The sequence below is a fragment of the Parvibacter caecicola genome, assembly GCF_003725335.1.
In the GTDB taxonomy this organism is placed as follows: Bacteria; Actinomycetota; Coriobacteriia; order Coriobacteriales; family Eggerthellaceae; genus Parvibacter; species Parvibacter caecicola.
This window is the reverse complement of the sequence record NZ_QIBY01000006.1, coordinates 1-57,671: the sequence shown is the minus strand read 5'-3', so window position 1 is coordinate 57,671 and position 57,671 is coordinate 1. Positions and strand designations below refer to the sequence as shown.

The window sequence follows — 57,671 nt, the reverse complement described above, 5'->3', positions numbered from 1 at the left end:
CTACCTGATGGTGGTGATGATGCGCCAATTCTTCATCGGCGTGAACAATCTGCGCGACCAAGCCCGCGCCGCCCTAACCGGCGAAGAACGGGAATTGCTGTTCGGGTAACTTGTTCCGCTGTTCTGGCGAACAGCGGAACCGCTCGCCCGCCGAGGCTTTCTGTGGCGTCCCATCTTGCCGTTCATCGGCGCTGCGGCGCGTACCAAAGTACGCTTGGGCACCGCTTCGCGGCAATCTGGCACACCACAAAAACCCTCGGCTACTTCGCTGGGGCAGTGGGCTGGATCGCGACCAATGGGGCTGACAGCCCTGCCCCAAGCAACTGATGGGCAACCTTTGCGGATTATTCGTGCGCGTTGGGTATCATGTTGGTAAAGGTGCGGGTCGGGCATCTTTTTCGGACACCTCGTTGGCGTTGACGGCGCCTTTAAGGACAGCATGTTCACAACGGTTGTGGCATATATCGCCTTCGGGTGCGTAATGGTGGCCATCGCCGTAAGCGATGTGCGCACGCTGCAGATAGCCAATCGCTCGGTGCTTCTGCTGGTGGGGCTGTGGGCGCTGTGGCGCATCGCCCTGGGGGCGGAGGCTGCAGTGGGCGGCTTCGATTTCCTACTTGCGGTAGTGGAAGCGGCCCCGCTCACCAATGTGTCACTGGCTGAGGGCGTGCTAGGGGCCATTATCTTGGGCGGCGGACTGCTGGTGTTCACCACCATCTGGGAGGCCTTCACCAAAAAGGCGGCCATGGGCGGCGGCGACATCAAGCTGCTGGCGGCCATGGGGCTGTTCCTAGGGATAGCTGGCGGCTTGGCCGCGCTGGCGGTGGCCTGCGTCGTGTTCGCCATAGTGGGCATGGCGAAGCAAAAAGTGCCCCTCACCGGCAAGCCCTACGAGGTGATTCTCAGCCACAGCGCCGCATTCGCCCCCGCTCTGGCCACCGGCGCCTGGATATCCATGGCCTTCCTTCTTGCCGCAAACCTCTAGAATGAGACAAAGGGACAGCCCTAATGTCTCATCCCATTACGCATACTTCTTTGATGACCTGCGTTTCTGTATTTTTAGGCGATTTTGCAAATTTAGGCGTGCTTGAGAGTTCTCTTTCGGCAAACGTCCCCCTGACACGCCCTGGGCTAGCAGCTGGCGGCGGCTAGGTCGATGGCTGTGAGGTTCATGGCCACGAACTGCGGTTTCACGCAGGCTTCCACGGCGGCTTTCAGCTCATCCAGGCTGATGGGAATGCGGTTTTGCGCCACCGCTACCGCCAGTAGCATCATATTCAGCGCCTTACGATTGCCGGCCGCCTGCACCAGTGCCTGGTCGTCCACCGGCACGAACAACACGCCGCTGCCCTCCAGGCTGCGCCCCAGCTGTTCTACTACCGCGCTGCCGCTGTAAGGGGTTCCGGCCAACGCTGCCGTTACCGGCTGGATGGCGCTTGTGGCGCTCACCAGCACCCCTTCCGGCGCCAAAAACGGCAGGGCCCGAGCGGCTTCGCCCGGCTCGAAGGCAATCACCACATCGGCGGTGCCCTTGGTTACCAGTGGCGCCAGCACCTCTTCGCCGCACGAGCCCATGCGCACATGGGAGGTGACGCTGCCGCCCCGCTGCGCCATGCCGATGGTTTCAGCGGTGCGTACCTGCCAGCCCTTCGCCTGGGCCGCCTTCGCCAGAACCTTTGCGGCCAGCACGGTGCCTTGGCCGCCCACGCCTGCAAGCAGTAGGTTAATCATCGATGTCCTCCTCGGCTTCGGCGGGGGTTTCGCCCTCGAAGATAACAGGTGGGAAGGAGCCAGTGGGGCCGTCCGACGGAATAGCCGTCGGGGCAATGGGCACGCCAAGCGCCGCATGCAAGGCCGCCCCCAAAGGCTCGGCCACCTTCCCTTGAATGGAGTCGAAGGGGCATACCTGCACGCACAGGCCGCAGCCATCGCACAGTCCTGTGTCCACAAATGCCTGCCCCCGATGCTGCGAGCGCAGGCCCTCGGCCGCCGGGTTGAACCCAATGGCGGGGCATCCGATGTCGCGGATGCATTTTTTGCAACCGGTGCAGGCATCGCCGTTGATGGCCACCGGCGCCTCCGGCCGCTTCAGCTGAATGCAGGGGGCACGGAAGATGATGGCGGAGGGCCCGCTGAACCCGATGGCCTGCCGCGCCGCCTCAGTGGATTCTTCCAGATTGTGCGGGTTGGCGAATGTGATGCATTCCACCCCCAGCGCCCGCAGCACCTCTTCGATGACCAGGGGTTTCCGCCGCTGCCCCATAAGGGTGACGCCGGTGCCTGGATGCGGCTGGCTGCCGGTCATGGCGGTGGTGGCGTTGTCCAGCACGGCGATGGTGATGTCGTGGCCGTTGTAGGCGGCGTTGGCAATGCCGGTCATGCCGCTGGCGAAAAACGTGGAATCGCCCACGAACGCCACCGCCTTGATGCCCGGCTGCGCCACCGCGAAACCCTGCGCCATGGTGATGCCGGCCCCCATGCACAGGCAGGTGTCCACCGCGTCCAGCGGCTTTGCGTTGCCCAGGGTGTAGCAGCCAATGTCGCCGCAGAACACCGCCGGCGTTTTGCCCAGCGCCTTTTTTATGGCGAAGAAACTGCCGCGGTGGGGGCACCCGGCGCACAGCACCGGCGGTCGCACCGGCAGCGGCCCCTCGTAGGGGGCGCTGGCGCTGGCGGCCAAGTTGCGCTCCGTCAGCGCGCTGAGGCCGGATGGGGCAGGGGCGTTGCCGGCGCCGTCCTTGGCGGCGCATGATGCGCCCTGGTCCTCGGTCCCGCCTGCCATGGCCGAGGCTTCAGTTGCGGTCGCCCGTCCGCCTTCACTCGGCGCGGTATCTGCGGCGGCGGTGCGGTCGAAGAAGCGGGCGATGCGCTGGGCCAGCACTTCGGTGGAGTTCTCGCCACGGTCGGGGGCTTCGCCAGTCAGCTTGCCAGAAACCCGCAGCGGCAGGTGCCGTTGCCCCGCCAGCTTCAGCAGCTCTTCCTCAAGCACGCTGTCCAGCTCTTCTAGCACCAACACGTCGGTGAGGCCCTCGGCAAAACGCGCTCCGGTTTCCGCAGGGAAGGGGTAGGGGGTGCCCACCGCCAGGAAGCGGTAGGGGGGCAGCGCCGCGCCCGCTTCGGCCGCCCATTGCTGCAGCAGTGCCAGCGCTTCGCGAGCGTACTGGGCGGAAACTCCGCCAGCCACAATGCCCACCCGGGCGGCAGCCCCTTCGTTACTGTCCGCGGCGGCCAGCACGTCGCTTTCGCCTGAGGTCGCCACTTTCCCCCTGGGCATGGCGGTCCCGCCATGCCCGTGCCCGCTCTGCGCAGCGGCTTCGACCCATGTGGCGTTTGCATCGCTGCCCGCCGCGAGCTGCTGGCTTCCCGGCTCCTCGACCACATGGTTGAACTGCGCAAATTCTGGCGTGAAAGCATAGTCCCAGGCAATCCGCGCAAGCCGGCGGTTCACTTCGCCATGGCCTTCGAAGGCGCGCTTGGGGAAGATGATCCACTTCGGGTCCTTCTGGAAACCCTGTTCAGGGATGGGGCGCGCGTCGGTGAATTCCGGCAGCTCGAAAAAGGTGGAGGCGTGGCAGATGCGGGTGGTGGGGCGCACGATGACTGGCGTGCCGTAGCGCTCCGACAGCTCGAAGGCTTGCCGCATCATGGCGTAGCCCTCTTCGGGGGTGGAGGGATCGAGCACCGGCACTTTGGCGAAGGCGGCGAAGCGACGGGTGTCCTGCTCGGTTTGGGAGGAAATGGGGCCGGGGTCGTCGGCCACGAACAGCACGAGGCCGCCGCCGGTACCCACGTAGTTCAGGCTCATGAGAGCATCACTGGCCACATTCAAGCCCACCTGTTTGCAGGTGAACAGCGCTCGGGCCCCGCAGTACGAGGCCGCGGCAGCTACTTCCAGGGCCGCCTTCTCGTTGGTGGACCATTCCACGTGTACGCCGCGCGCCGTTCCTTCGGCGTGCAGCCGCGCCACGGTTTCCACCAGCTCCGAGGAGGGGGTGCCCGGATAGCCGGCCACTACGTTCACGCCCGCCTCAAGCGCGGCCCACGCAAACGCCTCGTTTCCCATCAGCAGTTTTATTGTCATAGCTGTCCTTCACGTTGGCTTTTGCCAGTTCTTTCACCAGGCAAAAGCCTGCCCGTTTCTTGGCGCCTCCGTGCTTCCGCATTGGCGGGTTTTCCTCCGCTTCGCTGGGTGCGCTCCTGTGTGTCCGCATGGCGGTCCCTTGCCCTTATCGTAGGGCAGAGATTCTATCTCTGCCTAAGCGCCAGCTCCACTTTGCCTTCGCCTTGCAACAAGCGACGGCGCCGGTCTGCCAGGCTGGCCGCATTGCCGTCTTTAGCCCGTTTGACTCCTTACGCCTCGGCCATGGCCTGCTTGAAGTCGATGATTTTCTGCAGCACTTCGGGGTCGGAGGTGCCGATGATCTGGGCAGCTTCGATGGCTGCATTCTTCGCGCCGTTGATGGCCACGCAGGCCACTGGCACGCCGGAGGGCATTTGCACCATGGACAGCAGCGAGTCCATGCCGCCCAGGTCGCTGGTTTTCATGGGCACGCCGATTACCGGCAGCGGGGTGTAAGCAGCCACCACGCCGCCCAGATGCGCCGCTTTGCCGGCGGCGGCCACAATCACCTTCATGCCGCGCTCGTGGGCGGTTTCGGCCCAGATGTGTACCTCGGCTGGCTTGCGGTGGGCGCTGGCCACTTTCACCTCATAGGGGATGCCGAACTCGTCCAGCTGCTTCATGCACGGCTCCATGGCCGGCATATCGGAAGTCGATCCCATAATGATTCCCACCAGGGGTTTTGCCTCGTCCATTCCCGATCCTTTCTTTCGGTGCACCGAGCTCAATGCCTCGGTGGCTTTCTTCTTGGTGGCCGGCGCCGAGTTTTGTTGCCGCCTTCTTTCTGCTGCTCCGGTGCGAAGGCGGCAACGTCGGGCTTGCTTCGGCCCCGCGCCAAGCTCGCGCCCAGCTCATGCCAGTCCCGCATGCAGCTTCGCATCGTAGCCATTTCCCGGGCAGCCGACGCGTCTGACTCCGCTGCTCAAAACGGACGGCTGCCTTCGGCGAGTAATAGGCCTATCTTAGCATTCAGGGCCGTTCTGCAGACCGCCGTCGGCCCGTCGGGAAGGTAATTGACCAAAATATCCCCTTGCCAAGAGGCGGCGGCTTCCCTAGAATATATCCCTGCGTTAAACGCATCCGGTCGGGTAGCTCAGTTGGTAGAGCAGCGGACTGAAAATCCGCGTGCCGAGGGTTCAAGTCCCCCTCCGACCACCACTAACTCAAAGGGTCCCAGCAACGGGGCCCTTTTCATGTCCAGAGAATCCCGCAGGGACTTGAACCCTGCGAAGGCGGAACAGTCCGGTGGACTGTTCCGGTACGAGCACCGCGGCAGCGGAGCGCAGCACAGCGGGTTCGCCGCAGGCGAAGGCGCCAAGTCCCCCTCCGACCACCACTAACTCAAAGGGCCTCAGCAATGAGGCCCTTTTCATGTCCAGGGAACCCCGCGGGGGCTTGAACCCTGCGAAGGCGGAACAGCCCAATGGACTGTTTCGGTGCGAGCACCGCGGCAGTGAGGCGGTGTAGTGGCAGAATGCGGGCGCAGGTGAATCATCGGACGGGCCCACGGGTGGGTGACGAAGGCGGTAGCCGCGCCGTTGGATGGGATAAAATCTGGGGCAGTGTGGTCTCGTGGAAGGAAGTGCGAAATGGCGAGGACGGTTTCGGTTTTGCTGGCGGACGGGTGCGAGCCGCTGGAAGTGGTGGCGCCGGTGGACATCCTGCGTCGCGGCGGCGTGAACGTGATGCTGGTATCGCTGAAAGACAGCCTGCAGGTAGCGGCTGCCCACAACATAACCCTGGTGGCAGATGCGCCCATCGCAATGGTGGACCTGTCCGCGTCCGACCTGCTGATGATCCCCGGCGGTTCGGTGGGGGTGGAGAACATTGGCCTAAGCAAGGCCGCCACAACCGAGATTGCCCGCCGCATGGAAGCGGACGAGCCCATCGCCGCCATCTGTGCCGGCCCCACGGTGCTGGGGGACATGGGCTTGCTGACCGGTCGCAAAGCGGTGTGCTACCCCACCTGCGAAGAGGGTTGGCCCGAAGGAGTGTACCAGCCGGGCAAGCCCGTGGAAGTGGACAACAACCTCATCACCGCCACCGGCCCGGGTACCGCCATTCCCTTCGGCCTTGCCATCCTGAAGTTCCTGGAAGGTGAAAAGACGACCAATCAAGTGGCCGAAGCCATGCTGGTGAAGTAGCCCCCTGGCTTTATCCGCGTGGCGGGGATATGCATGCGGTCGAATTCGTAGGGCAGCGTTCTATCTCTGCCTAACTTACGGTCTGCATGCGGTTGCGGCTTTAGGCCAAGATAGAATCTCGGCCCTACGAAAACCTTTGCACGGGAGTATCGTGTGTCGCTTACTTTCCGCAGCAGTCTTTGTAGAGTTTGCCGCTGCCGCAGGGGCAGGGGTCGTTGCGACCCACTTTCAGGGGCACGCCGCGGTCGTCGAAGAACATCTTTTTGCCGGTTTGCAGCTCCATGCTTTCGATGGCCGACCAGCCGTTCAGCTCCCAAAGTGGCAGCGAGTTGCGCAAAACGGCGAGGCGTCCCAGCAACCGTTCCGGGTCGGTGTCGCAGCCCATCAGGCCAAACTCTTCAGCGATGGCCAGCATTTCCGCCACATCCACGTTGTTTTCCACCACGGCCAAAATCAGCTCTTCCAGTACGTTGTCGGCAAAGAAGGCATCGTTTTGGCCATCGGGCACGCGCTCGTTCAGATAGCTGGCCAGCTTTTCCGCCGCCTCGCCGGTGAACGCCGCCTCTTCCACACGGCCGTCTTTGGCAAACTCGTACAGGTGCTTGCGGGGAACGTTGGCGTGGCATTCCAGCAGGTAGCGGCGCTCGTCCCGCGCCTGAGTGGTGTCGGGTTGGGGCAGCAGCGGCGGGCTGACCAAATAATCGCTGCTCCCGTGCTGCCAAAGCAGCCCATCCAGAGCGCCATCTTCGGCCGCCCTGCGCACCAGCCCGTCGAACTCCTGCGCCGAAAGCGCGTCCAGCCCCAAAAGCTCCAGCTCGTGGTAGGCGTCCTCCACCGTGGTGAGGCCATAGGTGAACAGGCACTCCTCCGTCACCCGCAAGGCGTCTTCCTGAGCCTGCGACTGAGCGGCCAGCGCCGGCAAATCCAGCTTCAGCAGCAAATCGCGCATTTCCTCGGGCATCACGCCCACCAGCTGCCCCTCTTGCAAAAAGGGGAGCACGAACGGGAAGCAGCCCACCGTCGAGTTGTCCAGCGTGGCGGGGGTGACCGTGCGCACCAGCGGCCCTTCGGCAGCTTGCTGCTGCAGTTGCTGCAGCACTACGGCGGGGAAGGCCGCCGCGGTGCCCAGCAGCGCATCGAGGGTTTGGGGCATCGCGGCCAGGGCGACGTCCATCAGCCGCTCGGTTGCCTGCCCTTTGTTCAGGCTGGTAAGCCCTCGTACGCCCAGGTATTGGCCAAACTCCTCCAGTGTTGCCTTGGTGCAGTTGGCCAGGCACACGTCCAGTTGCGGGGTGGGGGCGGCCTTCTTGATCAGGCGCCCCTTCAGCATGGCCAAAAGCTGGTCCAGCAGCACCGAGCGCGCTTCCTCGTCGGCCAGCCGGTCGCGCTCCTCGCGGGAAAGCCCGGCGAAGCGGCCCCGATGGAACCCTTCCGGCGAAATGTCCTCGCCGGCGTGCAACCGCGATTCCCGGTCGAGGTCGTCCATCAGGCGGTTCATCTCCGCCTCGTGGCGGCGGCCGTTTATCTCGCGGGAAAACGGCACGAACTGTTGTGGCGTTTCCAGAATGCCCAGGCCCCGCGCCCGCGCCACGTCCCGCTGCAACGGGAAGGCGGCGTAGCGCACATCCAGGTCCATGGCCATGCTGGTGTAGTCTTCCACCAGCATATTCTCGAAGGGCAGCACCGTGATGTTCACCAGGCAGGGGCCGCTCTCGTGCAGCTCGGCCTGGGCCAGCGCCACCAGCCGCCCCTCGACAAGGTACAGCTCCCGCCCCTCCTCGGTGCCCACGAACACGCCGGTGGCATGTAGCGCGTCTTTCCACGAAAGCGCCAGCTGCAAATCGTCGGGGGAGAGGCCGAAGGGGTTCTTCTCCACAAACCCGTCGATGATATCCGCGTTTTCCCACAGCGTTTCAAGCACATCGTGGATCACTTCCACGCGGGCCGGGTCATACGACTCCATGAGATTGAGGAACTGCTCGTGCTCTACCAGGCCAAACAAGTCGTTGGCGTAGCAGGCCAGGCAGCCCAGCACGTCTTGCAGGCGAAACAATTGGGAGTCGGTGAGCAAAGGGCCTCCTTGGGGCAACGGGTGCGGCAGCGCCTAGTAGCGGCTGTCAAAGATGCGCTTCGTCTTCTTCTCGGAGCGAGGCAGCTCGCCCATGGGCACGCCCTTCGCTTCAGGGGTGCAGCCCAGCTTCGCCTTGAAAATCAGCGCCAGCTCCTGCTCGCAGCGGGCCTTCTCTTCGCCTTCCAGCGGCGTTTCAAACAGCACCGTGAGAATGTCGTGGCCGGAAATGGTCTCGATCATCACCTGGTATTCCGAGCTAGCGCCGTTGGTCATCTTGATGACTTCCTCGATCTGCGCCGGGAACATGTTGCAGCCCTTCACCTTGATCATGTCGTCGGTGCGCCCCACCAGCGTGTCGATGCGGGGGAAGCGGCTGCCGCAGGGGCAGGTGCCGGGGATGATGCGGGTGAGGTCGTGGGTGCGGTAGCGAATGAGCGGCGCCCCCTGCTTGCGCAGCGTGGTGAGCACCAGTTCGCCCACCTCGCCGTCCGGCAGCACTTCGCCGGTTTTGGGATCGATGATTTCCATATAAATGTAGTCGTCCCAAATGTGCATGCCGGCGTGGGCGTCGCAGGAGATGCCGATGCCGGGGCCGTAGATTTCCGTGAGGCCGTAGATGTCGTAGATTTGGATGCCCATCTCGTCTTGGATGCGGTTGCGCATCTTCTCGCCCCAGCGCTCCGAGCCAATGACCCCCTTCTTCAGGGAAATCTTGTCCCGCAGGCCGCGCTGGTTGATTTCCTCCGCCAGCAGCAGCGCGTAGGAACTGGTGGCGCAAATGACGGTGGAGCCCATGTCCTGCATCATCTGCAGTTGCTTGTCGGTGTTGCCGGGGCCCATGGGAATGGCCATGGCCCCCAGCCGCTCGCAGCCCAGTTGGAAGCCGATGCCGGCGGTCCACAGGCCGTAGCCGGGGGTGATTTGCACACGGTCGAGCGGCGTGATGCCGGCCATCTCGTAGCAGCGGGCGAACTGGGTGGCCCAGTCGATCACGTCCTGCTGGGTGTAGGGGATGATCACCGGCGTGCCCGTAGTGCCCGACGAGCTGTGGATGCGCACCACCTCGTCGTCCGGCACCGCTTGCAGCCCCAGCGGGTAGGCCTCGCGCAGGTCGTTTTTCTCCGAGAAGGGCAGCTTCTCGAAATCCGCCTGGGTTTGCACAGTGGCCAAATCGATGCCCTCGAACTTTCGCGCGTAGAAGGGGCTGCGGGCTTTCAGGCTTTTGAACTCGCCTTTTATCATGGCGAGCTGTTCGGGGGTCATCTGCATGGGATCTCCTTCGGGTGCGAGGAATAAGCTGCGTTTCTGCTGCTGAATCAGAATCGGCACAGTTTTTGTCCTGGGCGATTTTTCGTAGGGCCAAGATGCTGTCTCGGCCTGAAGCTGCGCCCGCATGGGGGCTGTCCGTTTAGGCAGAGAGGGAATCTCTGCCCCACGATGGCGCAGCCAGCCGCCAGCAACGTCTGGCGATTCTGATTTAACAGCGAACTGCATTTTACCCCACTGTTTTGGAGAGGACTTGCAGCCGGAGCAAAACCGCGCCAATAGGCGCTATCATGAACCGCAGACGCAAAAGGCGGCTGGTGGTCAGGTGCCGTCCGGGCCGCGGCAAAAGGGAGAACGGAATGAACAAAGCGCTGAAGGTGTTGCTGGGCGTAGTGCTGGCGGCGGTGCTGGTGGTGGCCCTGTACGTGGCTTACGTGATGCTGTCCTATTACCGGCTGGACGACAAGCTGCCCCTGGAGGTGGACGCTCCGCTGGGGGGCACGCCGCCCACGGCCCAGATAGACGCCAGCGCGAACCCGCAGTTGAAGGTGGTGACGGCCAACCTGGGCTTCGGCGCCTACAACCAGCAGTTCGACTTCTTCATGGACGGCGGCAGCGGTTCGGTGGCGGAGTCGGCCGAGGTGGTTACCGCTGACATCAACGGCGAAGGGGAGGCCATCAAAGCGCTGGACCCCACCTTCGTGCTGTTCCAGGAAGTGGACGTGAACGGCACCCGCAGCCACTTTGTGGACCAGTACCAGTTGCTGCGGAAAATCTTCCCCTACGACGCCACGGTGTTCGCCCAGAACTACGATTCCCCCTTCCTCATGTGGCCGCTGTACGCGCCCCACGGTGCCAACAAAGCGGGTATGGCCACGTTCTCGAAGTACGCGGTGGAAGACCCGCTGCGCCGCAGCCTGCCCATTTCCGACAGCTTCAGCAAGTTTTTGGACTTGGATCGCTGCTACTCCATCTGCCGCATTCCGGTGAGCGACGGCAAGCAGTTGGTGCTGATGAACGTGCATCTTTCCGCCTACGGGGCCGACGAATCCATCATGGCGGCGCAGCGGCGCATGCTGTTCGCCGACATGGAGGCGGAGCTGGCGGCGGGCAACTATGTGATTGCCGGCGGCGACTTCAACCACGACATGATTGGCGTGTCGGGGGAGGTATACCAAAACAAGGTGCAGGCGGTGGAAAGCTGGGCCAAGCCGTTTGATTTCGACAGCGTGCCCTATGGTTTCACGGTGGCGTCGAAGGCGAAGTACGACGCCGGGCAGTTTGCCGATGCTGCCACCTGCCGCGATGCGGGCCGCCCCTATGACGGCACTAACGACCGCTGGGTGATGGACACGTTCATCTACTCCAGCAACATCGAGTGCATCAGCTGCGAAACGGTGGATCTGGATTTCGCCTACTCCGACCACAACCCGGTGCAGATGACCTTTCAGCTGAAGAGCGAAGGCTAGGTTGCCAACGTGCTGCTGACAGGGGGACACGCCACAGCCCTTTTGGCCTACCGTTTTGGTAGGCCAAAAATAGCAAACCCGCTGAACAAAGTGACAGTTTCCCGTATTTCCGAAAATTTGCTTGAGTTTGCTCAAAGTTTAGGGTAGCAGCATGCTACTATACAGGCATCGAGCGGCTCATCGATTAGTGAATACCAGGTATTTATGGCGAATGATTGAATCGCTGCAGAAACTGACTTAACGGTTGTGGCCTGATGCGCTTTGAGTTGTCGCTCGTGGGTTTGTCCGCTTCGTTTTTTATCAACCCGCGATTCGAAACGGAGAACTACCCTCCGGCGCTTGCCACAGGCGTTCGTGCTGGTAGCCTCGGTGAGGAGGTTGCAGTGCAACTGAAAGCATCTACGGATTACGGGCTGCGTGCCGTTCTCTACCTGGCCCAGCATCCGGGAATCAACTCGTCCAAAGATATCGCGGAGGAGATGGCCATTCCCCGCGATTACCTCATTCAGTTGGCCCAATTGCTGCGCAACGCGAAAATTATCACAGCATACCCAGGCAAAAACGGTGGTTACCGTTTAGCGCGGGACCCGCACGACATCACGTTGCTGGATATAATAAATGCCCTCGAGGAGGAGCTTTCGGAAAACACTCGCGCCCGTCGCGAAGAGCGCAGCACCGCGTTGGCGGACGACATGAGGGAAGTCTATGAACTGGTGTTGGAAAGCTACGACGCGTATCTGGACAGCATTAACCTAGGCATGCTGTTGGAGGCTTCAACTCGCCAGGAGGATAAGCGGGGATTTTTGGCCCAGCACCTCTCCCTTGAGAGTGAGCGCTTGGCTGGTTGCAGCAGCGCTTCGAAAATCGCCTAGGGTCGCATCGCGGGGATGCGAGGGGGCGCCCCGGATGTTGGCAACCTAGTACAACCAAAAAAACGCCCGGAATTCCCGGGCGTTTTTTTGGTTGATTGCGAAGAGCGCAGGTTTAGGCGGTTTCCGCCGGCGCCTCGGTGGCCTTCGGGGCCTTCCGGTTGCTCAGGTAAGTGAGCACCAGCACCGCTACCACAATCAGCACCACGCCCACGGCCAGCGAAACCCACGGATTCTTCACCAGGCCAGCGATGATGTAGCCCACGAAGCAGATCACCATAACCAGCGAGGCATAGGGGATCTGGGTGGACACGTGGCTGAGGTGGTTGCACTTGGCGCCCGCCGACGAAAGGATGGTGGTGTCGGAGATAGGGGAGATGTGGTCGCCGTAAACCGCGCCCGCCAGCGTGGCGCCGATGGCCACCAGGAACAGCGGGTCGGAAGTGGAGAACACGCCGATGACGATGGGCAGGATGAGCGCCACGGTGCCCCAAGAGGTGCCCATGGCAAAGCCGATGAAGGCAGCCACCAGGAAGATGATGGCCGGCAGCAGCTCAAGCCCCACGCCCAGGCCGTTCAGGAAGCCGGACACGAATTCGCCGGTGCCCAGCAGGTAGCGGCAGGTGCCGCCCAAGCTCCAGGCCAGCACCAGGATCATGATGGCGCCCACCATCGAGCGCACGCCTTCGGAAACCGAATCCATGAAATGGTTGATGTTCATCAGCTTGCGGGGCAGGTACATGATGGCAGCAGCCACCAGCGCTACACAAACGCCCACGTCAAGGCCCATAACCGGGTTTTCTCCCACAGCGGTGGCAAAATCGACGCCCTGGAAGAAGCCGCCCACGTACAACATGCCGAGAATGGAGAACACGATGAGCACCACGATGGGCAGGATGAGGTCGATCACGCGGCCCTTCTCGGACACCTCAAGGCCTTTGTACTCCTCGATGGTGGCCTCGGCCGCCTGCTCGTAGTCGGCGTGCTCGGTGACGATGGCGTTCATGTTGCGCGGGTGCAGGTCCTCGGTGGCCTTCGTCACGTCGGCCTCAACCTGCTGCTCTTGCTGCTGTGCCTCGGCCGCCACCGGCAGCCCCTCGGCCTTCAGCTGCGCGGTGCGCATGGTGCCGAAGTCTTTCCCCACGATGAGCATGAAGAACACGAAGAAGATGGTGAGCAGGGCGTAGAAGTTGTAAGGGATGGAGGCCACGAAGGTATTGAAGCCGTCCTCGCCCATGTAGCCGCCCACCGCCACGGCCCACGAGGAAACCGGCGCGATGATGCACACCGGCGCGGCCGTGGAGTCGATGATCCAGGCCAGCTTTTCGTGGCTGACGCGGAAGCGGTCGGTGATGGGGCGCATCACGGCGCCCACGGTGAGGCAGTTGAAGTAGTCGTCCACGAAGATGATGATGCCCAGAACAGCGGTGAGCAGCTGGGCCATTTTCGCGTTTTTGATATGCTGGGAAACCCACTCGGCGTAAGCGCGGGAGCCGCCCGATGCCGCGATGAGCACCGTAAGCGCCCCCAACAGGGCAAGGAAGAGTAGTAGCGCCCCGTTTCCGGCTATCTGTTCGGCCATCATTTGGGGCACCATGGCAAACGATGCCACCACTTGGTCAACCCCGGCACCGCTGAGGGTGAACTGGTAAATGATCATGCCCACGAACACGCCGATGGTCAGCGACGAATACACCTCTTTGGTGATGAGCGCCAGCCCTAAGGCGAGAAGCGGGGGAACAATCGACCAGATCCCACAGCTGATCAGATCAAACCCTTCCATATTTTCCCCTTTGCTGATGGGTTGCATTCCGCGGGGTCGCGTGTGTCCCGCGCGCTGCCAAAGGGTGTTGGCAAGCACGTGTCAGTATATCGAACAATGAGCAGGAAAATCACGGTTATTTGCAGGGGGAGCGAACAAAAGGGGTTCTTTGTGCGGCGTGGCGGGCCTTCCGTTGCGCCGCCGCGCCTGGGCGCCACTGGCGTTTTTGCCGGCTGCCGCTGCTTTTGTGTGGTAAAGTGGCCGCCATGCAGCAGACATGGAAACAGAGCAAAGCCGCCCTGGGGCGGCGCGCAAGCAGCGGGCGCGACGAGAGCGCCTGCGCCGTGATGAGTGCCCGCTGGGCTGAACAGAAAAACCTCGCCATGGACGAGTGCGCCCTGATGAGAGCCCACAAGGCCGCGCAGTGTTGCGGCGTTGCGGTTGCCCATGAGTGCGCAGCAATGAGCGCCCACAAGGCGGCCCAGCAACGGGCTTGCCAGCATCCCCCACAATTTGAGTTTCGATACTGATAGCACACGGATTTCGCCCGTGGCTATTTTTTTGCCCCGGAACCCGCGGAAACCGTGTGCGCCTTTGGTTGTTGCAAGCGGCGGGCAGCTCCGCCTTTTGGGAATTGGAAGATAGGGAAGAACCATGTTCGTAAAAATTCTTCTGGTGCTGATATTCGTGGCGGTGGCCGTGGGTGTGGGCATCTACTGCCGCCACTACACCAAAACGGTGGACGGCTTTGTGCTGGGCGGCCGCAAGGTGGGCCCCTGGATGAGCGCGTTCGCTTACGGCACCAGCTACTTTTCGGCGGTGGTGTTCGTGGGCTACGCCGGGCAGTTCGGCTTCAAGTACGGTCTGGCGGCCACCTGGGCCGGCATCGGTAACGCCATTCTGGGCAGCCTTTTGGCCTGGTGGGTGCTGGGGCCGCGCACCCGCGAGATGACCCATCGCCTGAAGGCAGCCACTATGCCGGAATTCTTCGGCAAGCGCTATAGCTCCAAGGCGCTGCGCATCGCGGCGGCGGCCATCATTTTCGTGTTCCTCATCCCCTACACCGCCAGCGTGTACAACGGCCTGTCGCGGCTGTTCGGTATGGCGTTCAACCTGCCCTACGACTGGTGCGTGCTCGGCATGGCCGTGGTCACCTGCATATATGTAGTGGTGGGCGGCTACATGGCAACGGTGATGAACGACTTTATCCAGGGCATTGTGATGCTGCTGGGCATCACGGCGGTTATCGTGGCGGTACTGCTGAACAACGGCGGTTTCTCGGAGGCCATCATCGGCCTGTCGCAGATTCAGGCGGAGGGCACCGCCATGCAAGGGGCCTACATCAGCTTCTTCGGCCCCGACTTGTTCAACCTGCTGGGCGTGGTCATCCTTACCAGCTTGGGCACCTGGGGCCTGCCGCAGATGGTGCAGAAGTTCTACGCCATCAAATCCAGCTCGGCGGTGAAGCAGGGCGCCATCATCTCCACTGTGTTCGCCTTCGTGGTGGCCGGCGGCTCCTACTTCCTGGGCGGCTTCGGTCGTCTGTACCAGGGGCAAATCGAGTACGCCGCCAACGGCACCCCCATCTACGACTCGGTTATCCCCACCATGCTGTCCACCTTGCCCGACCTGCTGATCGGTCTGGTGATTGTGCTGGTGCTGTCCGCCTCCATGTCCACGCTGTCGTCGCTGGTGCTTACGTCTTCTTCCACCCTCACCATCGACCTCATCAAGGGCAACGTGGTGAAGGACATGTCCGAGAAGAAGCAGATCGTGTGCATGCGGGTGCTGCTGGTGGTGTTCGTGGCCATTTCGGCGGCCATAGCGCTGGTGCAGTACCACTCCTCCATCGTGTTTATCGCGCAGCTGATGGGCTACTCGTGGGGCGCGCTGGCCGGCGCGTTCCTGGGCCCCTTCTTCTGGGGGCTGTATTCCGGGCGCATTTCGAAGGCGGCGGTGTGGTGCAGCTTCGCCATTGGCGTGGGGCTTACCGCGGTGAATATGTGCATGGGCTTTGCCGGCACGCCGCTGATTGCCAGCCCCATCAACTGCGGCGCGCTGTGCATGTTGCTGTCGCTGGCGGTGGTGCCGCTGGTGAGCCTGGTTACGCCGGCGGTGCCGTTTGAGGTGAACCCGCCCACGCCGGAAGGCGCCATCGACCGCGAGTTCGCCCGCGAGCTGCACGGCGAATCGCTGCCGGAGGGTCCGGAAGCGGTGCTGGACGCCTAGGGCGCCCAGGGAGCTCGCTTCCCCTGCGCGGTGCGGACGCGCTGCTTGGCGCCCGGGGCGAAATGCGGGAAAAATGGCCGTTTCAGACTAAAGTGGGCTGCGGCGGCGGATTCATACCCTATAATCAATGGGCTTGCGGTTTTTCGCAGGCCCATTTCTATTGTTGAAGAGGAAGGACATTCGTGAAGGTTCGAAAATCGAAGCCTCACAGTATGTAACCTTTCCGGCGGCTGCCTTGGCGCTCCGTCGGGAAACGACTGGATGCGCAAAGGAACACGCCAATGCTCTATTTGTCCCAAATGATAGGCAAGCCTGTCGTCGATGCCACCGGCGAGAAGCTTGGAACCATCTCCGACCTAGCCATTTCCACTGGCGAGGTTTTCCCCCGCATTACCAGCCTGGCCTTTCAGGGGCCCGGCAAGGTGCCGTTCATGATTTCGTGGCGCAAGTACGTGGACCAGTTCACCGAAGACGGCATTGTGCTGGGGGTGGACGCCCACGACATCCGCTTCAGCTATCTGCAGCCGGACGAGGTACTGCTGGCGCGCGACTTGCTGAACCGCCAGATTGTGGACACCCAGGGCATGAAGGTGGTGCGGGTAAACGACCTGAAGCTTTCGCAATCCGGCAGCCAACTGCGGCTTTTGGGCGCGGAAGTGGGGGCCCGCGGCATTTTGCGCGGCCTGCACCCGCTGCTGGAGAAGGCGGCGGTGGCCGGCGCCAAGCTGTTCGGCAAGCGCATCGACGAGCAGCTGATTGCCTGGAACTACATGGACCTGCTGGACCGCGACCTTTCGGAAGTGCAGCTGTCGGTTACCCATCGCCGTTTGGACGAGCTGCACCCGGCCGACGTGGCCGATATTCTGGAGCAGCTGGACCCGCAGCAGCGGGCCACGGTGTTCGAGCACCTGGACGACGCTCGCGCCACCGAGGCCATTTCCGAAATGGAAGACGAGTACCAGGCGGAATTCATCGACGATTTGGACGATGCCCGCGCCGCGCGCCTGATTGGTAACATGGACCCGGACGACGCCGCCGACATCGTGCGCGATTTGCCTTACGAGAAGGCGGAAACGCTGTTGCGCCTGATGGGCATGGAGGACGCCACGGAGATTCGCCGGCTTTTGGGCTACAAGGACGGCACTGCCGGCGGCATGATGACCACCCAGTTCGTGGCCGTGCCCCGCACTGCCACCGTGGGGGAGACTATCGAGGTGCTGCGGGAGCTGGACGACGATCACCCCACTGTGCACTATGTGTACGTGACCGACGACTACGACAAGCTGGTGGGGGTGCTGTCGCTGCGCACGCTGGTGCTGACCGACGACCGCAAAGTGGTGGGCGACATCATGTACGACGACGTGATTTCCGTGAGCCCCAACGAGACCGAAGAGGACGTGGCCGCCGACATCTTCAAGTACGACATTCCCGCCATGCCGGTGGTGGACGAGCGGGGCGCCATTGTGGGCATCGTGACCACCGAGGACGCCTGGGACGCCATCGAAGACGACGTGAGCAGCGAGCGCACCAAGGTGTCGCTGGGCATGGGGCTGGGCATCGCGCTGGTGGCTCTGCTGGTGCTGGCGCTGTACACCTTTGTGGTGGTGCAGATCATGAGCGCCACCGGAACCTGGCACGCCAACTGATGTGAGGTGCGCCATGGCCGCAGATAAGAGCAACAAGAACAACAAGAACATGCAGGTGGCGCGCGCCCGGGGCAAAAGCCGGGGGCTGCCGGTACGGGGCATGACGGGCAAGCGCCCGGTGCCCGGCTCGAAGGTGCTGGAAAAAGTGGAGGGAAGCGCCGCGAAGAAGCGCGGGCTGGGTTTCGGCCGCGGCCGCGGGGAAGGCGCTGTGGCGGCGGAGGCGGTTCCGCCCGCCGGTGCCGTGGCGGCTGCCGAAACCCTGAAGGGCAAAGGGGGCTTCGCCACCAACGGCCTTTCCAACGACCACGTGCAGGCGGAGCTGCGGGAAATGGAGCGGGAGGACACCCGCGAGGAAGAGGTGCGCCAGCGCAAGCCTTCCAAGATGCTGCTGGTGCTGGCGGCCATGGGCCCTGGCATCGTCACCGCCATGGCCGGCAACGACGCCGGCGGCATCTCCACCTACTCCACCGCCGGCGCGCAATTCGGTTTCGCCACGCTGTGGGTGATTCCCATCATGTGCGTGCTGCTGATTGTGGTGGAAACCACCGCGGGGCGCATGGGGGCCGTCACCGGCAAGGGCTTCGCCGCTCTCATCCGCGAGCGGTTTGGCATCCGCCTCACGGCGCTGGCCATGTTGGCGCTGCTCATCGGCAACGTGTGCACCACGTTCTCGGAGTTTGCCGGCATCGCGTCGGGCATGGAGATGTTCGGCGTGTCGAAGTACATTTCGGTGCCGCTGGCCACCGTAGCCGTGTGGCTTTTGGTGGTGGGGGGCAGTTACCGGCGGGTGCAGAAGGTGTTCCTGGGGCTTTCGCTGGTGTTCATCACTTATATTGTGGCCGCCTTCATGGCGCAGCCGGATTGGCCCAGCGCGCTTGAGCACACAGTGGTGCCGCAGTTTGTGGGGCAAGCCAGCTTCATTTCGCTGGTCATCGCCATGATCGGCACCACCATCGCCCCGTGGATGATGTTCTTCACCCAAAGCAACGTGGTGGAAAAGGGCCTCACCAGCGACGACTTGTTCTCGCAGCGGGTGGACTCGGTTTCCGGCACCATCGCCGCCTGCTTAGTGGCCTGGTTCATCATCGTCACCACGGGGGCGGTGCTGTTTCCCCAGGGCATTGCCATCGAAAGCGCCGCCGATGCCGCCGCCGCGCTGGCCCCCTTCGCCGGGCCCTACGCGAAGGTGCTGTTCGCGGTGGGGCTGGTGGCCGCCAGCTTCCTGGCCGCCTGCGTGCTGCCGCTCACCACTGCGTTTGTGATTTGCGAGGCCTTCGGCTGGGAGGCGGGCGTGTCGCTGAAATGGCGCGAGGCCCCCACCTTCAAGGGCCTGTTCACCTTCGTCATCGTGTTCTCGGCGGTAGTGGTGCTGATGCCGGGGGTGGATTTGCTGGCCATGATGCTGACGGCGCAGTTTGTGAACGGCGTCATTTTGCCGGTGCTGCTGGCGTTCATGGCCATCATCGCCGCCGACAAGCGGGTGATGGGCGGCTATCGCAGCGGCCGCGTGGCGAAGGTGCTGCTGTGGGCCACCGTCGGCGTGGTGGCCGTGCTTACGGTGGCGCTATTCATCATGCAGCTGATGGGCCTGGCTTAGGCCAGCTTCTGCACGCGGACGGTGGAGATGCGCCGCCGACGCATGCGCTCGATGCGGAACTGGTAGCCGCCGATTTCCAGCTCGTCGCCGGGTTTGGGCACGTAGTCCAGCGTGGCCAGCAGCCAGCCGGCGATGGTTTCGTAATCGTCGGAATCGGTGACGGGCCAGCCCAGCTCGATGGCGTCGTCGGTGGAGATGCGCCCGTCGGCCCGCCACACGCCGGCTTCCACCAGGGTGATCATCTCGTCGTCGGCGTCGGTTTCGTCCATGATTTCGCCCACGATTTCCTCAACGATGTCTTCCACCGTTATCAGGCCGTCGGTGCCGCCGTACTCGTCCACCACGATGGCCATTTGCTGCCGCTGCTCCTGCATTTCCCCCAGCAGGGGCACCACGTCTTTGGTTTCCGGCACGAACAGCGCATCGTACATGTACTTGGTAACCGGCTCGTCGGTGCGGCCGTCCATCAGGGGGCCGATGAGGTCTTTGTAGTGCACGATGCCCACGATGCCGTCAATGTCGTCGTGGTACACCGGCAGCCGCGAATAGCCGGTGCCGCGCATGCGCTCCAGCGCCACCAGGCAGCTTTCGCAGTCTTCCACCAGCATCATGTCCACGCGGGGCGTCATGATTTCCCGAACTGCCATGTCGGCCAGCCCCAGGATGTCGCGGATCATGCGCTTCTCGTCTTCCTGGATTTCGGCGTTTTCGTCCATCAAATCCAGCAGTTCCTCCTCGGAAGGGGCATCGCGGCGCACGGGGCGCAGGAAGTCCAAAAAGCCGCGGGATTTGTCTTTGTCTTCGGGGGTTTCTGCCGTTGCCGGCTTGGGTTTGTCCATGACCGCCTTTTCTGCTCTGGTTTCACGCATCGCATCAGTATAGCCGTTTTGCGCCCTGGGGGAGTTCCCGCGGGGCAGCGCCCGCAAAACCGCTATGATGACTGCTGCGAAACCGTTTGCTCTGCGGGGCGGCGGAAACACCGAGCGAAGAGCGAAGGATGCTTTCATGAGCAACGTCATAGTGGTGGGCTGCGGCCGCGTGGGTTCGCAGCTGGCCAACATGCTTTCCGACACCGGCGGCAATGTGTGCGTGATCGATATGAACGCCGATGCGTTCTCTAACCTGGGGCGTTCGTTCAACGGCTCCACCATCCAGGGCATCGGCTACGACGAGGAAACCCTCATTCGCGCCGGCATCGAGGACTGCGACGTGTTGGCGGCGGTAACCCAGTCGGACAACGCCAACCTCATGTGCGCCGAGGTGGCCACGCGGCTCTACGACGTGCCCCGCGCCATCGCCCGCCTGTACAACCCCGACCACGAGCGCGCCTACATGCAGCTGGGGCTGGATTACGTGTGCGGCACTTCGCTGGTGGCCGAGGACGTGTTCTCCAAAATTGTGTCGGGGCACGGCTCTCACCTGGACACATTCGGCGAATTCGAGGTGATGCGGTTTTCGCTGGACCTATCGTGCCGCGAGAACAAGCGCTCCATCCGCGTGTCGGAAATGGAGCGCGACCACGAGGTGCGCATCATCGCCTTCGAGCGCAGCGACGGCAGCGCCAGCTCCATTCCAGCGCCGGATTCCATTTTGTACAACGGCGATCTGGTGCTGGCCTGCGTGCGCCACGACCTGCTGCCGCAGTTTTCCCGGTTCATCCAGGATTAGAAGGTAAGGGGAAGCGATGAACATTGTTATTGCCGGCGGCGGAAAAGTGGGCGCCTACCTGGCGCAAGTGCTGCTGAAGGGCGACAACGAGGTGGCGGTGATCGAGCAGGATTTGAAAACTGCCGACCGCTTGTCCATGCAGTTGGAAGGCCGTTACCTGGTGATTCACGGCGACGGCTGCGACTCGCGCTTCCAGGAAGACGCCGGCATTCGTCAGGCGGACGTGTTCGTGGCCACTACCGGCAAAGACGACAACAACCTGGTTTCTTGCGAAATTGCCCAGCGGGTGTTTCGGGTGAACCGCTGCATCGCCCGCGTGAACAACCCCAAGAACCTGCGCATTTTCCGCGAGGTGGGCATCGAGTGCGTGTCTTCCACCACGCTGATTGCCAACCTGATCGAGGAAGAGGCCATGTTGGGATCGGTGAGCGTGGTGACGTCGCTTACCCATGGCAACGTGTCGCTTTCCGAGGTGGTGGTGCCCCATCGGCGCCATCACAGCGACGACGAGGGGGTGCACGTGGCTTCCATCCCCGTGCCGGAAGGGGCCATTCTTGCGGCGGTGGCCAGCACCGACGACGTGGAAGTGGTGGGGGAGGACACCCTGGCCTACCCCGGCGACAAGGTGATTGTGATTGCCGACAACGACGTGCTGGACGACGTGCGGGCGGTGTTTCGCAACCTGTAGCGCAGGCGCGCCGGGGCCGTTGGCGCCGCGGGGGCGCCGGTGGCCGCGAGGGGCTGCGACAGTGGGGCGAGCGGTGGTTGGAGTAGGCTCTAAATACGGCTGTGAACTGGGGCAATGGAGGGCAAATGGTAACGGTTTCAAATCCGGGAAATTGTTGCCAAATCTAGTCCCATTGGAGGCCGAAGACCGCTAAAATATACGAACTCAAACAAGCGCGTCGCTGCTGATGGGCGCGCCCAAACAAAGCGTTTGCAAGCACACCCTACTTATTCACACCACGCTGCATCGACGCTTTACCGTACGGTAAAGGAAGTACAGGCGTGGTTTCACGTACCCAGCATAGAACGCCCCTCGCGCTGCGGCTGTTTGCCGTAGTGGTGGCTTTGGTGCTGGCCGCTGTGGGGCTTTCCACCTTTATCGGTTTCGCTGGCGCTGCCAACACCCAGGGCGCCGGTTTCTTCGGCATCGACGAAACCAGTGGCTCCTTCGAGATGCAAGAGGCTTCCTCTAACGCCACCATGGCGGTGGCTTCCGAGTCCTCCCCCGAGGTTATCGTGCGCGACATGTCTGCCGGTTACGAGGAAATTGCCCAGGAGGAAGAGGCCGCCCGTATTGCCGCCGAGGAAGCGGCCGCGGCTGCCGAGGCCGAGGCCATCCAGCGGGCCAACGATGCCCGCAGCAAATACCTGAACCAATTTGGCAGCCTGCCCGCCGGCGATGTGGATTTCTCCATCGGCCGCGATGCCTTTATTGAGGAGTGGGGCAGCCGCATTGACGATTACCTGTCCGGCACCGCCTTGGCCGGTTATGGCGAAACGTTCGCCGCCGCTGCGTGGGAGTACGGCGTGGACCCCCGCTGGTCCCCCGCCATTTCCAACACCGAAAGCGGCAACGGCAAGGTGTGCTTCCTTCCCCATAACGCGTGGGGCTGGGGCAGCAGCTCGTGGGGCAACTGGACCGACGCCATCTACTCGCACGTGCGCGGCCTGGCCAATGGCTACGGCTTTACCATCAGCTACAGCTTTGCCGGCAAGTATTGCCCGCCCTTCACGGATCACTGGTACAACAACACGCTTTCCCAGATGAAGCTTATTTAGGTGTGTCGTTCGGACGAACGACACACTCACTCGTCCGCTGAAACTTCCCCATGCACCCCATCTTGGCCTTCAGGGCTTTCCTTCGCGCACCCAAGTGCGCTCAGCCGCCCTTCAAGCCAATCTGGAGTACCTGGGAAACTTTCAGCTACCTTGGTGGACCTGACATGACAGGGGGACGGGGGTAATGTCAGATTTTCGGGGCGCTTGCTCTCTTTGTGACAGGGGAAGGGAATGGCGTTAGGGCTGGTGCGCGTTTTTCGTGGGGCAGGGGACAAAGATGGCGTTGGATGCTTGGGGCGTTTGTGCTTGGTCTCGTAGGGCAGACATTCTATGTCTGCCTGGGTTGCGACCGCAAAAGGGCCGTCCGTTTAGGCAGAGATAGAATCTCTGCCCTACGAATTCGACCGGGAACGTGACAGGGGACGGGGATAATGTCATAGCCGGACCCGCGATGCATCTTGGCTGGGCCGACCCGGCGGGTCGGAGCGAGGTCCGGCCAAGCGGAGTAGAGGGGAAATCCACTCGACCGCAGGTCGAGTTAGTTCCCCTCGTACGGAGCGTCGAGCGCAGGCCTGCCAGGTCGGCCCACCCTCCAGAAAGCTGCCCCCGCCCTTCCCCCTGCTCCGGAAACGAAAAAGGCAGAGATAGAATCTCTGCCCTACGGGTGATGTGACGAAAGTGAACGTCCCCTTGACACGTTGCGCGGCTAGAACTCCAGGTTCTCCAGGCGGTCGAACACTACGTCTTTGCGGGTGAGGAAATCCCAGGGATCGAAAATCTCATCCAGCTTCTCGGCGGTGAGCAGGGCCATGGCCTCTTCGTCCGCCTCCAGCCGCTGGCGATAAGTGGAGCCGTCCACAGCGTTCTGGATGTCTTCCCACACCTTCATGGCGTTGCGCTGCACAATCACGTAGGCGTCTTCACGGGAAATGCCCGCGTCCACCAGCGCCAGCAGCACCTTGCTGCTGAAGATGAGCCCCTTGGTGCGCCACAGGTTGTGCTCCATCTTCGCCGGGTAAGTTTGCAGGCCGTCCAGCATCCACTGCATTTTGCCGAACATGTAGTCCAGCGCGATGAAACTGTCCGCCAGTGCCACGCGCTCGGCGCCGGAGTGGGAGATGTCGCGTTCGTACCACAGGGCCACGTCATCGAAGGCCACCTGGGCGTTGCTCTTCACCACGCGCGCCAGGCCGCACACCCGCTCGGCGGTGATGGGGTTGCGCTTGTGGGGCATGGCCGAGCTGCCCTTTTGCCCCTTGGTGAAGGGCTCTTCCGCTTCAATGACGTCGGATTGCTGCAGCAGGCGCACCTGCATAGCGATGGATTCCAGAGTGGATGCCGTAACCGCCAGCGCCGCCATCACCTGGGCGTGACGGTCGCGGGCCAGCACTTGGGTGGACAGCGGGTCGGGGGTAAGGCCCATCTTCTCGCACACGTACTGTTCCACAAACGGGTCGATGGAAGAGTAGGTGCCCACCGCGCCGGAGATGGCGCCGGTAGCGGCCACAGCGCGCGCCTGCTCCATGCGGTCGAGGGCGCGCTTCAGGGCCCAGGCCCAGCTGCCGAACTTCATGCCGAAGGTCATGGGCTCGGCGTGGATGCCGTGGGTGCGCCCCACGCACAGGGTGTTCTGGAACTCGAAGGCGCGGCGCTTGCAGGTTTCTCCCAGCTGCTTGATGTCGGCGATGATGATGTCGCAGGCTTGGGTGATTTGGTAGGAAAGGGCGGTGTCGCCCAGGTCGGAAGAGGTCATACCGTAATGCACCCAGCGGCTGGGCTTTTCGGCACCCTCAGGGATGTCGGCGTCGATGTACTCGGCCATGCAGGTGGTGAAGGCAATCACATCGTGGTTGGTCACCTTCTCAATCTCGTCGATGCGCTCCACGGTGAAACTGGCGTGGTCGCGAATCCACTGCGCCTCTTCGGCGGTGATGCCCGCCTGGCCCAGCTGCGCTTGCGCCTCGCAGGCAAGCACTTCGATTTCCTTCCAGATGGCGAACTTGTTTTCCAGCTCCCAGATGCGCCCCATCTCGGGACGGGTGTAGCGACCGATCATCTTCCGCGGTTCCTTTCCGAACGAAAAACCTTCACGGCAGAGGTTACCACGCGCGCCGCCCCCGCGCCCCCACGCATCGGTGTTGCGCGATGCGCCGCCGGGTTCAGCTGGTTAGGCGCTCCACACGCGGACGAGACAGGTGCGCTCGTTTTCGCCTTCTATGTCGGTGTGGTCGATGTTGGAGAACGTGACCACTTTCTGGTTGATGCCGGTGGAGGCTAGGAAATCGCCGTAGGTATCGCTGCCGGGTTTGGTTTCCAGCGCGTAGTAGCGCTTGTTGGGCAAATCTACCGCCAGTACCGCAGCGGTGCTTTTCACCATGGTCCAGCCACCGCACCAGGCGGGAGCGCTGACGGGGGCGCGGGCGAAGCGGAACCACGGCGCGCTGCTGTAACGCTGGGCATTCACCTCGGCGGAAGAAGCGGGCACGATAGTGGCGGCGCGCTGGGTTTCCCCCTCCACGCGCGCGGCCCCCACCTGCGCCGTGCCTTCCGGCGCCTCCATGGGGTAGTAGGTGCCCAGGTTGGAGATGCCGTCCCCAAACGAGTAGATGCCGTCGAAGGCGAACGAGAACCCGTTGGGGCCGTAGGAGGTTTCCAGCGGCGACATGGAGGACGGCAAAATGAGGGTGTCCAGCACCTCGCCGCTGTTGGCATCGAGGCAGGTGAGCTGGTATCGCACGCCGCTCGTGTCGGCGCGCGGGGTGGTGACCACATAGGAGCCGCCGCCGTACGGGGCGGTGGCCGGCCGGCCTTTGGCTTCGTACACCACCTCGGCGTCATCGGTGCCGAACATGACGCGGCACAGCTGGGAAGGCTGTGTGCGAGCAGCGCCGTTTTTGCGCGGCACCCGCTGCCACCAGCCGCAGCTGCCGGCGGCGGCCAGCGCGGGCATTTCCCAGGCCTCGTCGCCCTCCTGGGCAAGGGCCGGCTCGCCCAAAGCGCCGTCGATCAGCGTGGCGGTGTAGATGCGCCAGGTATCGCGCAAGATGTTGGCCTCGGCCCACACAATGCCCTGGTCGCAGCCGCGCACGTCGTAAATTTCGAAACCGTCGTCTTGCCCCACCGCATGGGCCACCACGGTGTTGTCGGTGCCGTTGCCCAGCCCCAAAAGGCTGATGGAATTCAGCGGCCGAGCCTCTTCGCCAGGCACCAGCGCCACACCGTAGGTGTCGCCGTTGGCGTATACCTGGCTGCCATAAGGCAGGTTGATGGTGGTGGCCAGCCCCAGCGGGCAGTCCCCCTCCATCTGGTCAAGCCCGTCGGAGGTGAACACGGCGCTTTCCGGCACTTCCAGCACCGGCACGCCGGAAGGGGCTTCGGGCAGCAGCTCGCTTACCGCGTAGGCGCCCGACCCCAGCAGCGCCAGCCCGGCCACCGCGGTGGCGCCCATCACCATTTGGCGACGGGTGATGGTAGCCTGGCCGCCGCCCGGCAAGTTGAGGGAAAGGCCGTCGCCGTCGCGGCGATGCACGGCGTTGGCGGACGAGCTGCCCCGTACCCCGGCAGGCCGACGGCAGGCCGACTTCACGGCGGCAGGGGAAAGCGACGCCCGGGACACATGGGAAGCGCGGGAAGGTGCGACGCGCGGCTTTTTCGCGCCGCTGCTATGACTATGGGTGCCCAGGGGCGCGGAGGGCTGGCGGGATGCGCCCGGCCCGGAGGCCGACGATGCCCTGCTGCCGCTGGGGGTTCTTCTGATTGGCATGGGTGTATTGTGTCATTTACCGCACGCCTTGGCAGTGGTTTGGGGGCAATTGCTAAAATAATCCCCAATTACCTCACAGGTTATATAACCTAGGCCTGCTGGAGGCATATTTTCTGCCTCGGCAAACGTGTACATCCAAAAGAGGGAGCCATTATGAGCAACGAGACCCGTCGTATCCTCCTTGTGGAAGATGAAAAGAACATCCGCGACGCGGTGACCGCCTACCTGGAGCGCGAGAACTACTGGGTTACGGCGGTGGGCGATGGCCAGGATGCCCTCGACGAATTCCAAAAGCACCACTTCGACCTGATCATTCTGGACCTCATGCTGCCCCATGTTTCCGGCGAGCGCGTGTGCCGCGTAATCCGCGACACTTCCGATGTGCCCATCATCATGCTTACCGCGAAGGGGGAAGTGGAAGACCGCATCATCGGCCTGGAGCTGGGCGCCGACGACTACCTGGTGAAGCCCTTCAGTCCCCGCGAGCTGGTGGCGCGCGCCCGCGCCTTGCTGCGCCGCGTGCACGCCGACTCCGAGCCCCAGCGCGAGGTGCTGGAATTCGGCGAGCTGACCATCGACGTTTCCGGCCACAAGGTGCTGGTGAACGGCGAAGAGATCGACCTTACCGCCAGCGAATTCAAGCTGCTCACCACCCTTTCCCGCTACCCCGGCCGCGTGTACTCGCGCATGGAGCTGGTGGAGAAGGTGCTGGGCTACGATTTCGAGGGCTACGAGCGCACCATCGATTCCCACGTGAAGAACCTGCGCGCCAAAATTGGCGACAACCCGCGCAACCCCAAGTGGCTGCACACGGTGCACGGCGTGGGCTACCGCTTCGAGGACCCCACGAAAAACGGCAACTAGCCGCGCCGCCCCTCGCTTAAGGCCGTCATGAAAGAACAAAAGCGTTTCCGCTGGTCGGGGTTTTCCTACACCACCCGGCTCACGGTAATGTTCGCCCTCATAGCCGCCATGACCGCGCTGGTGGCTATGGGGGTGGTTTCGTTTGTGTGGGAAGAGCACTTCAAAACCTACACCACTGAAAACATGAATACGCTGGCGGAAACCACTGCCCGCCGTATTGGCCAAAGCTACGCGAAAACGGAAAGCCTGGACGATCCCGCCACCATTTCGCCGGCGGTGCAGGCCTCCGAGATGACCAGCGGCGTTGCCGTGCGCGTGGTGGACGCCCAGAACCAGACGGTGTACGACTCGTCCGCCGTGGTGGAGGAGGTGCTGGGGGGGCGGCGCTGGTACCAGTCGCTGGAGCCGCTGGACCCCTCGCGGGTGGCCACGGCCCCCATCATCAGCGAGGGTAAAACGGTGGGGTCGGTGCGCATTTGGGTGTACGGCTCGGAAACGCTGATGCGCCAGCCCGACCAGGTGTTTCGCCAAAACTCCTACCAGGCCATGCTAATCGCCGCGCTGGTGGCCATCCTGCTGGCCTCCTGCATCGGCTTTTTGTTCGCGCGCGGGCTGGTGCGCCCCATCAATCGCATGTCGAAAACAGCCACCGCCATCACCGAAGGCGACCTTTCCGCCCGCACGGGGCTGCGGGGCGAGGACGAGATTTCTCGCCTGGGCGAGACGTTCGACGAAATGGCGGAAGCGGTGGAGAAAGACCGCGAGCTGGAACGACGCCTGACCACCGACGTGGCCCACGAGCTGCGCACGCCGCTGATGGCCATCCAGGCCACCGTGGAAGCGATGATCGACGGCGTGTACGAGCCGGACGAAGAGCGGCTGAACACGGTGAATTCCGAGGTGCAGCGGCTGGGGCGGCTGGTGGACGCGCTGCTGAAACTGTCGCGGCTGGAAAACCGCTCCACCCCCATGAAGGAAGAAAAGGTGAATGTGGGGCAGCTGATCGCCGGTATCGTGGCCACCCACGAGATGTTCGTGGCCGACTCCGGCCTCACCCTGAACTACCACGCTGACGACGATGTGTTCGTGCTGGGCGACCCCGACATGATTCGCCAGGCCACCGCCAACCTCATCTCCAACGCGGTGCGCTACACCAAAGAGGGCGGCCGCATCGACGTGACCGTGGGCAAAGGGGACCTCATGGCCTCCATCGCCGTGAAGGACACCGGCATCGGGCTTTCGCCGGAAGAGGCGAAGATGGTGTTCAGCCGGTTCTGGCGCGCCGACGCCGGCCGCAACCGCGACGTGGGCGGCCTGGGCGTGGGGCTTGCCGTGGTGAAGGAAATTGTGGATCGCCACGGCGGCTGGGTGAAGGTGGAAGGCGAAAAGGGCAAAGGCGCTTGCTTCACCATCTATCTGCCGTTGTACGCCGAGGAAAAGCCCGGCTGGCCCGCCGTGGGCCTGGGGCGCAACGGCCAAAAGCCCCAAAAACCCCAGAAGCCGCCCAAGAAGCCCCGTCGCTAAACCGCCGCTGCGCGCTGCGATGGCGAGGGGGCGGCGCCTTGTGGCCTCTAGCGGGAAATCGGGGCTGACGGGGGCGTTCTGTGCCATAATAGCCGCTATGCGATTGCGCCGCCGCAGGCGGCTCTTCAGAGAGGAAAGCCATGGCTGGAATTGACATCACCCCCGACGCGCAGGGCAAAGTGCGCGACATTTACGACCTGGGCGACAAGCTGCTGCTGGTGGCTACCGACCGCATTTCCGCCTTCGACTACATTTTGGAAGACGAAATTCCCCACAAGGGCAAGGTGCTCACCCAGTTGTCGCTGTTTTGGCTGGACCTGCTGTCCGACGTGATTGACAACCACCTGATTAGCGCCGACGTGGCCGACCTGCCCGAGCAGTTCAAGCCCTACGCCGACTACCTGGATGGCCGCTTCATGCTGGTGAAGAAGGCGGACATGTTCCCGGTGGAGTGCATCGTGCGCGGCTACCTGGCCGGCAGCGGCCTGAAGGAGTACCAGCGGGAAGGCACCGTGTGCGGCATTCAGCTGCCGGAGGGCCTGGTGAATTCGTCGAAGCTGCCCGAGCCCATCTTCACCCCTTCCACCAAAGCCGAGATTGGCGACCACGACGAGAACATCTCGTTTGAACGCTGCGCCGAAATCATCGGCGACGAGGGCGCCGCCGCCCTGCGCGACCTGGCGCTGAAGGTGTACACCACCGCCCGCGACCACGCGGCCGAGTGCGGCGTGATCATCGCCGACACCAAGTTCGAGTTCGGCGTGATTGACGGCAACATCATCCTGGCCGACGAGGTACTCACCCCCGACAGCTCCCGTTTCTGGCCGGGCGACGAGTACGCCGAGGGGAAGGACCAGCCCAGCTTCGACAAGCAGTACGTGCGCGACTGGCTGAACGCCAACTGGGACCGCACCGGCGCCCCGCCGCGGCTGCCGCAGGAGGTCATCGACAACACTTCCGCCAAATATCTGCAGGCCTACGAGCTGATCACCGGCAAACCGCTGGCGTAGAGAAGGAACGCACCCATGAGCCAACGCAACCCCATGAACGAGCGCTACACCGCCGAGGACCGCACTGGCAAAACGCGCAAGAGCGCCGCCAGCGCCAAGCCCAAGGCGAAGGCCGCCGCCAGTGTGCGCATCGAGTCGGCGAAGAAAACGCCGCAGCAGAAGAAGGCCGAGGAGAAGGCCCGCCGCAAGGAAGAGGCGGCCAAGCAGCGCGAGCTAGACGCCAAATACTACAAGCCCGACACCGAGCGCTACAAAAAGCTGCGCCGCAGTTGGTGGCTGTGCCTCATCGGCGCGGCGGTGTGCACCATCGTGTCGTTCGTGTTCCAAAGCTACATGCCGGTTTGGCTGGCCTTCGGCATTCTGATTGGCGCCTACGCCCTCATCATCCTGGCCTTCTACATCGACTTCTCCAAGATTAAGAAGGAGCGCGCCGCTTACCAGGCGCGCATGGTGGCGCTGGAGGAGAAGCAGAAGAAAAAGGCGAAGGCGGAAGCCGGCAAGGCGGCCGCGCAAGGCAAGAAGGCCGAGGCCCCCAAGGGGCAGGAGGCGGCTGAGGAAGCTGCCGAAGCCGAGAAACCAGCGAAGAAGACCCTGTTCAGCGGCTTGCGCAAGGCCAAGCCCGCCGACGAAGCCGCAAAAGAAGAGGGCGCCGAATCGTAGGGCCCCGGCGCATGACGTTATCCCCGTCCCCTGTCATGACCTAAAAGGCTCCCCTATCGGTGAGATAGGGGAGCCTTTTTTCAAGAAGGATTGCGGGCGGAACGCAATCGCTCGACAGCCTTCGAGGGCAGGGCTTGGTGAAGTCGCTCAGGGGTCTTGGCCTCGTGCCGCATTTGCGAGTTTCCGTGGGCGCTTCCGTCGTGCTCTCGTCCGCCGCTGTTAGTCGGGCGGCTGCTTGCTGGCCACCCTGTGCGGCACCTTCTGGTGGGAAGGCGCTTTTACTATAGCGGCCCTGGCTTTCGTCAAACGCCGCAACAGCCAGCAGAAACCCATTCGCGAATCCCCCGTAAGCCCCCCGTCACGCCCGATACGTGGGGTATCGCCTCCTCGCCCTCGCTCCTGGCGCGGGACTTTCCCGTTCCCTTTGTCACGTTTTAGCGCTTCTGAACGTTATATGAGATGAACGTTCACGCAGCTGCAAGAAGTTAAACTGACAGAAAAGGAGGTGAGTCCTTGTCTGATTACAATCCGCTGAACGCCATAGAGCGCCTGTTTGCCCTGTACGAGCAGCAGATGTATCGCATTGCCTTCGCGGTGCTGAAAGACGAAGGGCAAGCCGAAGATGCGGTAATGACCGCGTTCGAGCGGGTGGTGCGGCGCCAAGGGGTGCCCTGCGACCCCGACTCCGCCCACGCCAAAAACCTTATGACCACCATGGCGCGCCAATGCGCCATCGACATTTACCGGAAAAACGCCTGGGAGCGCGAGCGCTTTGTGCAGGTTGCTGGCGATGCGGTTGGGTTGGCCGCCGGGGTTGGCATTAGCGCGGATGGCCCGGAAGAACAGGCGTTCGCGGCGTGCGCCGCCGCTTCCCAGGAAGGTGCTGCCTCAGGGATGAGCGCCCCCGAAGAGGGCGTTGATGCCAGTGCGGATGAGATGTTGGCCGCCCTTCCCGCCCCGTATCGCGAAGTGCTGAGAGACCGCTTTGTGGAAGAACGCTCCACGCGGGAGACCGCCGAGCATTTGGGGATCAGCGAGGCCAATGTGCGCAAACGCCAACAGCGAGGGCTTGATTTGCTCCGTCGAAAGAGGAATGGAGGGGAGTTCAATGAACCCCTGTACTGCCGATAACAATGATTGCAGAAACGAAGGCGGCGAGCTGCATCAGTTCTCCGCCAAATACGAAATGCGCAAACGGGCGCTGATTGCCGAGGTGGCCCGCGGCGAACAGGCGGCTCCTGTCGCTCGACCTGCTGTGGTGACGGCGCACAGCCAGGATCGAGGCCACTGGCGCCGCCGCTCCGCCAGCCCCCATGCCGCGCGCAACCTGTCGTGGAAGATTGCCGCTGCGGTGGTGGCGCTGTGCGTGGCCCTGCCGGTGGGTGCCTATGCGGCGGCCAACCACGAGGAGTTGTTCGGGCAGCTGTTCGGCACCGATGCGCGCACCAGCACTCCGATGCAGACTTACGAGTACGAGAAAGGCGACGGCGTTTCCCACACCGCTACGATTCCCGCCCATGAATATGTGGATACTGATCCTCAGGTTGCCGAAGCTCTGCTGGGCAACTATCTGATGGATTCGCCGCAGGTGGTGCAGGCGGGGCCGCGCACGCTGACCATCAACTCGGTGGTGCGTTCGGAAAACGCCATGATCGTAGCCTATACCCTGCAGGATGACCCAGAGCATCCCACGCTGGTATGGGATGAGAGGAGCAACGTAACGAAGGGGGCGCAATTCGCCGAAGGCGCCTGCATGCGCTGGCGATATATGACCGCGGCCGAAGCGCCGGAGTGGTTGAAGAACGCGGCGGCTGGCAGTGGCGAAGAGCCAGGCGAGATGCCGGCGGAGTCGGCTTCATCCGATGCTGAGGCCTCTGATGTGTTTGCCCCCATTTACGGCAGCATCTACGTGGATCCGCAGCGCAGCACGGCCGACATGCTGTACTGCTACGAGTACCTGCTGTTCCCCGATGGCGTCCCCGAAAACACTGAGTTGAAGTTGGAAGTTGGTTGGAACGATGGCGCAATGAGGGAAATGGTGGACGCGGCGGAAACGGAAACCGTTGACCTGACGGCCATCCCGGTGGTTCCGAGTACAACCCTGAAGGCGCAAAACGGCACCGAAGCAAGCCTATCGCCTCTGGGCCTGACCTTCGACATCGCCGATGTGTTTGGCGTTGATGAAGAGTACGCAGAGCTGGGACTGGTGAGTTCCATCGAGGTGAGGTATACGGACGGGTCCAGCTATGTGGTGCTCGATGGCGGCCAGAACCTAGAAAACATCATGTACATGCTGGGGAGCGGCACTAAGTGCGGCATGGCGTTTAATCGTTTGGTTGATCCTGGGACGGTAGCTTCAGTGGAAGTGACCTTGCATGATGGCAAAACCGCAGTGCTGCAGTAGCAGATAGTTTAACGAGGTAAAACGTGGAAGGCTCCGGGCACCAAACCCGGAGCCTTGGAGTGACGGGGGGGTGCTGACAGGGGGACGGGGGTAATGTCATGCCGGTGCGCCAACGCACCGGCATGACATTACCCCCGTCCCCCTGTCAGCACCCTGTAACCCGGAAAAGGGCGGGCGTTGACGTCTTTTGTTGGGGAAGAGGGCGCCCGCCCTGGAGGGAGGATGCAAACACCAATGGGTAATGGGGGAGTCGGGGGCTTGCATCCTGCCTTCAGGGCGCTCCCGCCGGGAGGAGGGGTTCGGCGGGAGCGAGGGGTTGGTTGAGGCCGGGAGGTGGGGGCTGCCGCGGCTGGAGGAGGGGAAGTGAGCCGCGGCGGAGCCCTGAAGGCGGAACGACCGCCTTCTCCTGGCGCTATTCCTCGGCGCTCGCGGCCATCTCTTCCAGCATCGCCTGGTCTTCGGCCAGGAAGCCTTCGGTGATGCGGCTGAGGCCCCGGTAGAAATCGGTTTTCGCGAACTTCAGCATTTCGGTGGTGAACAGCGGCGCCCACGCCATCAGGTGCTCGTCCAGGAAGGTGGCCTGGCTGCGCACCAGCGCCAGGGCGTCGTCGCTGTTGCTGGTGCGCAGCGCCTCAGCGCACCGGAGCGCCAGCAGCTGCATGAATTCCAGCTCCAGGGCAATGTGGTCTTCGGCGTCTTTGAAAGACGGGTCCTTCTCCAGGCCGTTGGCGCGGAACAGGGCCAGGATTTCAGTGCGGGCGTCTTGCATTAGCAGGCGCCGCTCGGAGGTGTACACCGACTCGTAGGGGTAGGCGGCGGAGTGGCCGTCGATGCCGTGGCCCAGGAAGGTGCGCAGGTAGTCGGCCGCCAGCTCGGTGAGGGTGTTTTCCCAGGTCTTCGACAGGTAGCCCACCATCAGGCGATAGCCGCTGTCCACCTGGCTGTTGCCGGTGTTCAGGGGGAAGTGCACGGTTTTCAGCTCGTCCAGCAGCGGTGCGTCCACTTCGCGGCGGTACAGGCGCGCCAGCAGGCCGTAGGTGGCGGCGCGGCTTTCCATGGCGCGGGCGATTTCTTCGTAGTCTGCGATGGCCTCGGGGGCAGTGTTGGTGGTCATGTTCGCTCCTTTCTACCAGACGGCGCCCATGGTGGACTCGGCGGCGATGGCGCGGATGCGCGCCTGCTCGGCCGCTTCGCTGGGGCTGTAGGAATCGTCCACATCGGCCATCTCTTCCAGCAGCTGGCGGCCCAGCGGGGTAGTGTGCCAGCGGTTGCCCTGCCAGGCCACCGCTTCGTGCCGCTCCAGATTCTTCAGGAAATGCTGGCTGAAGTAGCGGGGCTCTTGGATAAGGGGATCCTCGTCGATGGCGCCGGAAAGCTGGGCCATGGATACGCCTTCATCGGCGGCAGCCAGGCGCAGGATGCGTTTGAAAATGGGCAGGTAGACGGCCTCTTTCGCGAACAGCTGCTGGATGCGCTGCTGGGGGTTGTTGGCCTCAACCATCGCAAGGCCGGCTTCCGCTGCCACCCACAGCATAGTGGGCGCCTCGCCGGGGGCCAGGTACTCCACGCCGTTCTCATCAGTTTTCACCACCGGCTCCACCTCTACCTGGGCATAGGGGGTGCCGTCCTCGGCGATGCAGTCGATGGCGCCGGCCGCCTCTAGCATCGATAGCAGGTTGGCGCCCGAGTAGGTGGACTTGAAGTTGGCGTGCAGCTGCTCGAACTGCTGCAGCATCTCCTCGGTGGTGCGCGGCTGCTGGCAGGCGCGGATGAGCTGCAACAGCATCAGCCGGTACGGTTTCATTTGGGTGAACAGCTCGGCGGTGCGCTCTTCTGCCGGGCGCTGGCGATAGCCGTCGGATTGACGGCTGGGGGTGCCCTCCACCGCTTCGATGCGGCTGGGATCGGGCATTAAGAACTCGGTTACTGCTTCGTCGTCTTCCTCGATGCCATCGAAGATGCTGCTGTCGAAGTCGTCGGCCAGGGGGTCGTACTCTTCTTCGAAGCTGTCGAAGGCGGCGTTGTCACGTTCGGTCATGACGTCTCCTCTCTCTTTCCCAACGGCCTGCAGTTTAGGGAACAGGGGAGGCCGCCTTGTCATAGCGCCTCTATGATTTGCCAGTATGATTCCCAAGTATGATGTTCTGAGCAGGGGTTATGGGATGGGAGGACAGGGGACGGGGATAACGTCATGCTCGCTGCTTGTTGTTGTACATTATATGTTGTACAATGATGGGAAAGATGGGAGGCGTTATGGCTGACGTGATGGTGACTGGCCGCATGGACGAGGCGAAAAAGAATGCTGGATTGCAAGTTTTGGCACGTGAAGGGCTCAACGCGTCCCAGGCGGTGAACCTGCTGTTTGAGCGTTTGGCGGAAACGGGCAATGCGGATTTTCTCACGGGGAAGCGCGCGACCGATGAGGAGCGCTGGCGCAGCGCGGCCCGGTACGTGGATGGCATTTCCCGGAAGCGGGTCAGCCGTTTCGACACCATGACGAAAGCGGAAATCAAGCGAGAGCGCCTGGCGGCTCGGGGGCTGATGGGCCGTGACTAAGCCGCGCCTGCTTTTGGATACGAACATCGTCATCGATTTCCTCAATCAGAGAGAACCCTTCTATGAGGATGCCCGGCTTCTTATGATTCTGGGGCGATTGGGCGAGTTCGAGTTGTGGGTTTCATCGTCGCAGGTGACCGACCTTGTATACATCCTTTCAGACGGCGGTCGCGCACAACTGATTCCCGAGGTGCTGGAGCAGCTGCGTGATTTGCGCGGGTTCGTGAATGTGTACACGGCGGGCGAGCGGGAGGTGGATGCCATGCTGGCGAAGGCGTGGCGCGCCCCGGAGGACAGCCTGCTGTACGAGGTGGCCATTGCGCTGCGGGCAACCGCGCTGCTGTCGCGCAACCAGCGGGATTTCCCAGAGGGGCTTATTCCGGTGCTGGATTGCGGTGAGTTCTTCGCCTGGTGGAAAGAGCGAGAAGGCGTCGTCTACGGCGAAGTGGATTTTTAGGCGCCGGCCTGGCCGGATGCGGCGGTGTATGACGTTATCCCCGTCCCCTGTCATGCTTCGGTTTGTTCTTGCTCTACCAGGTCCATCAGCTCTTTCTGGGAATGGACGTTCAGCTTGGCGTAGATGTGGCGCATGTGGGTGCGGGCGGTGCCTTCGGAGATGAACAGCTTTTCCTGGATGAAGGCGGCGTTGCGCCCCTTCGCCAGCAGGAAAAGCACTTCCGCTTCGCGACGCGACAGCAGGTAGCGGTCGGCCACGATCTCGCACTGGCGGCGGAAGCGCCCTTGTTGTCGCCGCCCCTCCTCGTCCGGGACGGAGGCGCGATCTTGGACAATTGCGACAGCTGGAGATGATTTTGTCGGAGCCTCATCGGAAACGCAAAGCTCCTCTGCAGCAACGCTTGTGGTGGTTTCTTGTGAAACAGGGGACGCAGCCATCGCCGCTGGTTTGTTGTCTTTGGCGGATGCAGAGTCGTCCGGGGAAGTTTCAACTGTTGCTGGAGAACATTCAGGACCGTTGTAGTCGGCAGGCGCATTGCTGGTGGTGGTAGCGAAGAGGAAGTCCTCGTCAAATGTTAAAGCAGGACAAGGGGTTCCTCGCTTTAAGAGCTTCAGCATTTCCTTGTTGGTGGGTAATAAGGCGAACCCTATGCAGAGCCAGGTAAGAACTGCTACTAAATTTTGCGAAGCCATTTCGGCAGTAATTATAGAAATGTCTGCAGGGGAACTGAACAGGGCGTGCACCAAAATGCCTAAGGCCAGAGCGCCGCGCCCCAAACCGAAGGTCTGGAATGCACTGATGCGGTAGCGCTGGGAGATGTCGGCGTAAAACATCCAACAGCAGCCCTCTATGAGCAGGTAGCCTGTAAGTTGTAACCCGCTGTTAAAAAGGCTTGCGTATTGATTATCGAATAGGGCGACTGCAAGGCAGGTGGCTGAAACTGGCAATAAGGTACGGAACATATAGTTTACCGTGGAATGCTGGAGTATGGCAGCCCCCAGAACAAGAAGCCCTGCCATCAGACAGGCTGCCATGAGCACGACCGCGTTGGTCACCTCCGAGGTGGGGAGCCAGATTGTACCGATTAGCACATAGTGACGAATGCCGCCGACAGCCAAGCCGAAGAGGAAGCTTGGAGCAATGATGTGTAGGGCGAAAGAGGCTTTTTGTACGGAGATAGTGTAGGAGGCAAAGGAGAGCCGATCAACCAGCTGACGGCTGCAGCTTTGTAGACAGAAAAACTCGGCAAGAGGAATGAGCACGGCGACGATTGCTGAGAAGGCGGGGCTTATGGAGCCAATAACAGAAATTGCCAAATAGGCAAGGGAGGCCACAGGAAGAGAGAACGCCACACCGAGAGAAATGGTGGGAGTCTCGAGGACGCTAAAGGAGACCCCATAGCTCATCAGAAGCACGGCTGAACCGACGCCGGTAAGGAAGCCCGATGCAATAATGCAACTCCAGCCCAAGAGAGAGGCAGTTGTGCAGCCGAATAGAAGAAACCCTCCTAGAACGGTGGCTAATGCCGCGATGAGTCGATTGCGGTTGCGGTGATCGGGAGTGTCAAAGATGCGACACATCTGGGGAAAAAAGACGACATAGACAAAAAATGTGGTTAGGAAAAAACCAAGTGAGGCAATCTGACTTATCGATGATGTTTCAGCGGTGGCGGTGGCAAAAAAGAGCCGGTTGGCAGAAAACTGCATCGAAAACATCCAAGTAAAGCGGATGCCAAAGCCTATGACGAGTGCAGGGGAAATCTCGCCAAAGGCAAAACCGTCGTCTTTATCGACCGCAATGGTTATTTTTGGCAACCGCACGTCTCGTCCCCCTTTGCTGCAATCGCGAGCAATCCCCTTCTCTATCTTAAATCATACCTTTTAGCGCTTTCCCAAAAACTTCTCGTTAGCTGGGCTTGCTGGCAAAAATCAGCGAGTTGGTATTACGAACATAAGTTCGATGTTTGGATAAAATCAGCGTATCCCTGTGAGGTCATTGGTTTCCGGGGTCCTACTATGAGCCGGTCGGTCCGACGGTTTATGCGCCGGGCTACCCCGAAGACGAGAGAGAGGAAAGGTGGGGTTTATGACTCAGCTCACGATGTCGCGTCGCAGCTTCATGAAGACGATGGCGATAACCGGAGCCGCCGCCGCGCTGGCAACCACCGCCGCCGCGCCTAAGCAGGCGTTGGCTGTGGAGGAGAATGCGAGCACGGGCGAGGTGAAGCGTGTGCGCAGCTGCTGCCGCGCATGTGGCAAGGTGGAGTGCGGTGTGTGGGTGACCGTGCAAGACAACAAGGTGTTGAAGGTGGAGGGCGACGAATCGGCACCCCAGTCGCGTGGTCATTGCTGCGCGAAAAGCCAGTCGTCCATGCAGGCGCTGTACCATCCCGATCGCGTGCGCTACCCTGTGAAGCGCACCAATCCCAAGGGCAGCGACGATCCCGGTTGGGTGCGTGTCTCCCTCGATGAGGCCTTTTTGTTGGCGGGCCAAAAGTTGGGTGAGATTAAGGACAAGTTTGGCGGCCAGTCCATTTTCGTAATGTGTGGCACCTCTCGCGTATGGTCAATGGGTCCCTATTTCAGCATGAAGCAACTGTTTGGTACTCCCAACGCCCATTTGGCCTACCAGGTGTGCAAGGGCCCACGTCACTTCGCTGGAATCATGACCGATGAGATGGGCTCTCCGTGGATGGAAGTGGAAGCCGAGCCAAAGGTATATGTGCAGTGGGGCACGGCGCCGGAATACTCCAATTACGATTGTACCAACCGCACGATTTCTGATGTGGCCCCCCATGCGGAAAGCCATATCATCGTGGACCCGCGTGTTACACCGTTGGGGAAGGAAGCCGATGTGTGGTTGCCGCTGCGCCCTGGCAGCGATGGCGCCATTGTGCTGGGTTGGACTAACTGGGTAATCGAAAACGAGGCCTACGATGACACCATGGTGCGCCGCTGGTCCAACGCCCCGTTTTTGTTTATCGAAGACAAACCGTGGCTTACCGAAGGCTGGTTGCCGGAGGCTAATGGCGGGATTGATATGAAGACCAAGCTGCTGACTGAGGCTGACCTGGTGGAAGGCGGCAAGTACCAGCGCTTCATGGTGTGGGACGAGAACAACAACCGTCTTACCTATTGGGATGCCGAAGAAGGCAAGTGGGAAGGGGAAGAGCACCGTGTTCCCACTGATGGTCGCTTCATCAAGCATCCGCTCACCGGACTGGTGGCCGACGTATGGTTGCCCACCCCGTCGTCTTTTGCCGACCCTGCAACTGAGCCAGATCGTTTTCCTGAGGGCGCTGATGCCTGCAATCCTCTGGGATTGCCGAAGTCCCCGGCGCTATTCCCGGGAGAGGTGGAAGTGACGCTAAAGGACGGAAAGTCCTATAAGGCTCGCACCGTATGGGACGCCTTCCATGATTTGACCAGCCAGTATGACTTCGCTACCGTGGAGCAGATTACCGGCGTGCCGGCCGATAAGCTGGAAGAAGGCGTGCGCATCTGGACCACCCGCATCGATCCCGACTACGGCAACGGCGGCCTGCACTTCCAGCTGGCCTGCGACCAAAACGGTAACTCCATTCAGAACAACCGTGGCCTGCAGATTCTCTCCTGCATTACCGGCAACTCTGACGAACCGGCTGGGAACAGGGGCTCTACGAAGACCCAGTTTAACGGCAGCCCTGGATTCTTCGGCATGCAGGCGTCCGCTTCCTTTGGGCCGGCGGCAAAAGTGTGGCCCGGTCGCGATTACAGTCTGGAGGATATGGCGAAGTACGTACAGGATTTTGTGCAGTATCTGCTGGACAATAATTCACCCTTGGCGGAGCGCTATGGTAACAAGGTGCCCAGCCATGACGAGGCCGTCATTATTGCAAAGCGTATGGGCGGTGCTATGCTGAGCTCACAGAGCTGGCCCATTCCCAAGACTCCGTTTGAGCGTGGGGCGGCTCAGGTAGATGCTGAGCGCTTCCCCTTGAACCGCTATTGGGCGCGTTGGGCCGACTCCAACACCATTTGGGACGCTTGCTTGCAGAACGCCGATGTGGCCTACAGCGTGCATGAAACCCCTTACGAGATTCATGGCGGCGTGTGCCAATCTGGCGACATCATGAACATGGGGAACATTACTCGCTCGTGGGACGCCACCAAGGAGCTGGATTTTTTTGCTGACATCAACCTGTGGTTCTGCCCCAACAACGGCAACGCCGACGTCATCTTCCCCTGTGATCACTGGCTGGAGATTGACACCACCCGCGTGTCCCAGGGTGCCGGCGGCATGTTCGGCTGCGGCTGCAAGGCGGTGGAGCCCACCGGCGAAACCATCTACGACCCCGACTGGAATGTGGGTATGTACAAGGCGCTCGGTGTGCCGTGGAACACTAAAGATCCCGATGCTGCACCGGCTCAGAACTTGAATTTCGCGCCGCAGTGTGCTTCGGTTATCGCCGAATGGACGGAGAAGTTGGGTGACGACTACGATGCTTCCGGAGCCCCCAGCTACTTATGGCCCGACCATGACCGGGTGCTGAAGGACAATGTGGACGCCTGGAAGACCGCCGAGTTCCCCGACGGCCCCACCTGGGCGCAGGCGAAGGAGCACTTCCAGAAGAACGGCTGGATGGACTGCCGCGAGTGGCATCCTGAGCGCTGGGGCACTTATCGCCGTCATGAAATGGGATGGCGGCGTCAACAGGCTGGCTTCAATTTGTTCCCCCTGGTTGACTTGCATCCTGGCTTTATGACGCCTTGCGGATTGGTGGAAATCTGGTCCCTAATCTGCGAAGCCTATGTGGGAGACGAAGCCAAGTTCCCCGCCTATGTGGAGCCCCCCACCTCACCAATCTCCACCCCCGAGTTGTTCGACGCATCGCTGGCCGACCAAATTGATACCACCGACTTTATGCTGCCGGAGTATGTTGACGACCTGAAGGCCATGCCGGAGAACTCGTTCCTCATGACTACGGGCTCGCGTCAGCCGGTGTACTTCCACAGCGAGCATCGCCAGCTGCCCTGGTGCCGCGAGCTGTGGCCCAGCCCCCGCGTGGAGATGAACCCCAACGACGCCGAGCGCCTGGGGCTGAAGCAGGGCGATTGGGTGTGGATTGAGAGCCCCTGGGGCAAGGTGCGCGAGGTGCTGGATGTGTATTACGGCATCAAGCAGGGCGTGGTGAACGCCAACCATGCCTGGTGGTTCCCTGAATTTGACACCGCGAGCCATGGCTTTGAGACCGTATCTATCAATTGTGTGATGAATCCCTACGGCCAGTGCTCTGTTGCCGGTTGCGCCAACATGCGCTCCACCCCGGTGCTGGTGTACAAGGCCACGGCGGAGAATTCGCCGTTCGGCAACCCGGTGCCCTGTGACCCCAATGGCAACGAGTGCATCCATGATGCTTCCGACCCGCGCCTGAAGGAATGGGTGCAGGCCGGCAAGGGCAACCGCGCGCGCTTCGAGGGCGAGCCGGATTGGACAGGAGATGTGATCTAAATGACCCAATTTGCAATTGTCACCGACCTCAACCGCTGCGTTGGGTGCCTGGCTTGCTCTACCGCGTGCAAGGCCGTGAACGGCGTAAACGTGGGCGACTTCTGGATTAAAACGCTGCGCATCGGCCCCACCCCCATCGAGGGCGGCAGCGGCGACTGGCCCGATGTGGAGATGTACTTCCTGCCCATCCAGTGCCAGCACTGCGCCGAGCCGGAGTGCGTGAAGGTGTGTCCCACCGAGGCTTCTCGCAAGCTGGAGGACGGCACCGTGCAGGTGGACAAGGAGAAGTGCATCGGCTGCCAGTTCTGCGCCATGGCCTGCCCCTACGGGGTCCGCTACCTGAACGAGGAGGAGCGCGTGGTGGAGAAGTGCACCCTCTGCGAGCAGCGCACTTCCCAGGGGGAGCTGCCCCAGTGCGTTTCCCAGTGCGGCTCGCGCGCCCGCTTCTTCGGCGATTTGGAGAAGGGCATCGCCACCTTCGAGGCGCCGGCCCCCACGCAGGACCTGTCCACCGACTACGACACCATGACCGGCATCCGCACCACGCTGGCGGATTGGGTGGAGCCTTGGAGCGACTCCGACGTGTACACCCTCACCGACGTGGGCAACGGCCCGCAGATCCAGTACATTCTGCGCAATCGCAAGTGGCAAGGCTAGCGGACGGTTCTAGCGCTTACGGCTGCAAGGGAGCTTGTCCCACGTGAGGCAAGCAGCCAAGGGATACTAGACAAGGGCGCTCCTTCGGGGGTGCCCTTTCGCATCTAGAAGCCTATTTCGGAGTAAGCGAGGCCGCGGGTTTCTTCCATCCAGGAGAAAACTCATCGCAATCCATTACCGGAATGAGGCCCTCGGGAAAATCGGACTGGTTCCGGGAGATTACGGCGTCTGCATTTAGCGCAAGGGCAATTTCGTGCAGGGGAAAATCCTCCGGGTCTTTCCAGGTATTTCCAAGCATTGCGTCTATTTCCCGTTCGCTTGTGGCTAAAACGTTCACGAATGTGCGAAGGCTTTGCAGCTGCTGCAGCACTTCTGGAAGCTCTTGTCTTCTTCCCCCGTTGGAAAGCATGTACACAAGACCGGTCACCTGCGAAGAGGAGATCCACAGATCAAATTCCCCGAACTTTCCGAGGGCCATCAGTGGATGGGCGCTTTCGAAAAAACGGTTCCCTCATATTGAGAAAATCGATCACGATGTTGGTATCTAGCAGCAGCTGCGGCTTATTCATGGTCGGTCAATCCGTGTGTTGCCAGGCGACTCAATTTCGCTTCCGTCTTGGACATGGAGTCGAATTGGCTGGCGCGCTTTCGGGGGATGGAGTCCACGAAACGCAGTGCTTCTTCCCATCGGTCTTCTGCGGAACTTGTCTGACCAGTTAGGAAATCGGCGTTGCCGGTTTCTGCCAAACGATCGAACAGAAGGTTGATTGCCTGAGACGCATTAAGCCCCGCGGCTTTCAAAACGCGTATACCAGCAGCTTTTTCCCTTCGGGCATGCGCCCAGTAACCATTACGTCTGCCATGATGGCTCCTTCCGTTAACAGGAGCGTACAACATGATATGTACAACATACAAGTCGCGGAGGAACTGTTTCGATTCCGGATAAATAGCTTTCCGAACTAATCACCTTGCAGCTAAATCCATCTAGGCCGTGGCGCTCTGTCCAAGCCATCGGCTTTCCGGCATTGATCCTCTTCACCTATAGGCCGTGATAATCTTGTAGTCATACTCAGGATAATCTGGTAGTCAAATGTTGGATAATCTTGTATTCATACTCAGGATAATCTGGTATTCTCGACCTAACGCACAATTTCAATGCATACAGCCTGCATCTTGAAAGGCCAGATGAAACCATGATAAAGCGCTCTATCGCCGATACGCTAAGACATAACTTGGCGCATTTTCCCCTTGTGTCTTTGACGGGACCCCGCCAAAGCGGGAAGACTACCCTGTTGCGAAATGAGTTCCCTGAGTTCTCCTATGTATCCCTGGAAGATCCTGATGTACGTGCGATGGCTCAGGATGACCCGCGATCCTTCCTCTCTCTTCATGGGAAGCATACTATTTTCGATGAGGCCCAGCGAGTTCCAGAGCTCTTTGCGTATCTCCAAGGCGAAGTAGATAAAACAGGAGAGCCTGGGCAATATCTTGTCTCGGGGTCGCAGAATTTCCTTCTTATGGAGGCAATTTCGCAATCGCTTGCGGGGCGAGTTGCCGTGCGGTACCTTCCCCCTCTGTCTTATAGCGAGATGAAAAAGGCTGATCGGCTTCCGGCAACCGTAGGGGAATGGGTCGTGCGGGGCGGCTATCCCCGGCTATATGATGTGCCGATAAGTCCCGATGAGTATTTCCCCAGTTACATCCAGACGTATCTCGACCGCGATGTGCGCCGCGAGCTTGGTGTTGTCAAAATTGCAGAGTTCAACCGCTTCGTCTCTTTGTGCGCATTGCGCATAGGGAATTTAGTCAATGTTCAGGCTCTTGCAACAGAATGCGGGATCAACGTGCGTACCGCGAAAGAGTGGCTCTCATTGCTCGAGCAGAGCTTCATCGTCCATTTGTTGTATCCATATCATTGCAATTATGGTAAGCGTCTTGTCAAAACCCCAAAGCTCTACTTCACTGATACCGGACTTGCCTGCACGTTGCTGGGAATCGAAACCCCCGAAGATTATTTAACGAGCGACTTCAAGGGAGCACTATTCGAGAATGCCGTTTACACCGAGCTACTGAAAGAGGCATACGCTCAAGGACAGGTACCGAAATTTTACTTCTGGAGGGATTCCTCTGGCCGCGAAATTGACCTGCTCACAGAAAAGGGCGGATCGATTCAGCGGGCTATTGAAATAAAGGCTTCTGCCACCTACAACCCGAAATTCTTCGGCACGCTTGATGTGCTTGGTGAGAGCTTAGGCATACCTCCAGAAGCTCGCGAAGTTGTTTACTCGGGCGATGACAGCATGGAAACTCGACATGGACTAGTGCACGCTTTCGCGAATTTGCCTTAAAGGGCTATCGCGCTACAACGAACGGAGAAACCGATAGTTGCGTCAATTTAGCCAAAATGACCACAGAATTTGGTGGGCAAAGGTACACGGATCCGGTAGCTTAATTGACAGCACCGAAAGACCGCCATTGCTCATGGACAAGCAAGCCAAGCGAATTGAAAGTGCGCGTCTGCCGGAGAAAAGGGCGAGCAGTTTTTGATGCAAAGACATTCGTCCGCGATAAGAAGAGGTACACCATGAACCAAGAAATTGCTGCCCGTTTGGTGGAGTACCGGCTTGATGCAGGGTTAAGCTAGGAGAAGTTAGCGCAAAGGCTGAGCGTATCTCGGCAGGCCGTCTCCAAATGGGAGCGGGCGGAATCGCTGCCGGATATTGGCAACGTTTTGGCCTTGGAGGATCTTTATGACGTGACGGTGGATGAACTGTTGCGGGGGAAGGGGCCAGGAAGCCTGGAATGCAACAGCGACAACGCCGAACATTCCAATACGCTCGTATCGGCCGATCAAAGGATTTCGAATTAAACAGGGGAGGGCGAACTCATTCGCACGTTCGCGGTTGCGACAGTCATCGTTGTCGTTGTGCTGCTGCTGGAGGTGGTGGCCTTTACCCTCGCTTTCATGCCAGGTGGCTTTGCCGTGCAATCCGAGGATGATTCTTATGAGGTGTCCGCGACGTATCCGATGAAGGACCTTGTGGATAAGGATTTCTTTGCTGTAGCGCGAAGGTTGAAAATCTTTCTCTAATGAATCTAGCCCTCCACCAGTATTCCGGCAGTGCGTTTTTCGAAGGCGATACTGTCATGAATGGGCGTGCGGAACTTGCCCAGGGGCTATTGAATATGGAGGGCAGTTTCTCGCAAGCAATGGATCTGGTTCAAAATAACGGTGATTCCACCATCATTTGTCAGGGAGATGCTTCGGATACGATGCAGATTGAGGTAAATGGCGGCCTTGCCTCTGTTGGCTTGGATGCCTCTGAGGGCTGTCTGTTGCATTACGAACGCAGCGGAGGAGGGTTGATACCCTACTTTCCCGATGCGGACGCTTTCCCGGATCTTTCTCAGTCGGCGGGATCCTTCAGCGTTGGAGACGAGAAGACCGTAATCAATGTAAAGATCACCGGAGGAGCCCTGGCAGTAGGGGATAGGCTGAGAATCAAACCGGGAGAAGCGTATAAAGAGTCCAACTAACGGTGAAGCGTAGACCCATGCTGATTGGGCAGCATAATCCCATTTCAAAGTAGGAGAATTAGCCAATTCAGCTAAGGAAAAAATAGGTCATTCCAACTAATTCTTATCGGGGGAATCTAGCCACGGAGATGAATTTCTGTGGCTTTTCTTTTTCATACAGTAGCAGCGCAGTTTGACGGAGAAGACTGCAGTGTATGAAGGAGGATTCCAATGAAAGCTACCGGCTGGGAGCAAGAGGAGGAGCTGCGGGGGGCAAGCGCCTTATGCAACCTTTTCGCCAACTTTCTTAACACTAAGATTTCTGTGGGAGACGCCGAATATGCAACGGGGCTCATGGAGGCGCTCGAGGGCCTTTGGGCTTCAAGTGCCCGTCAAGAGGATTCCGCTCTCGGAGCGGCAGAGGCCTCGATGGATGAAAGCCTTCTTGCGGCCGCAAAAGCCGCTATGGCAACTGATGCAGTGGCCGCCCAAGAACGACTGGCGGTGGAGCGCACTCGCTATGTGCGTGGGCTTCGCGCCGGCAATTCGGTCAAGCCTCCGTTCGAGTCGCTATATCTGACGGAAAACGATTCTCTGGAGGAAATAGCGTCGGTGGCAGGCGCTTACCGCGTTGCAGGATTTCAGCTGACCGAGGAGTTGTTGAACCGCCCCGATTCCCTTGCCACTGAGTTGTCCTTCCTGGCTCAACTCTTCGGCGAAGCCGCGCAGGCAGTTTCAAGGGACGACATAGAAGCCGCCCATGCTTTGTGCCAGGAGGCGGGCAAATTCACTCGAAATCATCTTGGCAAATGGGGGCCTTCCTACTGCGAGCAAGCGGCAGAGGCGACCGACAGCGAACTATTCCGTCTTGCGATGATTCTAATGGGAGATTTCATCAAAAGCCTAACTGAAGAAGAGGAGGGGAAAGGGAAAACCAACTGCAACTAGCAATAGGGATAGAAAGAAGGAAAAGAGAGAGGACAGGTTATGGAAGGAACGAAAAACAGCGTCAGTCGTCGCAGCTTCTTCAAGGGGAGCATGGCGCTGGCGGCTGCAGGGCTGGCTGCGGGCGGGCTAGCAGAAGCTGCCCCCATCTTCGCCTATGCCGAGAGCAATGAAAGCTCCGGTGAAGTGGTACGCAAGGGCCATTGCGCCGGCTGCTTCTATGCGAAGTGCACGCAACTCTACCATGTGAAGGATGGGGTGCTCACCTACGTTGAGGGCGATCCGGATGGCTTGTACAACAAGGGCAAGTGCTGCGTGCGCGGTGCCGCGGCTCCCATGCGCGTCTACAACCCTTATCGCATTAAGACCCCCATGAAGCGCACCAATCCCGAAAAGGGTCTTGAAGTGGATCCCGGTTGGGTGGAGATAAGCTGGGACGAAGCTCTGGATGAAATTGCCGAGCGGCTCATCGCTGTCAGGCAGGACAATCCCGCGAAGCTGATTTACCTGCCGGGCTTCCCCAGCTGGCATTTCCCCATTGTGGGAGCTGGTTGGCCCTTTGCCACGGTTTTCGGCACCCCCAATGTAAAGAGCGCCACTGGTTCGCTTTGCTCCGTGCATTTGGCGGCGGCTCACGTTCATGGCGAGTTTGTCCAGACCTCCGAGATGAATTACGCCAAATATGTTCTGTGCGTGGGCGCCACAGTGGGCCCGAACCACGGTGTTGCCGACGCCGGCACCGATTTCATCATCGACAAGATTGAAAATGGCACCCGCATGGTGGTGGTTGACCCCCGCTGCGGCATAGAGGCCTCGCTGGGAGAGTGGGTTCCCATCAAGCCGGCCACAGACCTCGCTTTCCTGGAGGCGGTCACCCACAGTATTCTGTTCGAAGTGGGCAAGTACGACGAGTGGTTCGTGAAGAACCGCACCACCGGCCCTTACTTGATGGCGCCCTCTGGCGACGACTACATGCGCGATCCCGCGACGAACAAACCGCTGGTGTGGGATTCTGCCGCCAACGGCGCGAAAACCTTCGACGATCCGACAATTGGCGATTTGGACTTCGCGCTTGAGGGTACCTATGAGGTGCAGGGGCAGGCGGTGCAGCCGGCGTTCCAGTACCTTCTGGACACTGTGCGCGAATACACGCCGGAATGGGCGGAGGAAATAACCACCGTGCCCGCCAGCACCATTCGCCAGATCGCCGCCGACTTGGTGGAAAACGCCCAGATTGGCGCCACAGTGGAAATCAACGGCCAAACGCTGCCGCTGCGCCCGGCCCACGTGAATCCCTCCCGTGGCTGCACCTGCCATCGTGATGGCCAGGCGGCCTTCTGGATGGCCATGGTCATCAACGAGCTGTTGGGAGCCATTGCCGTTCCTGGCGGCAACACTGTCATAAATTACAACGGTCACTGCCTGCAGCCGGACGAGGATGGCGTGGTTATTTCCGAGGCTATTGCCAAGAATAGCCGTAGCCCCTATTACGAGTGGCGGTACCCGTTTGACGCTCTGGACGTGCCGGAGCTCATTCCCTACTCCTACTGCCCGGGTAACCGCTACATTTGGACCCTTCTCGATCCCGAGAAATACCACGTGGACTATATGCCGGACATGTTCATTGGCTTCGGTTGCAGCCTGTTCTCGAAGGGCGGCGACCCGGCGGTCATCGAAGAGGCTCTGAAGAAAATCCCCTTCATGGTGCATTACACCTACGCCGAAGACGAGATGGCCATGCTCTCCGACATCGTTCTGCCGGACTTGACCAACGTCGAAGCCGACGTGTTTTACGAGAATTCCGCCTATCGCCCTGGCAACGGTAACGTGGGCCGCAGCTACGTGGGCCACAAGCGCATCATCGAACCGCTCTACGGCCAGCCGAACCCCGATGACTTCTTCCTCCAGCTTGCGGACAAAGTGGGCTTCTTGACCGGCAACGGCATGAACTGCCTGGAATTCGCCATGAACAAGCGTTGGCAGATGAAGCCGGAGTACGAGTTCGACACCTCGCGCGCCTATACCATCAACGAGATGCAAGAGCTGCGCATGAAGAACGTCTTCGGCCCCGATGCCAGCTGGGACAAGCTGGCCGAGACCGGCTACTACGAAGTGATGCTGCCGGAAAACGAGCAGTACAACTACTCCATGTTCCCGGGCAAGACCACCCGTCATCCCCTCTACAACATTGCGGTGGTGAAGGGCCTGAAGCAGCTGAAGGCCGGCCTGGCGGAAGCTGGAATCGAATACCCCCTTGGCCAGGAATTCATGGACGATTACGAGTTCTACGCGAAGGGATTCCCCAGCTGGAAACCCACCCCGGTAATGACCGCGGGCGACGATTTCGACCTGAACGGCGTTGTATTCAAGATTCCCCAGTTCCTGTTCGACGTTGCCGGCTGCGTGCAGAACCCGATGCTGGTGGAGACGGCGCTCACCGACAGCCTCCAGGGCAAGATTCTCATCAACCCTGTCACGGCGGAGCGGAAGGGCTTGGCCGATGGGGATATGGTGTATGTGCAGAGCCAATACGGCACGGAAATTGGGCCGTACCCGGTGAAGACGACGAATTTGGTGCATCCCGATGCCATGGCTGTGGCGGGCGGCAATGCCAGGTATTCCGCAAACCTTGATCCTCTGGTGAAACAGCATGTGAAGTACAACAAGCTCATGTCCACCGCCTATGAAGCCGTGGATGTGCTGTCGGGCGGTCTGGAAGTAAGCCCCGCCGTCAAGCTGATCAAGGCCTAAGCGGGAGAGGAGGACGATATGAAATTGGGAATGGTCATCAAGCCATCGCGCTGCATTGGTTGCGACGGTTGCACGGTTTCCTGCAAAACCTACAACGCCTTGGGGCCGAATGTGGTTTATCGCAAAGTGCATAAGTTCGAAGTGGGGAAATATCCCAACGCCAAGCGCGCTAGCTTCCCCGCTCTTTGCAACCACTGCGAGAATCCCGCGTGCGAAAAAGTATGCCCCACCGGTGCCACCTACAAGGACGACAAAGGACGCGTGCAGGTGGATCCCGACAAGTGCATCGGCTGCCGCATGTGCATGGGCGCCTGCCCCTATGGGGCTCGCACCTTCAACTGGGGGCCGCAGCAGAGCTACTTCCCCCACTCTGAAGCAGGCAACGTCATAGACGAAGCGGTGGCGCCCCGCCATCGGGTGGGCGTGGCCGAGAAGTGCACCATGTGCAAGAACCGCACCGACGAGGGGCTGGATCCGCTGTGCGTGCACAACTGCCCGGCGCGGGCATTGGTGTTCGGCGACTTCGACGACCCCACGAGCGAGGTCTCGAAACTGGTGGCCACTGGCAGGACCTACACGCTCCTTCCGGAAAAGGGCACTCTGCCGCAAGTTCACTATATGGACTAGGAGAAAAGCAATGGAAAAGACATCTTCTGGATTCAAGGCGCTCTGCGGCGCACTTGGCTTGATTGCCGCTGCTGGTGTGGCTGTGTGGATTTACCAGCTAATGGGCGGCCTTGCGGTGACCGGCATGAGCGACGGCACTTCGTGGGGCCTGTACATCACCTGTTTCATGTTCTTTGTGGGCCTTTCTGCCGGCGGTCTGATTGTGGCTTCCTCGGCCAGCGTGTTCCACATCGAGGAGTACAAAAAGGTTGCGCTGCCGGCCATCATCCTGTCGACGGTGTGCATCTGCTGCGCCGGCATGTTCATCTTCATCGACTTGGGCGGCATACAGAATGTGTGGCGCATGCTGGTGGGGCTAAACTTCATGTCGCCGCTGGCTTGGGACATGATCGTCATCACGCTGTACCTGATAATCAACATCATCTATCTGGTCATGATGACTTCCAAGAACCTCGAGACTCGGTCCAAGGTGCGCATCGTCTCCCGTTTCGCGCTGCCGGTGGCCATTCTGGTTCACTCGGTGACCGCATGGATCTTCGGCCTGGAGATTGCCCGCGACGGCTGGTACACCGCCATTATGGCGCCGCTGTTCGTGGTTTCCGCTATGGACTCCGGCCTGGCGCTGCTGCTCCTTGCACTGGCGGGGCTTCAGAAGGCCGGTTGGTTCACCGTGGAGAAGAAGCTGTTCTCTAACCTTGCCGGGCTTTTGGCCACCTGCGTTGCCATCGACGGCTACATGGTGGGTTGCGAAGCCCTCACCATGGCCTACCCCGGTGCCGAAGGGGCGGATATGCTGGCCATCATGACCTCCGGTGCCACTGCCCTCTTCTTCTGGATTGAGCTGATAGTGGGCATTTTGGTTCCCTTCTGCATCCTGGTGTTTGCGAAGAACCGTCAGAAGACGGGAATGGTGGTCTTTGCCAGCGCCTGCGTTGTGGTGGGCGTCTTCTGCAAGCGCCTGTGGGTGCTGCTCACTTCTTTCGTCGGGTTTGCCGTCTCTACTCCGTTGGGCGTGATCGGCGGCGCGGAGGTTTGGGAGGCCACCGTGGGTTACTCGCCCACCTGGGCAGAGTATGTGATAGTGGCTGGCGTTTTTGCCCTGGGCACGCTGGCCTTCCTGATCCTTTCCAAGAAAATGCTCGGAGGATCCAAGAAGGCAGCAGCGGCCGGTTCTAAGGATCCTGCTCAGGAGGCTTTGGACGGCTTGGTGACAGAGGGGGCCGCCTCGTAAGCGCCTGCGGGCAAATGACATAACGAAAGCTTGCACCAAGCGCCTCTTCGGGGGCGCTTGGCAATGCTTTTACTGTGGTAGGATTTTTTGAAGCCAGTGTTTCGCAAGAGAATGCGGTAGACCGTCCGAGCCTGCCGTAGGAGGGATGGGAAACCATGGGGGAAACGATTCACGGGGGTGCCATTTGGGGCTCGGTCAAAAAATCGGATCTGCTGGCGGGTGTTGCCCTGGCGCTTCTGTTCGCAGCGTTTTTTCGGGCATTGGTGGGAGCCACGACGTTTCGCTCGATGGGCGAAGTGGGCTTTCTCATTGGGGCCAGCAGCGCTTTGGCGTTAGGCCTGCTAGTGGGAATTACCACCGCATTGCCGGCACGATTGCCGGCGATCCTCGCTGCTTCAATGGCGGCGGGTGCTTTGGTGGATTCGCTTGTGGCTGTTGTCATAGGCCGGGCGAGCACCGTTGCGCTTACGCTGGTGCTCGTATTGCTGGGGCTTGCGGCTCTGGCGGCCTATTTCGCTATGACAAGGAAGGCCGAGGGCTTAGAACAATTCGCTAGCCGTGCTCCATTGTCCTATAAGCTGCTCGCCTTCCCTTTGGGCTATCTTCTTCTGCTGGTGGTGGCAATTGGAACGGTGTTTGGCTGTGTTTTCATGGTTCATGTAGGGGGACTCAATAAGGGGCTGTCGCAGCTGGGGTTTTTCGTGGGCTGCATTTTCGCCGGCGCAGTGGTGCTTGGCCTGCCCTGTCTTACAAAAACGCGGCCGCTTGAAGTTTTGGCGAAGGCAATGCTGGTCTTTCTAGTTGCGGGGCTTTCTTTATTCCTGCTCTTCCAGGCGTCGTTTGTCTCGCTCATGATTTTGGCCATAGGGTTCTGTTGCTTTATGGCGTTGGCGCTTTGCATGGCGTTCGACTTTTACGCCACCTTCTCTTTTCCTCTCCTGCTGCCGGTTTGCTTGGTGGCGCTTTTGTTCGGTTCAATTTTGACAGGGCTTTTCTTGGGTCAGTTGCTAGTGCTCAGCGGATCGATAGAGAACTTAGATGTGTTCACCGTGGCCTCCATGGGATTGGTGAACTTAGTCACCGTGTTGGGTATGGGCACGAACCACAGCTGGGACACCTCTCGCCTTGTTGTCCAAGAAAGTCTTGCACCGCGGGAGACTGCAAGCGCTCGGGCGCTGTGGAAGGAGTCCGTGGAAGAAATGGCTCGGGAGCACGGCCTTACTCGTCGGGAGACCGAAGTGCTGGCGCTTATGGCCCGCGGCAGGAACGCTGCCTACATTGAGGAGCAGTTGGTGGTGTCGAACCATACGGCCCGTGCCCATATTCTCAACATTTATAAGAAGACCGATCTTCATTCCCAGCAGGCGGTAATCGATTCGGTAGAGCAGCGGGTGGAAGCAAAACGCGAAACTTCTGGTTCAGCTGAATCTTGATTTGCAGAGGTACGGATTAATTAGGTGTCGGGATAACGGCAGGTTGCGGAGATGCCCCCTATCCCTCTTCCCATTCGACAAGGGCGAAGTCGTCCATGTCTTGGGTGGTGTGCAGAACGCGCCAGACCGTTAGGGTGTTCGCGGAGAACGAGTAGAACAGGCGGTAGCTCCCCACCAGGAAGCTGCGGCGGTTATGGTGCTTCAGGTAAGTGTCATTGAATTCGCGCCCCAGCATTGGCTGGCCACAGAGCAAATCGAGGGCTTCCAGCAGCTGCGCATACCAGTTCTCAGCTGCTTGCGGAGAGTGAAGGACCACGCTGATATAGGTGACAATGGATTCGACGTCAAAGGCCGCGCGGGGACGGTAGACCACCTCACGCATGGGAAGCGAGCTTTCGCGCTTGTTCCAATATGGCTTCCACTCGGCTTGTGACCTCCGCTTGCGAGACCGTTTCCGGATGATATTGCTGCTCCAGCTCGGCTTCCCGAAGCTTTATGACATAGCGGTCGTGCTGACGCTGACGTTCGTAGGCTTCGCAATCGATGACCACCAGGGTGGCCTTGCCGTTCTTGGTCATGAAGATGGGCTGCTGGGAATCAGCTGCTTGTTCGCAAATGCCATTGAGATCGGTGCGAAGATCACTGATGGGGCGAATTGCAGGAACTGCGGGAGCCATGGCCTCTCCTTTCAATAGGCTAAAAATATAACATATATTGCACTAATTTTGAACTACATGAAGAGTGTATGTGGGAAGCCTCCTATGGACTATAATGCCCTCAAACATAGCCTGCCGCCGGGTGGGAAAAGCGCTTTCCGCGCGTGCATCGTTAGGCCTTTGAAGATGCTCGCACTGGAGGCGCTTTTTGTTTCCGGCCGAAATGGCGGCCCATGACGAAAGACGCACCGAACGGCGCGTGCCGAGAAAGGAATTGCCATGAAGCAATTTGTGACCGAAGAGTCCTTTTGGGAGCTGTTCCCCGAAGCGCAGATCGGCATCGTGGTGGCGCAGGACATGCGTCCGGCCGACGAGGTGGCCGAGGAAGACGCCGCCGCCATTCGCCGCCGGCTGAGCGAGGCCAATGGCGCGGCCGACCAGCACCTCACTTCCAACACCATTTCCCAGAATGAAGTGGTGGCGGTGTGGCGCGATGCCTATCAGAAGTTCAAGACCAAGAAGGGCGCCCGCTGCTCGGTGGAGAACCTGCTCAAGCGCGTGCTGAAGGGCAACCCGGTGGGGTCGATCAATCCGTCGGTGGACATTTACAACACCATTTCGCTGAAGTACGCGCTACCGATGGGCGGCGAGGACATTGACGCCATGGACGGCGACATCCGTCTGGGCATCACCGAAGGCGGCGACAGCTTCCTGGCGCTGGGGGACGAGGAAGAGGCCCCCACGTTGGAAGGGGAGCTGTGCTATCGCGATAACGCCGGCGCCATCTGCCGCTGTTGGAACTGGCGCGACGGTGTGCGCACCGCGCTTTCCGACGACTCGGAAAAGGCCTTCCTCATCATTGAGTCGGTGGACCCTGCCCGCAGTGCCGACCTGCAAGCCGCCATCGACGAGCTGGCGAAAATGATGAGCGAATACCTGGGCGCTAACATCTTCGCCAAGGAAATCATCACCCGCGAAAACCCCACTATGGTGATTGACGAGTAGCTGCCGCCGCCAAACCGGCGCCGCTTGTCCGCGGCCTTGCGATCCAACCAACCGCCCCCGGTGCTCACTCTCGCGCCGAGGGCGGTTTTGCGAGGTGGGCCAAAAACCAAAAACGCTCCTTCGGTGTCCCACAACCGCCCCACGCTGCATCGCAGCGTTGGGTATAATTTCCTGAACTGGACAAACGCAGACAGGGGAACTTATGAACAAGCAGCAGCTCGCAGCAAAAATCTGGGAGTCAGCCAATCGCATGCGCGGCAAGGTGGAAGCCAGCGAATACAAGGACTTTATCCTGGGTTTCATCTTCTACAAATATCTCTCCGAGAAAGAGGAGCAGTTTCTCCTAGATGAGGGCATGTCGGCCGATGATATGACGCAGCTCACAGAGGAAGATTGTGAGATGGTCGAATATGTCCAGAGCCGCCTTGGTTATTTCATCGGTTATGAAAACCTCTTCTCAACATGGGTTGAAGTTGGAAACGATTTCACGATTGCGCGCGTATACGATGCCCTTTCCGCGTTTAGTCGCTTGGTGAGCGCCGAGTACCAAGAGGTGTTCAAGGACGTGTTTGCAACATTGCAGACCGGCCTTAGCAAGTTAGGCGATGCGGCTTCCCAAACCCGTTCAGTTCGTGACCTCATTCACCTGGTTCAAACTATCCCGATGCGCGGGCGCCAAGACTACGACGTACTTGGGTACATTTACGAATACCTCATCTCTAATTTCGCCTCAAGCGCAGGCAAGAAGGCTGGCGAGTTTTATACCCCTCACGAGGTGTCGGTGCTTATTTCAGAGATCGTGGCCGATCATCTTCGCGATCAGAGCCAGATTCGCATCTACGACCCCACCAGCGGCTCAGGCTCGCTGCTTATTACGATAGGCGAGGCTGTAAAGCGCCGGATGGGAAACGACGACGGCATAATTTATTATGCGCAAGAGCTGATACAGTCAACTTTTAACCTCACTCGTATGAACTTGGTCATGCGCGGCATAAAGCCATCGAACCTGGTGGTTCGCAACGGCGATACGTTGGAGGACGACTGGCCTTACTTCGACGATTCCGACCCCGGCGGCACGTACGACCCCCTCTATGTGGATGCCGTTGTTTCAAACCCTCCCTATTCGCAGCGTTGGGAGCCCGAAGGAAAAGACACCGACATTCGCTTCGCCTACGGCATGGCACCTCGCTCAAAGGCAGACTACGCCTTTCTTCTGCACGATTTGTATCACTTGAAGCCTTCGGGCATTATGTGCATCGTGCTTCCACACGGGGTGCTTTTCCGTGGCGGTGAAGAGGGCAACATTCGACGCAACCTTATTGAGAATGATAAGATTGCCGCCATCATTGGTTTGCCGGCAAACATTTTCTTCGGCACCGGCATCCCCACTATCATCATGGTGTTGCGTCAGAAGCGCGATGAAAGCAACGTGTTGATTGTGGATGCCTCGAAGGGCTTCGAGAAAGCCGGGAAGAGCAACCGGCTCCGCGCCTCTGACATCCGCCGTATTGTGGATGTGGTTGATGGCCGCGTGTCTGTCGAGGGTTTCTCCCGCTTAGTGGAGAAAGAAGAGATTCGCGCCAACGACTATAACCTGAACATCCCGCGATATGTCGATTCTTCCGAGCCCGCTGCCACGTGGGATTTATATTCGACGATGTTCGGGGGTATTCCGAAAAGCGAAGTAGACCAGCTTAGCGCCTGGTGGCAGGCGCTCCCTGGGTTGCGGGCGGCGTTGTTCGCAACCGCAAACGAGCATGCGGTATCGCTGAGGGTTGATGATTTGACGCAAGCTGTGGCTGAGAACGATGCCGTCCGCGCCTACGTCCGTAACTATAAAGATGCTTTCTCGGGTCTTCGAAGGAAGCTTGTGGGTGGTTTGATTGGCAATTGGGAGACGGTGGACTCGCTGGGCGAGGAGGAGTCCATTGCCGAGGCTGTATTCGAATGCGTTGCGCCGTTCGAATTAGTGGATAAGTACGGGGCCTTTCAGGTTCTGGACGATGCCTGGAAGGACATTTCCGCTGATTTGGAGGTGCTGCAAAGCGAGGGCTTTGAGGCTGTGCGGCAGGTTGACCCTTTGATGGTAATAAAGAAGAAGGGCGGCAAAGATGTTGAGGTTCAGGAGGGCTGGGTAGGGCACGTGTTGCCATTTGATTTGGTTCAAGAGGCTCTGTTTCGCGAAGAGTTGGCGTCTTTGCGGGCGGCAGAGGGCGAGCTAGCACGGGTTTCCAGCGAATGCGATAGCCTTAAGGAAGAGCTGCCCCAGGAAGAAGAGGGCGGCAGGGCCGAGGGGGCTTCCTGCGATTTGACCGAGGAGGAGATAGAGGAGAAGCAGCAGCTGCTGTCCGTTGCTCAGAAGCAGCAGAAGGCTTTGAAGAAAGCAGTAAAGGAGCAGGCTGTCGCTTTGGGTGCGGCAACGTGCGAGGCGATGAAGACGCTGACCGACGAGCAAGTGTACGAGTTGCTTGAGAAGAAATGGATTGATCCGCTAATGAGCGCACTGGTGGATTTGCGGCAGCGGTCCATTGACGAGCTGGTTAAGAAGATAGAGACGCTGCGGGCAAAGTATCAGGACACTTATGCCGACATAGCAGGGCAGATACGCGTGGCCGAAAGGGAGCTGGACGAGATGCTGGGGCAGCTTGTGGGCGATGAGTTTGACATGCTGGGTGTCGCCGAGCTGCGCAAGCTCTTGGGCGGTGAATAGCATGTCAGAGCAGCGTAAGTGTGAAAACGCCCTTGTGCCGGCCCTTCGCTTCCGAGGTTTCACCGACCCTTGGGAACAGCGTACGTTGGGGGAGTTATTTGTCGAGAGCGAAGATCGCTCATCCGATTTGGAGATACTCTCGGTTAGTGTTGCGAACGGAATATATCCTGCGTCGGATTCCGACAGGGAGATAAATCCCGGTGCGAGTCTTGTCGACTATAAGGTGGTGCGCAAGGGGGACGTGGTATACAACAGCATGAGAATGTGGCAAGGTGCCGTAGACTCGAGTCTGCATGATGGCATTGTTAGCCCAGCTTACGTTGTGGCAAGACCGGTTTCGATGACCGCCTCTCGCTTTTTCGCAAGGTTGCTCAAGCGCCCCAACCTGCTCTGTCAATATCAGCGACGATCTCAAGGAAATTCGAAAGATACTCAGGTTCTTAAATTTGAGGAATTTGCAGAAATCGAAGTCAGCGTACCTCTCTTTCGAAAAGAGCAGGAGGCGATAGGCTCTCTTGCGGATGCTCTCGACTCGCTCATCACCCTTCATCAGCGTAAGGCGGATAAGCTTAAGACAGTGAAACAATCACTGCTTGAAAAGATGTTCCCCCGAGAGGGAGAGAGCATCCCTGAGATTCGTTTCGAGGGTTTCACTGACCCTTGGGAACAGCGTAGGTTGGGGGAGATTGTTGGCAAGACGTATGGGGGTGGCACCCCTTCGACCGATAACGAGCAGTATTGGAACGGCGCAATTCCCTGGATACAGTCTTCGAATGTTCCCGAAGA

Annotated in this window: 44 protein-coding genes, 1 tRNA gene and 3 pseudogenes (1 of these 48 running past the window's edge); 33 read left to right on the top strand and 15 right to left on the bottom strand. The window is 60.4% G+C overall.

Annotated features, from left to right (window positions below; genetic code table 11):
• Positions 1-109: the 3' portion of a radical SAM protein gene (locus DMP11_RS05185; RefSeq protein WP_123185446.1), read on the top strand. The gene continues 1,355 nt to the left of window position 1, outside the view; 109 of the gene's 1,464 nt are visible here — the last part of the coding sequence; the start codon falls outside the window, past its left edge; the stop codon is at positions 107-109.
• Between the two features lie 330 nt (positions 110-439).
• A complete protein-coding gene (locus tag DMP11_RS05180) occupies positions 440-985 on the top strand; it encodes a prepilin peptidase (protein ID WP_123185445.1) in 546 nt (181 codons plus the stop codon).
• A 146-nt stretch (positions 986-1,131) separates the two neighbouring features.
• Here DMP11_RS05180 and DMP11_RS05175 read toward each other — a convergent pair whose 3' ends face one another.
• From DMP11_RS05175 to purE, 3 genes are all read right to left on the bottom strand, one after another.
• Positions 1,132-1,731, bottom strand: coding sequence for a 2-oxoacid:acceptor oxidoreductase family protein (locus tag DMP11_RS05175; RefSeq protein ID WP_123185444.1), 600 nt, complete (start codon positions 1,729-1,731; stop codon positions 1,132-1,134).
• Entirely contained in the window at positions 1,724-4,081 is a 2,358-nt protein-coding gene (locus DMP11_RS05170) for a thiamine pyrophosphate-dependent enzyme (protein WP_123185443.1), read from the bottom strand. Before DMP11_RS05170 ends, DMP11_RS05175 begins: the two co-directional genes overlap by 8 nt.
• Before the next feature lie 269 nt (positions 4,082-4,350).
• A complete protein-coding gene (gene purE, locus DMP11_RS05165) occupies positions 4,351-4,815 on the bottom strand; it encodes a 5-(carboxyamino)imidazole ribonucleotide mutase (protein WP_123185442.1) in 465 nt (154 codons plus the stop codon).
• A 387-nt stretch (positions 4,816-5,202) separates the two neighbouring features.
• Between purE and DMP11_RS05160 the strand changes: the two genes are divergently transcribed.
• Both DMP11_RS05160 and DMP11_RS05155 read left to right on the top strand, forming a co-directional pair.
• Positions 5,203-5,278: transfer RNA gene (locus DMP11_RS05160), tRNA-Phe, on the top strand.
• A 431-nt stretch (positions 5,279-5,709) separates the two neighbouring features.
• The gene (locus tag DMP11_RS05155) at positions 5,710-6,264 is read left to right on the top strand and encodes a DJ-1 family glyoxalase III (protein ID WP_123185441.1); all 555 of its coding nucleotides are present in this window, start codon (positions 5,710-5,712) and stop codon (positions 6,262-6,264) included.
• Between the two features lie 160 nt (positions 6,265-6,424).
• Here DMP11_RS05155 and DMP11_RS05150 read toward each other — a convergent pair whose 3' ends face one another.
• Positions 6,425-8,335, bottom strand: coding sequence for an SEC-C metal-binding domain-containing protein (locus DMP11_RS05150; protein ID WP_123185440.1), 1,911 nt, complete (start codon positions 8,333-8,335; stop codon positions 6,425-6,427).
• Positions 8,336-8,368: 33 nt separating this feature from the next.
• The gene (locus DMP11_RS05145) at positions 8,369-9,598 is read right to left on the bottom strand and encodes a phenylacetate--CoA ligase family protein (protein WP_214647053.1); all 1,230 of its coding nucleotides are present in this window, start codon (positions 9,596-9,598) and stop codon (positions 8,369-8,371) included.
• Between the two features lie 362 nt (positions 9,599-9,960).
• Here DMP11_RS05145 and DMP11_RS05140 point away from each other — a divergent pair, with 362 nt between their 5' ends.
• The gene (locus tag DMP11_RS05140; RefSeq protein WP_123185438.1) at positions 9,961-11,070 is read left to right on the top strand and encodes an endonuclease/exonuclease/phosphatase family protein; all 1,110 of its coding nucleotides are present in this window, start codon (positions 9,961-9,963) and stop codon (positions 11,068-11,070) included.
• A 383-nt stretch (positions 11,071-11,453) separates the two neighbouring features.
• Positions 11,454-11,942, top strand: a complete 489-nt coding sequence (locus tag DMP11_RS05135) for an RrF2 family transcriptional regulator (protein WP_123185487.1) — start codon at positions 11,454-11,456, stop codon at positions 11,940-11,942.
• Between the two features lie 112 nt (positions 11,943-12,054).
• Here the strand turns inward: DMP11_RS05135 and DMP11_RS05130 are convergent, their stop codons facing one another.
• A complete protein-coding gene (locus DMP11_RS05130) occupies positions 12,055-13,722 on the bottom strand; it encodes a Na+/H+ antiporter NhaC family protein (RefSeq protein ID WP_123185437.1) in 1,668 nt (555 codons plus the stop codon).
• Positions 13,723-14,355: 633 nt separating this feature from the next.
• Here DMP11_RS05130 and DMP11_RS05120 point away from each other — a divergent pair.
• The 3 genes from DMP11_RS05120 to DMP11_RS05110 all read left to right on the top strand — a co-directional run bounded on the left by DMP11_RS05120 (position 14,356) and on the right by DMP11_RS05110 (position 19,173).
• Positions 14,356-15,930 (top strand): sodium:solute symporter family protein, encoded by a 1,575-nt coding sequence (locus tag DMP11_RS05120; protein WP_123185435.1) that lies wholly within the window; start codon positions 14,356-14,358, stop codon positions 15,928-15,930.
• 281 nt (positions 15,931-16,211) lie between these two features.
• Positions 16,212-17,576 carry a magnesium transporter gene (locus DMP11_RS05115; RefSeq protein ID WP_123185434.1) on the top strand — a complete coding sequence of 455 codons (1,365 nt, stop codon included), beginning with the start codon at positions 16,212-16,214 and terminating at the stop codon, positions 17,574-17,576.
• 13 nt (positions 17,577-17,589) lie between these two features.
• Entirely contained in the window at positions 17,590-19,173 is a 1,584-nt protein-coding gene (locus tag DMP11_RS05110; protein WP_235869393.1) for an NRAMP family divalent metal transporter, read from the top strand.
• On the opposite strand, the gene DMP11_RS05105 is transcribed toward DMP11_RS05110, so the two are convergent.
• On the bottom strand, positions 19,170-20,012 hold the full coding sequence (locus DMP11_RS05105) for a hemolysin family protein (protein ID WP_214647052.1): 843 nt from the start codon (positions 20,010-20,012) through the stop codon (positions 19,170-19,172). The two genes, DMP11_RS05110 and DMP11_RS05105, sit on opposite strands and share 4 nt — an antisense overlap.
• A 166-nt stretch (positions 20,013-20,178) precedes the next feature.
• On the opposite strand from DMP11_RS05105, the gene DMP11_RS05100 reads away from it, so the two are divergent.
• From DMP11_RS05100 to DMP11_RS05090, 3 genes are all read left to right on the top strand, one after another.
• On the top strand, positions 20,179-20,841 hold the full coding sequence (locus DMP11_RS05100; RefSeq protein WP_123185484.1) for a potassium channel family protein: 663 nt from the start codon (positions 20,179-20,181) through the stop codon (positions 20,839-20,841).
• 16 nt (positions 20,842-20,857) lie between these two features.
• Positions 20,858-21,529, top strand: a complete 672-nt coding sequence (locus DMP11_RS05095; RefSeq protein WP_123185433.1) for a potassium channel family protein — start codon at positions 20,858-20,860, stop codon at positions 21,527-21,529.
• Between the two features lie 320 nt (positions 21,530-21,849).
• Positions 21,850-22,626, top strand: a complete 777-nt coding sequence (locus DMP11_RS05090; RefSeq protein ID WP_183621490.1) for a CMP-2-keto-3-deoxyoctulosonic acid synthetase — start codon at positions 21,850-21,852, stop codon at positions 22,624-22,626.
• A gap of 706 nt (positions 22,627-23,332) precedes the next feature.
• Here the strand turns inward: DMP11_RS05090 and purB are convergent.
• Positions 23,333-24,682 (bottom strand): adenylosuccinate lyase, encoded by a 1,350-nt coding sequence (purB, locus tag DMP11_RS05085; protein WP_123185432.1) that lies wholly within the window; start codon positions 24,680-24,682, stop codon positions 23,333-23,335.
• A gap of 111 nt (positions 24,683-24,793) precedes the next feature.
• Complete coding sequence (locus DMP11_RS05080; protein ID WP_148041089.1) at positions 24,794-26,389, bottom strand: Tat pathway signal protein; 1,596 nt, start codon at positions 26,387-26,389, stop codon at positions 24,794-24,796.
• A 153-nt stretch (positions 26,390-26,542) separates the two neighbouring features.
• Between DMP11_RS05080 and DMP11_RS05075 the strand changes: the two genes are divergently transcribed.
• The 6 genes from DMP11_RS05075 (at position 26,543) to DMP11_RS05050 (ending at position 32,851) form a co-directional block, all read left to right on the top strand.
• On the top strand, positions 26,543-27,253 hold the full coding sequence (locus DMP11_RS05075; protein WP_123185430.1) for a response regulator: 711 nt from the start codon (positions 26,543-26,545) through the stop codon (positions 27,251-27,253).
• 27 nt (positions 27,254-27,280) lie between these two features.
• A complete protein-coding gene (locus DMP11_RS05070) occupies positions 27,281-28,777 on the top strand; it encodes a sensor histidine kinase (RefSeq protein WP_123185429.1) in 1,497 nt (498 codons plus the stop codon).
• 140 nt (positions 28,778-28,917) lie between these two features.
• Complete coding sequence (locus DMP11_RS05065; protein WP_123185428.1) at positions 28,918-29,787, top strand: phosphoribosylaminoimidazolesuccinocarboxamide synthase; 870 nt, start codon at positions 28,918-28,920, stop codon at positions 29,785-29,787.
• A 15-nt stretch (positions 29,788-29,802) separates the two neighbouring features.
• Positions 29,803-30,447 (top strand): hypothetical protein, encoded by a 645-nt coding sequence (locus DMP11_RS05060; RefSeq protein WP_123185427.1) that lies wholly within the window; start codon positions 29,803-29,805, stop codon positions 30,445-30,447.
• A 513-nt stretch (positions 30,448-30,960) separates the two neighbouring features.
• Positions 30,961-31,578, top strand: a complete 618-nt coding sequence (locus DMP11_RS05055; RefSeq protein WP_123185426.1) for an RNA polymerase sigma factor — start codon at positions 30,961-30,963, stop codon at positions 31,576-31,578.
• Complete coding sequence (locus tag DMP11_RS05050; RefSeq protein ID WP_123185425.1) at positions 31,556-32,851, top strand: hypothetical protein; 1,296 nt, start codon at positions 31,556-31,558, stop codon at positions 32,849-32,851. Before DMP11_RS05055 ends, DMP11_RS05050 begins: the two co-directional genes overlap by 23 nt.
• Before the next feature lie 412 nt (positions 32,852-33,263).
• Here DMP11_RS05050 and DMP11_RS05045 read toward each other — a convergent pair whose 3' ends face one another.
• A complete protein-coding gene (locus DMP11_RS05045) occupies positions 33,264-33,965 on the bottom strand; it encodes a TorD/DmsD family molecular chaperone (protein ID WP_123185424.1) in 702 nt (233 codons plus the stop codon).
• Between the two features lie 12 nt (positions 33,966-33,977).
• Positions 33,978-34,889: a hypothetical protein gene (locus DMP11_RS05040; protein WP_123185423.1), complete on the bottom strand. Its 912-nt coding sequence runs from the start codon at positions 34,887-34,889 to the stop codon at positions 33,978-33,980.
• Positions 34,890-35,104: 215 nt separating this feature from the next.
• Between DMP11_RS05040 and DMP11_RS05035 the strand changes: the two genes are divergently transcribed.
• Both DMP11_RS05035 and DMP11_RS05030 read left to right on the top strand, forming a co-directional pair.
• On the top strand, positions 35,105-35,407 hold the full coding sequence (locus tag DMP11_RS05035) for a type II toxin-antitoxin system RelB/DinJ family antitoxin (protein ID WP_123185422.1): 303 nt from the start codon (positions 35,105-35,107) through the stop codon (positions 35,405-35,407).
• On the top strand, positions 35,400-35,864 hold the full coding sequence (locus tag DMP11_RS05030) for a type II toxin-antitoxin system VapC family toxin (protein ID WP_123185421.1): 465 nt from the start codon (positions 35,400-35,402) through the stop codon (positions 35,862-35,864). Before DMP11_RS05035 ends, DMP11_RS05030 begins: the two co-directional genes overlap by 8 nt.
• 50 nt (positions 35,865-35,914) lie before the next feature.
• On the opposite strand, the gene DMP11_RS05025 is transcribed toward DMP11_RS05030, so the two are convergent.
• Entirely contained in the window at positions 35,915-37,684 is a 1,770-nt protein-coding gene (locus DMP11_RS05025; RefSeq protein WP_123185420.1) for a response regulator transcription factor, read from the bottom strand.
• A gap of 265 nt (positions 37,685-37,949) precedes the next feature.
• Between DMP11_RS05025 and DMP11_RS05020 the strand changes: the two genes are divergently transcribed.
• Positions 37,950-41,354, top strand: coding sequence for a molybdopterin dinucleotide binding domain-containing protein (locus DMP11_RS05020; protein ID WP_123185419.1), 3,405 nt, complete (start codon positions 37,950-37,952; stop codon positions 41,352-41,354).
• Positions 41,355-42,011 (top strand): 4Fe-4S dicluster domain-containing protein, encoded by a 657-nt coding sequence (locus DMP11_RS05015; protein ID WP_123185418.1) that lies wholly within the window; start codon positions 41,355-41,357, stop codon positions 42,009-42,011. It abuts the gene before it with no gap.
• 112 nt (positions 42,012-42,123) lie between these two features.
• On the opposite strand, the pseudogene DMP11_RS05010 reads toward DMP11_RS05015, so the two are convergent.
• Positions 42,124-42,495, bottom strand: a pseudogene (locus DMP11_RS05010) (PIN domain-containing protein); the annotation flags it as partial.
• Between the two features lie 709 nt (positions 42,496-43,204).
• Between DMP11_RS05010 and DMP11_RS05005 the strand changes: the two are divergent.
• From DMP11_RS05005 to DMP11_RS04970, 8 genes and pseudogenes are all read left to right on the top strand, one after another.
• Entirely contained in the window at positions 43,205-44,359 is a 1,155-nt protein-coding gene (locus tag DMP11_RS05005; protein WP_123185417.1) for an ATP-binding protein, read from the top strand.
• Between the two features lie 308 nt (positions 44,360-44,667).
• Positions 44,668-44,880: pseudogene (locus DMP11_RS10680) on the top strand (helix-turn-helix transcriptional regulator); the annotation flags it as partial.
• A gap of 221 nt (positions 44,881-45,101) precedes the next feature.
• The gene (locus DMP11_RS04995) at positions 45,102-45,548 is read left to right on the top strand and encodes a hypothetical protein (RefSeq protein WP_123185415.1); all 447 of its coding nucleotides are present in this window, start codon (positions 45,102-45,104) and stop codon (positions 45,546-45,548) included.
• Between the two features lie 210 nt (positions 45,549-45,758).
• Positions 45,759-46,475 (top strand): TorD/DmsD family molecular chaperone, encoded by a 717-nt coding sequence (locus tag DMP11_RS04990; RefSeq protein WP_123185414.1) that lies wholly within the window; start codon positions 45,759-45,761, stop codon positions 46,473-46,475.
• Positions 46,476-46,514: 39 nt separating this feature from the next.
• Positions 46,515-49,223: a molybdopterin-dependent oxidoreductase gene (locus tag DMP11_RS04985; protein ID WP_123185413.1), complete on the top strand. Its 2,709-nt coding sequence runs from the start codon at positions 46,515-46,517 to the stop codon at positions 49,221-49,223.
• A gap of 18 nt (positions 49,224-49,241) precedes the next feature.
• Positions 49,242-49,850: a 4Fe-4S dicluster domain-containing protein gene (locus DMP11_RS04980; RefSeq protein ID WP_123185412.1), complete on the top strand. Its 609-nt coding sequence runs from the start codon at positions 49,242-49,244 to the stop codon at positions 49,848-49,850.
• A 10-nt stretch (positions 49,851-49,860) separates the two neighbouring features.
• The gene (nrfD, locus tag DMP11_RS04975) at positions 49,861-51,081 is read left to right on the top strand and encodes an NrfD/PsrC family molybdoenzyme membrane anchor subunit (protein ID WP_123185411.1); all 1,221 of its coding nucleotides are present in this window, start codon (positions 49,861-49,863) and stop codon (positions 51,079-51,081) included.
• Positions 51,082-51,236: 155 nt separating this feature from the next.
• Entirely contained in the window at positions 51,237-52,514 is a 1,278-nt protein-coding gene (locus tag DMP11_RS04970; protein WP_123185410.1) for a response regulator transcription factor, read from the top strand.
• Positions 52,515-52,572: 58 nt separating this feature from the next.
• Here the strand turns inward: DMP11_RS04970 and DMP11_RS04965 are convergent, their stop codons facing one another.
• Together DMP11_RS04965 and DMP11_RS04960 are read right to left on the bottom strand one after the other, a co-directional pair.
• Positions 52,573-52,896 (bottom strand): type II toxin-antitoxin system RelE/ParE family toxin, encoded by a 324-nt coding sequence (locus DMP11_RS04965; RefSeq protein ID WP_123185409.1) that lies wholly within the window; start codon positions 52,894-52,896, stop codon positions 52,573-52,575.
• Complete coding sequence (locus tag DMP11_RS04960) at positions 52,889-53,191, bottom strand: type II toxin-antitoxin system prevent-host-death family antitoxin (RefSeq protein WP_123185408.1); 303 nt, start codon at positions 53,189-53,191, stop codon at positions 52,889-52,891. Before DMP11_RS04960 ends, DMP11_RS04965 begins: the two co-directional genes overlap by 8 nt.
• A 258-nt stretch (positions 53,192-53,449) precedes the next feature.
• Between DMP11_RS04960 and DMP11_RS04955 the strand changes: the two genes are divergently transcribed.
• The 3 genes and pseudogenes from DMP11_RS04955 to DMP11_RS10395 all read left to right on the top strand — a co-directional run.
• Positions 53,450-54,175, top strand: coding sequence for a B3/B4 domain-containing protein (locus DMP11_RS04955; RefSeq protein WP_123185407.1), 726 nt, complete (start codon positions 53,450-53,452; stop codon positions 54,173-54,175).
• 202 nt (positions 54,176-54,377) lie between these two features.
• Positions 54,378-56,885: a type I restriction-modification system subunit M gene (locus tag DMP11_RS04950; RefSeq protein WP_123185406.1), complete on the top strand. Its 2,508-nt coding sequence runs from the start codon at positions 54,378-54,380 to the stop codon at positions 56,883-56,885.
• 1 nt (position 56,886) lies between these two features.
• A pseudogene (locus DMP11_RS10395) lies at positions 56,887-57,671 on the top strand (hypothetical protein); the annotation flags it as partial.

Coding starts and splice junctions, on each gene's coding strand:
- DMP11_RS05095 (WP_123185433.1), top strand. CDS start 20,858: ATGAACATTGTTATTGCCGGCGGCGGAAAAGTGGGCGCCTACCTGGCG.
- DMP11_RS05175 (WP_123185444.1), bottom strand. CDS start 1,731: ATGATTAACCTACTGCTTGCAGGCGTGGGCGGCCAAGGCACCGTGCTG.
- DMP11_RS05035 (WP_123185422.1), top strand. CDS start 35,105: ATGGCTGACGTGATGGTGACTGGCCGCATGGACGAGGCGAAAAAGAAT.
- DMP11_RS05050 (WP_123185425.1), top strand. CDS start 31,556: ATGAACCCCTGTACTGCCGATAACAATGATTGCAGAAACGAAGGCGGC.
- DMP11_RS04955 (WP_123185407.1), top strand. CDS start 53,450: ATGAAGCAATTTGTGACCGAAGAGTCCTTTTGGGAGCTGTTCCCCGAA.
- DMP11_RS05100 (WP_123185484.1), top strand. CDS start 20,179: ATGAGCAACGTCATAGTGGTGGGCTGCGGCCGCGTGGGTTCGCAGCTG.
- DMP11_RS05080 (WP_148041089.1), bottom strand. CDS start 26,389: ATGCCAATCAGAAGAACCCCCAGCGGCAGCAGGGCATCGTCGGCCTCC.
- DMP11_RS05075 (WP_123185430.1), top strand. CDS start 26,543: ATGAGCAACGAGACCCGTCGTATCCTCCTTGTGGAAGATGAAAAGAAC.
- DMP11_RS05130 (WP_123185437.1), bottom strand. CDS start 13,722: ATGGAAGGGTTTGATCTGATCAGCTGTGGGATCTGGTCGATTGTTCCC.
- DMP11_RS05015 (WP_123185418.1), top strand. CDS start 41,355: ATGACCCAATTTGCAATTGTCACCGACCTCAACCGCTGCGTTGGGTGC.
- DMP11_RS05145 (WP_214647053.1), bottom strand. CDS start 9,598: ATGACCCCCGAACAGCTCGCCATGATAAAAGGCGAGTTCAAAAGCCTG.
- DMP11_RS04985 (WP_123185413.1), top strand. CDS start 46,515: ATGGAAGGAACGAAAAACAGCGTCAGTCGTCGCAGCTTCTTCAAGGGG.
- DMP11_RS05115 (WP_123185434.1), top strand. CDS start 16,212: ATGCTCTATTTGTCCCAAATGATAGGCAAGCCTGTCGTCGATGCCACC.
- purB (WP_123185432.1), bottom strand. CDS start 24,682: ATGATCGGTCGCTACACCCGTCCCGAGATGGGGCGCATCTGGGAGCTG.
- DMP11_RS05070 (WP_123185429.1), top strand. CDS start 27,281: ATGAAAGAACAAAAGCGTTTCCGCTGGTCGGGGTTTTCCTACACCACC.
- DMP11_RS04960 (WP_123185408.1), bottom strand. CDS start 53,191: ATGGCTCCCGCAGTTCCTGCAATTCGCCCCATCAGTGATCTTCGCACC.
- DMP11_RS05140 (WP_123185438.1), top strand. CDS start 9,961: ATGAACAAAGCGCTGAAGGTGTTGCTGGGCGTAGTGCTGGCGGCGGTG.
- DMP11_RS05110 (WP_235869393.1), top strand. CDS start 17,590: ATGGCCGCAGATAAGAGCAACAAGAACAACAAGAACATGCAGGTGGCG.
- DMP11_RS05105 (WP_214647052.1), bottom strand. CDS start 20,012: ATGGACAAACCCAAGCCGGCAACGGCAGAAACCCCCGAAGACAAAGAC.
- DMP11_RS05020 (WP_123185419.1), top strand. CDS start 37,950: ATGACTCAGCTCACGATGTCGCGTCGCAGCTTCATGAAGACGATGGCG.
- DMP11_RS05120 (WP_123185435.1), top strand. CDS start 14,356: ATGTTCGTAAAAATTCTTCTGGTGCTGATATTCGTGGCGGTGGCCGTG.
- DMP11_RS05045 (WP_123185424.1), bottom strand. CDS start 33,965: ATGACCACCAACACTGCCCCCGAGGCCATCGCAGACTACGAAGAAATC.
- purE (WP_123185442.1), bottom strand. CDS start 4,815: ATGGACGAGGCAAAACCCCTGGTGGGAATCATTATGGGATCGACTTCC.
- nrfD (WP_123185411.1), top strand. CDS start 49,861: ATGGAAAAGACATCTTCTGGATTCAAGGCGCTCTGCGGCGCACTTGGC.
- DMP11_RS05060 (WP_123185427.1), top strand. CDS start 29,803: ATGAGCCAACGCAACCCCATGAACGAGCGCTACACCGCCGAGGACCGC.
- DMP11_RS04990 (WP_123185414.1), top strand. CDS start 45,759: ATGAAAGCTACCGGCTGGGAGCAAGAGGAGGAGCTGCGGGGGGCAAGC.
- DMP11_RS04980 (WP_123185412.1), top strand. CDS start 49,242: ATGAAATTGGGAATGGTCATCAAGCCATCGCGCTGCATTGGTTGCGAC.
- DMP11_RS05180 (WP_123185445.1), top strand. CDS start 440: ATGTTCACAACGGTTGTGGCATATATCGCCTTCGGGTGCGTAATGGTG.
- DMP11_RS05040 (WP_123185423.1), bottom strand. CDS start 34,889: ATGACCGAACGTGACAACGCCGCCTTCGACAGCTTCGAAGAAGAGTAC.
- DMP11_RS04995 (WP_123185415.1), top strand. CDS start 45,102: ATGAATCTAGCCCTCCACCAGTATTCCGGCAGTGCGTTTTTCGAAGGC.
- DMP11_RS05005 (WP_123185417.1), top strand. CDS start 43,205: ATGATAAAGCGCTCTATCGCCGATACGCTAAGACATAACTTGGCGCAT.
- DMP11_RS04950 (WP_123185406.1), top strand. CDS start 54,378: ATGAACAAGCAGCAGCTCGCAGCAAAAATCTGGGAGTCAGCCAATCGC.
- DMP11_RS05170 (WP_123185443.1), bottom strand. CDS start 4,081: ATGACAATAAAACTGCTGATGGGAAACGAGGCGTTTGCGTGGGCCGCG.
- DMP11_RS04965 (WP_123185409.1), bottom strand. CDS start 52,896: ATGCGTGAGGTGGTCTACCGTCCCCGCGCGGCCTTTGACGTCGAATCC.
- DMP11_RS05155 (WP_123185441.1), top strand. CDS start 5,710: ATGGCGAGGACGGTTTCGGTTTTGCTGGCGGACGGGTGCGAGCCGCTG.
- DMP11_RS04970 (WP_123185410.1), top strand. CDS start 51,237: ATGGGGGAAACGATTCACGGGGGTGCCATTTGGGGCTCGGTCAAAAAA.
- DMP11_RS05065 (WP_123185428.1), top strand. CDS start 28,918: ATGGCTGGAATTGACATCACCCCCGACGCGCAGGGCAAAGTGCGCGAC.